This is a genomic window from Streptomyces silvae, from assembly GCF_016745505.1.
In the GTDB taxonomy this organism is placed as follows: Bacteria; Actinomycetota; Actinomycetes; order Streptomycetales; family Streptomycetaceae; genus Streptomyces; species Streptomyces silvae.
Window position 1 is genome coordinate 56,314 of record NZ_JAERUC010000086.1, and the last position, 55,573, is coordinate 111,886.

Genomic DNA, 55,573 nt, shown 5'->3' on the forward strand with positions numbered 1-55,573 from the left:
TGGAACCGGCGGTGGTGGAGCCCACCGGGGAAATCTGAGCCTCAGCCATGGCTGTCGTAGTGCTCGCTTTCTCAGTCAAGATCTCTTCGGGACGCGGTCGGCGGGCGTACTAGCCGACCGAACCCTCCATCTGCAGCTCGATCAGCCGGTTGAGCTCCAGGGCGTACTCCATGGGGAGCTCCTTGGCGATCGGCTCGACGAAGCCGCGCACGATCATCGCCATGGCCTCGAACTCGGTCATGCCGCGGCTCATCAGGTAGAAGAGCTGGTCCTCGGAGACCTTGGAGACGGTCGCCTCGTGACCCATCGACACGTCGTCCTCGCGGACGTCGACGTACGGGTAGGTGTCGGAGCGGGAGATGGTGTCCACGAGCAGCGCGTCGCACAGCACGTTGGACTTGGCGCCCGGCGCACCCTCACCGATCTCGATGAGACCGCGGTAGGAGGTGCGGCCACCGCCTCGCGCCACCGACTTGGAGACGATGTTGGAGGAGGTGTTCGGAGCCATGTGGACCATCTTGGCGCCGGCGTCCTGGTGCTGGCCCTCGCCCGCGAAGGCGATGGACAGGGTCTCGCCCTTGGCGTGCTCGCCCATCAGGTAGACGGCCGGGTACTTCATGGTGACCTTGGAGCCGATGTTGCCGTCGACCCACTCCATGGTCGCGCCCTCGTACGCCACGGCGCGCTTGGTGACCAGGTTGTAGACGTTGTTCGACCAGTTCTGGATGGTCGTGTAGCGGCAGCGGCCGCCCTTCTTCACGATGATCTCCACGACCGCGGAGTGCAGCGAGTCCGAGGAGTAGATCGGCGCGGTGCAGCCCTCGACGTAGTGGACGTAGGCGTCCTCGTCGACGATGATCAGCGTCCGCTCGAACTGGCCCATGTTCTCCGTGTTGATACGGAAGTAGGCCTGGAGCGGGATCTCGACGTGCACGCCCTTCGGCACGTAGATGAAGGAGCCACCGGACCACACGGCGGAGTTCAGCGAGGCGAACTTGTTGTCACCGACGGGGATGACGGTGCCGAAGTACTCCTTGAAGAGCTCCGGGTGCTCCTTGAGCGCGGTGTCGGTGTCCATGAAGATGACACCCTGCGACTCGAGCTCCTCGTTGATCTGGTGGTAGACCACCTCGGACTCGTACTGCGCGGCGACACCGGCGACCAGGCGCTGCTTCTCCGCCTCCGGGATGCCGAGCTTGTCGTACGTGTTCTTGATGTCCTCGGGCAGGTCCTCCCAGGACTCCGCCTGCTTCTCCGTGGACCGCACGAAGTACTTGATGTTGTCGAAGTCGATGCCCGACAGGTCGGAGCCCCAGTTCGGCATGGGCTTCTTGCCGAACAGCTTCAGGCCCTTGAGCCGGAGCTTCAGCATCCACTCCGGTTCGTTCTTCTTCTCCGAGATGTCGCGGACGACAGCTTCGGACAGGCCGCGCTTCGCCGCCGCGCCTGCCGCGTCGGAGTCGGCCCAGCCGAATTCGTACGTACCCAGACCCTCGAGCTCAGGGTGGGCAGTCTCCGTAGGGAGCGTCATGCGGGGTTCCTCCCGGCCGTACTTGCAGATGCTGAATGGGTGTTCTGTGCTGTCTGTGAAGCCTGTGGTGCCGTGGGGCTGCTGCGCGGAACGAACGTCGTGCACACACCGTCGCCGTGGGCGAGGGTGGCGAGACGCTGCACATGGGTCCCGAGCAGGCTGGAGAAGAATTCCGTCTCCGCCTCGCACAGCTGCGGGAACTGCTCGGCTACGTGCGCGACCGGGCAGTGGTGCTGGCAGAGCTGCTCACCCTGCTGACGGCCCGGCGCGCTGCGCGCCGTAGCAGCGTACCCGTCGGCCGACAAGGCCTTGGCGAGGGCCTCGGTGCGCGCCTCGGGGTCGGCGGCCTCGATCACCGCGCGGTACTTCTCGGACTGGGCCGCCATCCGGGCGCGGGCGAAGGCGACCAGCGCCTCGTCCCCCGCCGTTTCGGCGATCCACCGCAGCGCGTCGGCGGCGAGCTTGTCGTAGGACTGGTCGAACGCGTCCCGGCCGCAGTCGGTGAGGGCGAACACCTTGGCCGGACGGCCACGGGTACGCGCCCCGTACACCCGCTGTTCGCGGGCCTCGACCACATCGTCGGAGACGAGTGCGTCCAGGTGACGGCGCACGGCGGCCTGGGTGAGACCGACGCGCTTCGCCAGGTCGGCGACGGTGGACGGGCCGTGGTCCAGGATGGAGCGCGCGACCCGGTTGCGCGTCGAGCGCTCCCCGGTCGCGAGTTCCTCCTGAGGAGCCTCGCCAACGTATTTCACAACGCCATTGTTGCGTAATTCCTTCGGGCGTGACAACCCGCCTCAGGGCCGCGCACGGTGCCCTTCATCACTTAGGCAGACCTAAGTTGACCTGCGGAAACGACGATCACAGCAGGCCGGCGCGGGTGGGCGCCCTCCGGGCGGGCCGGCGGCCGGGCGGCGGAAAAGGGTTCGCGGGAGAGCGGGGAACCCGGCGCGCCGGACCCCTCACACACCAGCCTAGACTTGCCCGCCATGAGCAGCGAGCCCGTCGTACAGGTCAGAGGCCTTGTCAAGCGGTACGGCACCAGGACCGCGGTCGACGGCCTCGACCTGGAGGTCGCGGCGGGCGCCGTGACCGCGGTCCTGGGCCCCAACGGCGCCGGCAAGACCACCACGATCGAGACCTGTGAGGGCTACCGCAGGCCGGACGGCGGGACCGTACGGGTCCTCGGCCTCGACCCGGTCGCGGACGCCGCGGCGCTCCGCCCCCGGATCGGCGTGATGCTCCAGTCCGGCGGCGTCTACTCCGGCGCGCGGGCCGAGGAGATGCTGCTCCACATGGCGAAGCTCCACGCCGACCCCCTGGACGTCGGCGCGCTCGTCGAACGGCTCGGGCTCGGCAGCTGCGGCCGGACCACCTACCGCCGGCTCTCCGGCGGCCAGCAGCAGCGCCTCGCGCTGGCGATGGCCGTCGTGGGCCGCCCCGAGCTGGTCTTCCTGGACGAGCCGACGGCCGGCCTCGACCCGCAGGCCCGCCGCTCGACCTGGGACCTGATCAGGGAGCTGCGCGCCGACGGGGTGTCGGTCGTGCTCACCACCCACTTCATGGACGAGGCCGAGGAGCTCGCCGACGACGTCGCCGTCATCGACGCGGGGCGGGTCATGGCGCAGGGCAGCCCGGAGCAGCTCTGCCGCGGCGGCGCCGAGAACACCCTGCGCTTCACCGGCCGCCCCGGCCTGGACCTCGGCTCGCTGCTGAAGGCGCTGCCCGACGGCAGCGAGGCGGCCGAGCTCACCACCGGCGCCTACCGCATCACCGGGCAGATCGACCCGGAGCTGCTGGCGACCGTCACCTCCTGGTGCGCCCAGCACGGCGTGATGCCCGACGGCATCGCGGTGGAGCGGCACACCCTGGAGGACGTCTTCCTCGAACTGACCGGCAAGGAGCTGCGCGCATGAGCGCCGGTACGTACACCCCGCGCCCCGGCGCCGCCCCGCTGCCCCGCATGATCGCCGCGCAGGCCGCCCTGGAGACGCGGATGCTCCTGCGCAACGGCGAGCAGCTGCTGCTCACGGTGGTCATCCCCACGCTGCTGCTCGTGCTGTTCAGCGCGGTCGACATCGTCGACACCGGCGCGGGTGAGCCGGTCGACTTCCTGGCGCCCGGCATCCTCGCCCTCGCGGTGATGTCGACGGCCTTCACGGGCCAGGCCATCGCGACCGGCTTCGAGCGCCGCTACGGGGTGCTCAAGCGGCTGGGGGCCTCTCCCCTGCCCCGCTGGGGCCTGATGACGGCGAAGACCCTCTCGGTGCTGGTCACGGAGGTCCTGCAGATCGTCCTGCTGACGGTGATCGCCTTCGCCCTGGGCTGGTCGCCCGAGGGGAACCCGTTCGCCGTGCTGCTGCTCCTGGTGCTGGGCACCGTGGCCTTCTCCGGGCTGGGGCTGCTGATGGCGGGGACGCTGAAGGCCGAGGCGACGCTGGCCGCGGCCAACCTGGTCTTCCTGCTTCTGCTGGTCGGCGGCGGCGTCATCGTGCCGCTGGACAAGTTCCCGGACGCGGCGCAGTCCGTGCTGGGCCTGCTGCCGATCTCGGCGCTCTCAGACGGACTCAGGGACGTCCTCCAGCACGGCGCGGCGATGCCGTGGGGCGACGCGGCGGTCCTGGCCGTCTGGGCGGTCCTGGGGCTGGGCGCGGCGGCCCGCTTCTTCCGCTGGGAGTGAGTGGGCGGGGCCACACGGATGTCCGGCCCATCCCGAATGCCACCCCTCGTGAAAACATGCACAAGCCGTTCCTTACGATGGTGCGCGTGGAAACCCCCATCTCCTACATCGCCAAGCGCTGGACTCCGTCGGTGAGGACGGCCAAGCGCGCCGCACTCACCGCGGTGGTGATGAGCGTGTTCATCATCATCACCGGCGGCGCGGTCCGGCTGACCGGTTCCGGCCTGGGATGCGACACCTGGCCCAAGTGCACCGACGACAGCCTCTTCGCGACGCCCGAGCAGGGACTGCACGGCGCGATCGAGTTCGGCAACCGGATGCTCACCTACGTCCTGTCGGCCGCGGTCGGCTGGGCGATCATCGCGGCGCGCTCCCTGAAGCCCCGCAGGCGTGGTCTCACCCGTCTGGCGTGGTCGCAGTTCTGGCTGGTGATGGGGAACGCCGTCATCGGCGGGATCACGGTCTGGGCCGGCCTCAACCCGTGGTCGGTGGCCGGGCACTTCCTGCTCGCCAACTGCCTGCTCACGGTGGCCGTGCTCACCTGGGTGCGGATCGGCGAGGGCGACGGCGCACCGCGTCCGCGCGCCCCGCGCCCGGTGCGGCAGCTGTCCTGGGCGATCGTCGCCACCACGGTCGTGCTGATCGTGCTCGGCACCACGGTGACCGGCTCCGGCAAGCACGCGGGCGACAGCAGCGACGTACCGCGCATGCCGTGGGACTGGAGCGCCGCCGCCCATGTCCACGCCGTCGCCGCCTGGGTCGTCTGCGCCCTGGCCGTCGCGATGTGGTTCGCCCTGCGTGTCGTGGACGCCCCCGTGGACACCCGGGCCCGCGCCCGTGACCTGCTGATCGTGCTGGTGGCGCAGGGCGGCATCGGGTACGTGCAGTACTTCAACGACGTGCCGGAGATCCTGGTCGGCCTCCACATGCTCGGCTCGGCCCTGCTGTGGATCGCCGTACTGCGTCTGCTGCTGTCGCTGCGCGAGCGCCCGGTGGCCGGCACCGGCATTCCCGCGCCCACGGCTGCCGGAGACCTGCCGGAGCACGCCGCCGCGCACTGAGCAAGAGCGCCTCCCCGGCACGTTCCGCCCGGCGTTTCGGACAGGGTGCGTCCGTCCTCTGGACGGGTGCCGCCCCGCCCTCCACCATGGTCCCGGTCGACGACCGCGCGTCCGTCCGGGGGAAGGTGGGGCGATGGGCTCGTGCTCCGGGGAACACCGCATGGCCTGTTTCTACGAGAAGAGCTACGACGTAGGGGCCTTCAAGGACCGCGCCCAGCCGCTGCGCCGCGACGAGCTGCCCGCGGTACCCACCCGCGCACCCCTGCTGATACCGGTGGCCGGGGTACTGCTGCTGGTGGCCGGCTTCTCCTGGAAGCTGGTCCTGCTCGAACTCCTGCTCGTTCCCGTCCTGGTGCTCCTGGCCCGGCGGCGGGTACGGGCACGGCTCAGGGCCCGCGAGAGGGCCGCGGCGTTCGCGGAGCGCGCGTACGCGCCCGCGGGCAGCGGCCGTTCGGGCTCGGCGATCCGGCACTGTTCCGGGTGCACGGGCGTCCTCGTACGCGCGAAGGACACCGACTCCCCGGACGACTACTCCACCCCGACCGACGCGGACGGCTGGGAGGCCTGGGCCCGCGGCCAGGGGGCGGAGTTCGGGCCGGCCCCGCGGCCGGCCGAACCCGGGGAGTCCTAGGCCTCGCCGTGGACCGGGCCGCCGGCCCGGCTCAGCGCTCAGGCCTTGTCGTTGGACGGGCCGCCGACCTGGATGCCCGCCATCCGGGACCACTCGTACGGGCCCGTACGGACCTTGGCCGCGAACTCGCCGTCGAAGTCCTCGTGGACCGTGATCCCGGCCTTCTGCGTGGCGCTCTCGGCCACGGCGTAGGAGGGCGCCACCAGGTCCCCCCAGTCGCCGTCCTCGCCGACCAGCACGATGCGGGTGCCCATCTCGCCGAGGTGGGCGAGCTGCCCCTCGGCGCCGCCGTGCGCCTTGGCGAAGGATCCGATCTGCTTGGCGAGCTTCGCAGCCCTGCGCTCCGCGCGCGCCGCGTGCTTGCTGTCGTCCGTCTGCTGCGTCTGGGGCTCTGCCGTCTCTGCCATGGACAGGATGCTACCGACGGGTAGGTGGACTGGCGACGGGCGGGGGGCGTGGCCTGGGCCACGTCCCCCGCCCGTCGGCGGAGCTCCGGTGCGTGCGGGACTACCTCAGGAAGGGGTCCACGGCGACGGCGACGAAGAGGAGCGAGACATAGGTGATGGACCAGTGGAACAGCCGCATCTCCTTGAGCTTGGCGCCCGTCACGCCGGACTTCGCCCGGTTCTGCAGGCCGTGGGCCTCCCAGAGCCAGAAGCCTCCGGTCAGCAGGGCGACCGCCGTGTAGAACCAGCCCGTGTAGCCCAGAGGAGTGAGGAGCAGCGAGACGCCGACCATCACCCAGCTGTAGACGACGATCTGGCGGGCCACCACCCGGTTGGAGGCGACGACCGGGAGCATCGGGACGCCGACCCGGGCGTAGTCCTCCTTGACCTTCATCGACAGCGGCCAGTAGTGCGGCGGCGTCCAGAAGAAGATCACGGCGAAAAGGATGACCGCGGCCCAGCTCATCGAATTGGTCACGGCGGACCAGCCGATGAGGACCGGCATGCAGCCCGCGATTCCGCCCCAGACGATGTTCTGCGAGGTCCGGCGCTTCAGCAGCATCGTGTAGACGACGACGTAGAACAGAAGTGCGCCGAGTGAGAGGGCTGCGGAGAGCCAGTTGACGAGCAGCCCGAACCAGACCGTGGAAATCACCGCGAGGGCGATTCCGAAGGCGAGGCACTCGCGGGGGCTCACCATCCCCGTGACCAACGGGCGCTGGGACGTACGGTCCATCAGCGCGTCGATGTCGCGGTCGATATACATGTTGAGCGCATTGGCACCGCCCGCGGAGAGATATCCGCCGATGGTGGTGGTAACTACGAGCCAAAGATCGGGCACGCCCTGAGCGGCGAGGAACATCACCGGAACGGTGGTGATCAGCAGCAGCTCGATGATGCGCGGCTTGGTAAGAGCCACGAATGCCTTGATGCGGGCCCCGGACGGGCGATGGCCCCCTGGGCTCGGAGTCAAGGCGACCCCTGCGGGTCGGGACTCGACGGCCGTCACGCACACCCCTGACAGAGAAATCCCAGCAAGCTCCGGGCGTGAAGGCCCAGTAAAGACTTGCGCGAACCAGACCACTGTAGACGTTGGGCATACGCCGCTCTTCGCGGGGGTGGGGTCGTGTTGGGGTGGCGCAGAAGTGAACGGCGGCGCTCATACGGGAGGCGAACTCCGCAGGTCGCCCGCACTGTGGAAAGGGCAGAAGTACGGCCTTGGGACGGGGGTAGGCTCGACATTGCCCGGTGCGGTAACCAGTCACCGGTTTACAACAGTGGAGAGGAGCCCTGACTCAGGGTGAGCACCAAGCCGACCACCACAGACCTCCAGTGGACCGAATTGGACCAGCGGGCCGTGGACACCGTCCGCGTCCTCGCCGCGGACGCCGTACAGAAAGTCGGAAACGGCCACCCGGGTACGGCGATGAGCCTCGCTCCTGCCGCGTACACCCTCTTCCAGAAGGTGATGCGCCACGACCCGGCGGACGCGGACTGGACCGGACGCGACCGCTTCGTGCTGTCCGCGGGCCACTCCAGCCTGACGCTGTACATCCAGCTCTACCTCGCCGGGTACGGCCTGGAGCTGGACGACCTCAAGGCGTTCCGCACCTGGGGCTCCAAGACGCCGGGCCACCCGGAGTACGGCCACACCACGGGCGTCGAGACGACGACCGGCCCGCTGGGCCAGGGCGTCGCCAACGCCGTGGGCATGGCGATGGCCTCCCGCTACGAGCGCGGTCTCTTCGACCCGCAGGCGGCCCCCGGCACCTCCCCGTTCGACCACACCATCTGGGTCATCGCCGGTGACGGCTGCCTCCAGGAGGGCATCTCGGCCGAGGCGTCCTCGCTGGCGGGCCACCAGAAGCTCGGCAACCTGGTGCTGCTGTGGGACGACAACCACATCTCGATCGAGGGCGACACCGAGACCGCGGTCTCCGAGGACACCCTGAAGCGCTACGAGTCCTACGGCTGGCACGTCCAGCGTGTGGACCAGCTGCCCAGCGGCGACCTGGACCCCGAGGGTCTGTACCGCGCGCTGCAGGCCGCCAAGGCCGAGACGGAGCGCCCGTCGTTCATCGCGGCCCGCTCGATCATCGCCTGGCCCGCCCCGAACGCCCAGAACACCGAGGCCGCGCACGGCTCGGCGCTCGGCGACGACGAGATCGCGGCCACGAAGCGGGTGCTCGGCTTCGACCCGGAGAAGACCTTCGAGGTCGCCGACGAGGTCATCGCGCACACCCGTGAGGCGCTGGACCGCGGCCGCGAGGCCAAGGCCGAGTGGGAGAAGTCCTTCGCCGCCTGGCGTACCGCCAACCCGGAGCGCGCCGCCGACTTCGACCGCATCGCCGCGGGCGAGCTGCCCGCCGGCTGGGAGGACGAGCTCCCGGTCTTCGAGGCCGGCCACGCTGTCGCCACGCGTGCCGCCTCCGGCAAGGTCCTCCAGGCGCTCGGCGGTGTCATCCCCGAGCTGTGGGGCGGCTCCGCCGACCTCGCGGGCTCGAACAACACCACGATCGACAAGACGTCGTCGTTCCTCCCGGCAGGCAACCCGCTGCCCGAGGCCGACCCGTACGGCCGGACGATCCACTTCGGCATCCGCGAGCACTCCATGGCCGCGGCCATGAACGGCATCGCGCTGCACGGCAACACCCGCATCTACGGCGGCACCTTCCTGGTGTTCTCCGACTACATGCGCAACGCCGTGCGCCTCTCCGCACTGATGCACCTCCCGGTGACGTACGTGTGGACGCACGACTCCATCGGCCTCGGCGAGGACGGCCCGACGCACCAGCCGGTCGAGCACATCGCCTCGCTGCGCGCGATCCCCGGCCTGAATGTCGTCCGCCCCGCGGACGCCAACGAGACGGCGACCGCCTGGCGCGAGATCCTCAAGCGCGGCAAGAAGGACTACGGGAAGAGCGCCCCGCACGGTCTGGCGCTGTCCCGCCAGGGCCTGCCCACCTACGCGGCGAACGAGAACGCCGCCAAGGGCGGTTACGTGCTCTTCGACGCCGAGGGCGGCGACGCGCAGGCCGTTCTGATCGCCACGGGCTCCGAGGTCCAGCTGGCCGTCGAGGCCCGCGACGAGCTCCAGGCGGCCGGTGTGCCGACCCGTGTGGTCTCGATGCCGTGTGTCGAGTGGTTCGAGGAGCAGGACCAGGCGTACAAGGACAGCGTGCTTCCGCCGTCCGTGAAGGCACGGGTCGCCGTCGAAGCGGGTATCGGCCTCACCTGGTACCGGTATGTGGGTGACGCGGGCCGGATCGTCTCGCTGGAGCACTTCGGTGCGTCGGCGGACGCCAAGGTCCTCTTCCGCGAGTTCGGCTTCACCGCCGCGCACGTGGTGGAAGCCGCCCGGGAATCTCTCGCCTCCGCTGCGCGCTGACGCGGTTATACGACTAGTAGGAGATGCAATTCTCATGACAGACGCACTCAAGCGCCTCTCCGACGAGGGCGTGGCGATCTGGCTGGACGACCTGTCGCGCAAGCGGATCACGTCCGGCAACCTGGCCGAGCTCATCGACCAGAGCCACGTCGTGGGTGTCACGACCAACCCGTCGATCTTCCAGAAGGCGATCTCCCAGGGCGACGGTTACGACCAGCAGCTCACGGACCTGGCCGCCCGCAAGGTGACGGTCGAGGAAGCCATCCGGATGATCACCACGGCGGACGTCCGCGACGCCGCCGACATCCTGCGCCCGGTCTTCGACGCGACGGACGGCCAGGACGGCCGGGTCTCCATCGAGGTCGACCCGCGCCTGGCGCACAACACCCTGGCCACGGTCGCCGAGGCCAAGCAGCTGGCCTGGCTGGTGGACCGGCCGAACACGCTCATCAAGATCCCGGCGACCAAGGCCGGCCTGCCGGCGATCACGGAGACCATCGGGCGGGGCATCAGCGTCAACGTGACCCTGATCTTCTCGCTGGAGCGCTACCGCGAGGTCATGGACGCCTACCTGGCGGGCCTGGAGAAGGCGAAGGCCGCGGGCCTGGACCTCTCCAAGATCCACTCGGTCGCCTCGTTCTTCGTGTCCCGCGTGGACACCGAGATCGACAAGCGCCTCGACGCGATCGGCACCGACGAGGCCAAGGCGGCGAAGGGCAAGTCCGCCCTCGCCAACGCCCGCCTCGCCTACGAGGCGTACGAGGAGGTCTTCGCGGGTGACCGCTGGGCCGCCCTCGACAAGGCGCACGCCAACAAGCAGCGCCCGCTGTGGGCCTCCACCGGCGTGAAGGACCCGTCCCTCAAGGACACCCTGTACGTCGACGACCTCGTCGCCCCGAACACGGTGAACACCATGCCGGAGGCGACCCTGGAGGCCGTGGCCGACCACGGCGACATCACCGGCAACACCGTGGCCGGTGGCTACGACCAGGCGCGTTCCGACCTCGACGCGGTCAAGAAGCTCGGGGTCAGCTACGACGACGTCGTCCAGCTGCTGGAGGACGAGGGCGTCGACAAGTTCGAGGCCGCCTGGAACGACCTGCTCAAGTCGACCGAGGCCGAGCTCGAGCGCCTCGCTCCTTCGAAGGGCTGACCACCTTGTCTGGTGTTCCCGGAGCCAACCCGCTCCGTGACGCCCAGGACCGACGGCTCCCGCGTATCGCGGGGCCGTCGGGCCTGGTGATCTTTGGCGTCACGGGCGATTTGTCCCGTAAAAAGCTGATGCCCGCCGTCTACGACCTGGCCAATCGCGGCCTGCTGCCGCCGGGCTTCTCGCTCATCGGCTTCGCGCGCCGCGACTGGGAGGACGAAGACTTCGCCCAGGTCGTCCACGACGCCGTGAAAGAGCATTCCCGCACCCCCTTCCGCGAAGAGGTCTGGCAGCAGCTCAGCCAGGGCATGCGCTTCGTGCAGGGCAACTTCGACGACGACGTCGCGTTCGAGACCCTCAGGGCGACGATCGAGGAGCTCGACAAGGCGCAGGGCACGGGCGGCAACTTCGCCTTCTACCTGTCCGTACCGCCGAAGTTCTTCCCCAAGGTCGTCCAGCAGCTCAAGAAGCACGGGCTGGCCGACCAGAAGGAAGGCAGCTGGCGACGGGCCGTCATCGAGAAGCCGTTCGGGCACGACCTGGAGAGCGCGCAGGAGCTGAACCAGCTCGTGCACGACGTCTTCCCGCCGAACGAGGTCTTCCGCATCGACCACTACCTCGGCAAGGAGACGGTCCAGAACATCCTGGCGCTGCGCTTCGCCAACACGATGTGGGAGCCGATCTGGAACAGGTCGTACGTCGACCACGTCCAGATCACGATGGCCGAGGACATCGGCATCGGCGGCCGGGCCGGTTACTACGACGGCATCGGCGCGGCTCGTGACGTCATCCAGAACCACCTGCTCCAGCTGCTGGCGCTGACGGCGATGGAGGAGCCCGGCTCCTTCCACCCGAAGGCGCTGGTCGCCGAGAAGCTGAAGGTGCTCACGGCGGTGGAGCTGCCCGAGGACCTGGGCAAGCACACGGTGCGCGGGCAGTACGCGCACGCCTGGCAGGGCGGCGAGGAAGTGCTCGGCTATCTGGAGGAGGACGGTATCGACCCCAAGTCGAAGACCGACACCTTCGCCGCGATCAAGCTGACGATCAACAACCGCCGCTGGGCCGGCGTCCCGTTCTATCTCCGTACCGGCAAGCGCCTCGGCCGTCGGGTCACCGAGATCGCGGTCGTCTTCAAGCGCGCCCCGTATCTGCCCTTCGAGTCCGGTGCGACGGAGGAGCTCGGCGGCAACGCCCTGGTCATCCGGGTGCAGCCCGACGAGGGCGTCACGGTCCGGTTCGGCTCCAAGGTGCCCGGCACGTCCATGGAGGTCCGGGACGTCACGATGGACTTCGCCTACGGCGAGTCCTTCACGGAGTCCAGCCCGGAGGCGTACGAGCGGCTCATCCTCGATGTCCTGCTCGGTGACGCCAACCTCTTCCCGCGCCACCAGGAGGTCGAGCTCTCCTGGAACATCCTCGACCCGATCGAGGAGTACTGGGACAAGCACGGCAAGCCCGCCCAGTACGCGGCCGGCACCTGGGGACCGGCCGAGGCCGACGAGATGCTCGCACGCGACGGACGGAGCTGGCGCCGGCCATGAAGATCGATCTCACGGAAACCACGTCCAGCAAGATCAACCAGGCCCTGGTCTCGGCGCGCCGCTCCATCGGCACGCCCGCCATCGGCATGGTGCTCACCCTCGTCATCGTCACCGACGAGGAGAACGCCTACGACGCGCTCCGGGCGGCGAGCGACTCCTCCCGCGAGCACCCGTCGCGGATCATCGCGGTGATCAAGCGGGTCAGCAAGTCGCCGCGCGCCCGGCGCGACGCACGGCTCGACGCCGAGCTCCGGGTCGGTTCCGACGCGGGTTCGGGCGAGACCGTGGTGCTGCGTCTCCACGGTGAGCTGGCCAACCACGCCCAGTCCGTCGTCCTCCCGCTGCTGCTGCCGGACGCCCCGGTCGTGGTGTGGTGGCCCGAGGACGCCCCGGCCGACCCGGCCAGGGACCCGCTGGGCGCGCTCGCCCAGCGCCGTATCACCGACACCTACTCCGCCGAGCACCCGCTCGACGAGCTGTCGGTGCGCGCGGCGACGTACCGGCCCGGGGACACCGACCTGGCCTGGACGCGCATCACGCCGTGGCGTTCGATGCTGGCGGCGGCGCTCGACCAGCAGCCCGCGCAGGTCGTCTCGGCGACCGTCGAGGGCGAGTCGGACAACCCGAGCTGTGAACTGCTGGCCATGTGGCTGGCGGACCGGCTGGGGGTCCCGGTGGAGCGCACGCTGTCCGGCGGCCCGGGTCTGACGGCCGTCCGGATGGCGACGAAGAACGGCGACATCGTCCTGGACCGGGCCGACGGCTCGCTGGCGACGCTCTGCATGGCCGGGCAGCCGGACCGTGCGGTCGCGCTGAAGCGGCGGGAGACCGCCGAGCTCCTCGCGGAGGAGCTGCGCCGTCTGGACCCGGACAACATCTACGAGGCGACGGTGAAGTTCGGCGTGGAGCGCCTCGGCGGTCCCACCGAGGCGTCGTCCGTCGGTACGGGGCAGAAGCGGGCCGAGCCGGCCGGTTCGGCCGCGCCTGCCGCGAAGAAGGCGGCGGCCAAGAAGACGGCGTCGAAGTGAGTGCCCCGCAGCTCGTCGTGCACCGCGACAAGGAGCTGATGGCCCAGGCCGCGGCGGCCCGGCTGATCACGAAGATCGTGGACGCCCAGGCCGCCCGTGGTTCCGCCTCGGTGGTCCTCACCGGCGGGCGCAACGGCAACGGCCTGCTGGCCGCGCTCGCCGGTTCGCCCGCCCGGGACGCGATCGACTGGTCGCGGCTCGACCTGTGGTGGGGTGACGAGCGGTTCCTGCCCGAGGGCGATCCGGAGCGCAATGTCACGCAGGCCCGCGAGGCCCTGCTGGACGAGGTGGGGCTGGACCCCGCGCGGGTCCACGCGATGCCCGCCTCCGACGGGCCGTACGGCAACGACGCCGACTCCGCGGCCGCGGGGTACGCGGCGGAGCTCGCCGCCGCCGCGGGCCCGGAGGACCACGGGGCCGTACCGACGTTCGACGTGCTGATGCTGGGCGTCGGCCCGGACACGCATGTCGCGTCGCTCTTCCCGGAGCTGCCGGCGGTGCGCGAGACCGAGCGCACCGTGGTCGGGGTGCACGGCGCTCCGAAGCCGCCGCCCACCCGTGTCTCGCTCACGCTGCCCGCCATCCGGGCGGCGCGCGAGGTGTGGCTGCTGGCCGCGGGTGAGGACAAGGCGGAGGCGGCGGAGATCGCGCTGTCCGGGGCCGGGGAGATCCAGGCCCCGGCGGCGGGAGCGTACGGCCGCAGCCGCACGCTGTGGCTGCTGGACGGCGCGGCTGCCTCCCGGCTGCCGCGCGCGCTGTATCCGCCCGCTTCGGCGTAGGCACGTACGGAAAGAGGCCTGGTCCGCTCCCCCGGAGCCGGACCAGGCCTCTCGCGTGTGTCAGTCGCGTACGAGGAACGGCTCCAGCAGCCCCGGGACGGCCTCGGAGGCGAAGGCCAGCCCCTCGGAGGCATCGGTGTCGCGCGCCGTGTAGGCGCCCGCTCCGGCGGCCGTGGTGGCGGTGACGCTGAGCAGCCCGGCGCGGCGCTGGAAGCAGGACTGCCGCACGGTCCAGCCGATCACGCCGGACCGCTGCAGGGCCGCGGTGGACCGCCGGACGGTGCCGGAGCGGGTCACCAGATACCCGCCGCTGAGCGTGTGGCCCAGTGAGCGGTACGCGTCGAGGGCGAGCGCCACGGAGAGCGGCAGGCCCACGACGGCGCAGCCGAGCGCGATCCACAGCAGGACGGGCGTCAGCAGCACGCCAAGGGCCGTCAGGACCAGCACGGGTGCGAGGGCCGCCGTGAGGGCCCGGCGAAGCCGCCGGGCGCGGGCGGCGGGCGGGTGCGGCGTGAGCGGGGCGCCGGTCGGTGCGAGTGGCTCGCGCAGCACCTCGACGGCGATCGCGTCGACGAAGGGCCGGGGCGCGGCCGGCAGCAGGGTGTTGTGGTCGGCCCCCTGGGCCTCCTCGTCCTTCGCCAGGCCCGTGGTGATGGCGTCCAGCCGGGCGGCGCCGGTCAGCCGTACGCCCAGGGGCTCCACCAGGTCCACCCCGCGCAGCCGCCGTTCCTCGACGGACAGCGAGCGGGAGGTCAGCAGCCCGCGCCGCACCCGCAGGGTGCCGCCGGGTTCGCGTTCCAGGCGGTAGTTCCACCACATCTCGGCCCAGAGGCCGAGCGCTCCGACGACGCCCGAGACCAGCGCCGCCAGGACCAGGACGACGATCGCCCAGACCAGCGGGGTGTCCCGGAAGCGGTCGGCGACCCAGTCGATCACCTCGCCCTGCGCACCGACCCAGTCGCTGATCTGAAGGACACCGCCGACCGCCGCGCCCCCGAGCATGGGGGCGACGAAGGAGACGGGCGCGTAGCGGATCCAGCGGAGGTCGAACCGGGCGAGTTCGCCGTCGCGGTGCGTTCCGGGGGCCTCATGGAGGGCACGGTCGAGGAGGTCGCGGCGCAGCCGCTCGCCCTCGGCACGGGCGACGGGGTCGAGTTCCAGCGTGGACTCGCCGCCGGTCTGGTCACCGGTGCCGATCCGGACCGTGACCAGGCCGAGTATCCGTTGCAGCGGGTGTGCGGTCAGGTCGACGCTGCGGATCCGCTCGCGGGCCAGGGAACGCCGTTTGACCAGCAGGAGACCGGTGTGCAGCTCGACCCGTTCACCACCGACGCGGTAGCGGGTGCGCCGCCAGCGCACGTAGTCACCGGCGGTGGCGCAGCCGATCAGGAGGGCGGCTCCGGCCAGGGCCCAGCCGATGGCCGCGGGATAGCCCAGCCGCCCGGACAGCCCCGCCACGGCCGGGACGGCGGCGCCCACGGCCACCCCCGCCGTGACGAGCGCGGTGACGAGGACCGTGCGCCGGTGGATCCGCCGCCAGGGAGGGCCGGTCGCGTCGGCGGCGGTGCTCATGTCGCGTCACCCGGGGTGTCCTGGGTGATCCGGGTGAGCCGCTCGGCGAGGTCGGCGGCCGTGTCGTGGGCGAGGCCCTCGATCCTCACCGCGCCCTTGGCGGAGGCGGTGGTGACGGTGACCGTGGCCAGCCCGAAGAGCTGTTCCAGCGGGCCGCGCACGGTGTCCACGGTCTGGATGCGGGACATCGGCGCGATCCGCCATTCCCGCAGGAGGACCCCGGTCCGTACGTAGACGGCCTCGTCGGTGACCTCCCAGCGGTGGATACGGAACCACCAGAGGGGGAAGAGGACGGCGCAGGACAGTCCGAGGACCGCCAGCACGGCTGCGGGCGTCCACAGCCAGAACCTGGCCGGGGCGATGAACGCCCCGAGGATGCCCAGGACCGCCACCGGGGCCGCCGTCAGCAGCAGCCACTGGGCCCGCCACCACCCGACGGCACCGCGGTCCGGCCGGTTGCGCGGCGGCCTGAGCCGTACCGTCCCCTCCCCCGTGGTCATCGCTCAGCGGCCGCGCAGCGCGCGGTACGTCGAGACGAGCGCGGCCGTGGAGCTGTCCAGCTGCTCGCCGCCCGTGCCCTCGGTGAGGACCGGCTCGATCTTCTTGGCGAGGACCTTGCCGAGCTCGACGCCCCACTGGTCGAAGGAGTCGATGTTCCAGACGGCGCCCTGGACGAAGACCTTGTGCTCGTACAGGGCGATCAGCTGGCCGAGCACCGACGGGGTGAGACGGTCCGCGAGGATCGTGGTCGTCGGGTGGTTGCCGCGGAACGTCTTGTGCGGCACGAGCTCCTCGGGCACGCCCTCCGCGCGGACCTCCTCGGGCGTCTTGCCGAAGGCGAGGGCCTGGGTCTGGGCGAAGAAGTTGGCCATCAGCAGGTCGTGCTGGGCGATCAGCCCGGGCAGCAGGTCGTGGACCGGTGCGGCGAAGCCGATGAAGTCGGCCGGGATGATCTTCGTACCCTGGTGGATCAACTGGTAGTAGGCGTGCTGGCCGTTGGTGCCGGGGGTGCCCCAGACGACCGGGCCGGTCTCCCACTCCACCGGATTCCCGTCGCGGTCCACGGACTTGCCGTTGGACTCCATGTCCAGCTGCTGCAAGTACGCGGTGAACTTGGACAGATAGTGGCTGTAGGGCAGCACCGCGTGCGACTGGGCGTCGAAGAACTCGCCGTACCAGATGCCCAGCAGGCCCAGCAGCAGCGGGGCGTTCTCCTCCGCGGGGGCGGTGCGGAAGTGCTCGTCGACGAGGTGGAAGCCGTCGAGCATCTCGCGGAACCGGTCGGGGCCGATGGCGATCATCAGCGACAGGCCGATCGCCGAGTCGAAGGAGTACCGGCCTCCGACCCAGTCCCAGAACTCGAACATGTTGGCCGTGTCGATGCCGAAGTCCGCGACCTTCTCCGCGTTGGTCGACAGCGCCACGAAGTGCTTGGCCACGGCGTCCTGACCGGCCCTCAGCTCGGTCAGGAGCCAGTCACGGGCGGAGGTGGCGTTGGTGATGGTCTCGATCGTCGTGAACGTCTTGGACGCGACGATGAAGAGCGTCTGGGCCGGGTCGAGGCCCTGCACCGCCTCGTGGAGGTCGGCGCCGTCGACGTTCGACACGAAGCGGACGGTCAGCGAGCGGTCCGTGAAGGAGCGCAGCACCTCGTACGCCATGGCGGGTCCGAGGTCGGAGCCGCCGATGCCGATGTTGACGATGTTCTTGATCGGCCTGCCGGTGTGGCCGGTCCACTCGCCGGCCCTGATCCGGTCCGAGAACGTTGCCATCCGGTCCAGGACGTCGTGCACGGCGGGCACCACGTTCTCGCCGTCGACCTCGACCACGGCGCCCCGGGGGGCACGGAGCGCGGTGTGCAGGACGGCGCGGTCCTCGGTCGTGTTGATCTTCTCGCCGCGGAACATCGCGTCCCGCAGCCCGGCCACGTCGGTGGCGGCGGCGAGCTCGCGCAGCAGACGCAGCGTCTCGTCGGTGACCAGGTGCTTGGAGTAGTCGATGTGGAGGTCGCCGACGCGGAGGGTGTACTGCTTCCCCCGGTCCGGCGCGTCCGCGAACAGCTGCCGCAGATGCGTCCCCCCGAACTCCTCACGGTGCTTACCGAGAGCCGTCCACTCGGGCATCTGGTTGAGCTTGGTTCGGCTTTGTGCGTTCATCCCGGAAATCGCCCACTTCTCTCGTACCTGCAACCTTCCCCGCTGCCCCTCCAACCTAATTGATCTGGAGGGTGCGACGGGGCATCGGCGAGCTGGTGGGCGGCATACGGATTCCGGCCGGGCACCCAGGGGGTGACCGGCCGGTGAAAAGTCTCAGATCTCGCCGCGGAGTTTCGCGAGTGCCTCGGCGAGGATCGCCTCGCCGTCCGCGTCGCTGCGCCGCTCGCGCACGTACGCCAGGTGCGTCTTGTACGGCTCGGTGCGGGGCGGAGCCGGCGGGCTGTCCCGGTCCTGTCCTGCCGGGAAGCCGCAGCGCGGGCAGTCCCAGGTCTCCGGTACCTGCGCGTCATGGGCGAAGCTCGGCTGCGTCTCGTGCCCGTTCGAGCACCAGAAGGAGATGCGGGCCCGTGGCGCGGACTCGCCGCGCTCGGCCTCCCCCATCGGCCCCGCTCCGACCCGGCTTCCCCGGATCGCGTTGCCACTTGCCACGGTCGTAACTCCCTGCGTGATGGTGCTCGAAGATGCCCCAGTCTACGTAAGGCCCAACGCGCGTCCAGTGAAAGGAGTTACACCGTCACCGGGAATCGCGAACGACGGGTCAGCTGTCCAGCTTGATGAGCAGAGCAAGGACGACAATGCACGCGAACCAGGCCAGACCGACCACGACGGTGATGCGGTCGAGGTTCCGCTCGGCGACCGAAGAGCCGCCCACGGAGGACTGCATTCCCCCACCGAACATGTCGGAAAGGCCGCCGCCCTTTCCCTTGTGCATCAGCACCAGCAGCATCAGCAGCAGGCTGAAGACGATCAGGGCGATCTCGAACGCCAAAACCACGGCTGGTCCCTACTTTCCGGAATTCCTAGGACTGCATGTACGAACAGCGGGGGCCCGGGGGTATACCCCCCTCGGCCCCCGCAAGGGTACGACGGATCCGCGCTACCGCATACTCACTGGTCGCGGAAGCGGACGATCTTGACGAACTCGTCGGCGTCGAGTGCGGCACCGCCGATGAGGGCGCCGTCCACGTCGGGCTGCGCCATGATGGCCGCGACGTTGCCCGACTTCACCGAGCCGCCGTACTGGATACGGACGGCGTCGGCCAGCTCCTGCGAGTACAGCTCGGCGAGACGGCCGCGGATCGCACCGCAGACCTCCTGCGCGTCCTCGGGGGTGGCGACCTCGCCGGTCCCGATGGCCCAGACCGGCTCGTAGGCGATCACGATGGTCTCGGCCTGCTCGGCCGGGATGTCCTTCAGCGCTCCGTCGAGCTGCGCCAGCGTGTAGGAGACCTGGTCACCGGCCTTGCGGATGTCCAGGCCCTCGCCGACGCAGAGGATCGGGGTCAGGCCGTGCTTGAAGGCGGCCTTCACCTTGGCGTTGCAGATCTCGTCGTTCTCGCCGTGGTACTGGCGGCGCTCGCTGTGGCCGACGGCCACGAACGTGCACTTCAGCTTGGCGAGCATCGGGCCGGAGATCTCACCGGTGTACGCGCCGGAATCATGCGCCGAGATGTCCTGGGCGCCGTACTTGATCTTCAGCTTGTCGCCGTCGACCAGCGTCTGCACGGAGCGCAGGTCGGTGAAGGGCGGCAGGACGGCGACCTCGACCGCGTCGTAGTCCTTGTCGGCCAGGGCGAAGGCGAGCTTCTGGACGTGGGCGATGGCCTCGAGGTGGTTGAGGTTCATCTTCCAGTTGCCCGCCATGAGCGGGGTGCGAGTGGTCATGAAAGGTCAGTCCTCCAGTGCGGCGAGGCCGGGAAGCGTCTTGCCCTCGAGGTATTCGAGGCTGGCGCCGCCACCGGTCGAGATGTGTCCGAATGCGTTCTCGTCGAAGCCCAGGATGCGGACGGCGGCCGCGGAGTCCCCGCCGCCGACGACGCTGAAGGCCTCGGAGTCGACGAGGGCCTGGGCGACCGCCTTGGTGCCCTCGGCGTAGTCGGGGTGTTCGAAGACGCCCATCGGGCCGTTCCAGAAGACGGTGGCCGCGTCGGCGAGCTTGTCCGCGTACAGCTTGCGGGTCTCCGGGCCGATGTCCAGGCCCTCCTGGTCGGCCGGGATGGCGTCCGCGGCAACCGTGGTGGGGTGGGCCGGGGCCTTCGTCTTCAGGTCCGGGAACTCGCCCGCGACCAGGACGTCGACGGGGAGCACGAACTCCACGCCGAGCTCCTCGGCCCGCTTGAGGTAGCCCTGGACGGCCGGGACCTGGTCCTCCTGGAGCAGCGAGATGCCGACCTCGTGACCCTTGGCCTTGAGGAAGGTGTACGCCATGCCGCCGCCGATCAGGATGCGGTCGGCCTTCTCCAGCAGGTGGTCGATCACGCCGAGCTTGTCGGAGACCTTGGCACCGCCGAGGACCACGGCGTACGGGCGCGCAACGTCCTCGGTGAGCTTCTTCAGGACGCCGACCTCGGTGGCGATCAGACCGCCGGCCGCGTGCGGCAACCGGGCCGGGAGGTCGTAGACCGAGGCGTGCTTGCGGTGGACGGCGCCGAAGCCGTCACCCACGTAGACGTCGGCGAGCTCGGCGAGCTGGTCGGCGAAGGCGCCGCGCTCGGCGTCGTCCTTCGACGTCTCGCCGGGGTTGAAGCGGAGGTTCTCGATGACGGCGACCTGGCCGTCGGTGAGGCCGGCGACGGTCGCGCGGGCTGACTCGCCGACGGTGTCGGTCGCGAAGGCGACCTCGGTGCCGAGCAGCTCGCCGAGGCGCGCGGCGGCGGGGGCCAGCGAGAAGGCCGGGTCCGGGGTGCCCTTGGGGCGGCCCAGGTGCGAGGCGACGACGACCCGCGCGCCGGCTTCGGCGAGCGCGGCGATCGTCGGGCGGACGGCGCGGATGCGGCCGTCGTCGGTGATCGTGGTGCCGTCCAGCGGCACGTTGAGGTCGGCGCGGACGAATACCCGCTTGCCCGCGACCCCTTCGGCGAGAAGTTCGTCGATCGTCTTCATCTCTGTTCCCATACTCCTTGGAAGGACGGATGAGCATGCGAGGGGGCTCGAACGGCGCCGCGTCGCGCCGTCCGAGCCCCTCACATCACACCTGGATGCCTGCCGATCCTAGGATCAGAGCTGGCCGCCGACGAAGACGGTCAGGTCGACGAGGCGGTTGGAGTAGCCCCACTCGTTGTCGTACCAGCCGAGGATCTTCACCGTGTTGCCCTCCTGGACCATGGTCAGGGAGGAGTCGAAGGTGCAGGACGACGGGTCGCCGACGATGTCCGAGGACACGATCGGGTCCTCGGTGTACGTCAGGAAGCCCTTGAGGTCGCCGTCGTCGGCCGCCTTCTTGAACGCGGCGTTGACCTCGTCCTTGGTGACCTCGCGCTGAAGGGTCACGACGAGGTCGGTGGCGGAACCGGTCGGGACCGGGACGCGCATCGCGATGCCGTCGAGCTTGCCCTTGAGCTGCGGGAGGACCAGCGCGGTCGCCTTGGCGGCGCCCGTCGTGGTCGGGATGATGTTCTCGGCGGCGGCGCGGGCGCGGCGCAGGTCCGAGTGCGGGAAGTCCAGGATGCGCTGGTCGTTCGTGTACGCGTGGACCGTCGTCATCAGGCCCTTGACGATGCCGAAGTTCTCGTCGAGAACCTTGGCCATCGGCGCCACACAGTTGGTGGTGCAGGAGGCGTTGGAGATGACGTGGTGGTTGGCCGCGTCGTACTTGTCCTGGTTGACGCCCATCACGATGGTGATGTCCTCGTCCTTGGCCGGAGCCGAGATGAGGACCTTCTTGGCGCCACCGGCGATGTGCTTCTCGGCGTCGGCCTTCTTGGTGAAGATGCCGGTCGACTCGATGACGATGTCGACGCCCAGCTCACCCCAGGGGATGTCGGCCGGGTTGCGCTCGGAGAGCACCTTGATGGTGTGCCCGTCGACGGTGATGGTGTCGGCGGTGTGGCTGACCTCTGCCTTGAGACGACCCAGAATGGTGTCGTACTTCAGCAGGTGAGCCGTGGTCGCAGTGTCACCCAGGTCGTTGACAGCCACGATCTCGATGTCCGCACCCTGCTCCAGCAGCGCGCGGAAGTAGTTACGACCGATGCGGCCAAAGCCGTTGATGCCTACGCGGATCGTCACGAACCGATCTCCTCGTTAGGAACGCCGGTTTCGATGCCGGCGAGTTTTATAGGGATGTCCCCGACCGCCTCCGACCCTACCTCTCCGAAGGCCCGGGAGTGACATCGAGAGCGGTGGTGCGAAAAGGGATCCCCTTACTCCCGAGTAGGAGTAACGGATTCCGGTCGCGGAGGGCGGCGGGGGCGCCCACCGTTCGCCGCACGTCACGAAGCGTCAACACCCTCCCGATCCAGTCCCCTTGCGCTGCCACGGCAGCGCGCGACGGCCTCCGGGGGCATATCACCGGGAGTCACCGGGAGGGGAGCTGACACGGGATCAGCTGCCGGGATTCCACCCTGAGGGGGCGGCCGGAATGGCCTCCGGGGCATATTCATCCGGAGGGGGACGCGGCGAACCGTAAGTGCCACGCTCAATTGTGCGGAGGGGCACTCAATCGATAAATGCGCCCGTTCGGCCGCACACCCCGCTGCGCACTTTCGGGAGACATGGACGGCGGAACTACGGAGATCGCCGCTCATTCGTGCGGGGTGGCGCTCGCAATCCATTCCTTGAAAATTCACCACCGCATGACTCTCTCGCCTCATGAGTCACACGTGATGCCTCGTCCCTCATGGGTCATACGGGATGCTCGCGCCTCCTGGTTCACGGGGGAATGGCTGAGGCCCCGGCCGGGGGTGACACCTCCAGGCCGGGGCCTCCTGCCGCTCTCAGCCCACGAGGCCGTCGGCCAGCTCCTCGCTGAGCGTCGACTCCGTCCCGGGGATGCCGAGGTCCTGGGCCCGCTTGTCCGCCATGGCCAGCAGGCGCCTGATCCGGCCCGCGACCGCGTCCTTGGTCAGCGGCGGGTCGGCGAGCGCTCCCAGCTCCTCCAGGGAGGCCTGCTTGTGCTCCATGCGCAGCCGTCCGGCCGCCGCGAGGTGCTCGGGGACCTCCTCGCCCAGGATCTCCAGGGCGCGCCCCACCCGGGCGCCGGCGGCGACCGCGGCGCGGGCGGAGCGGCGGAGGTTGGCGTCGTCGAAGTTGGCGAGCCGGTTGGCCGTGGCGCGGACCTCCCGCCGCATCCGGCGCTCCTCCCAGGCCAGCACCGACTCATGGGCGCCGAGGCGGGTCAGCAGGGCACCGATGGCGTCACCGTCACGGACGACGACACGGTCGACGCCGCGCACCTCGCGGGCCTTGGCCGCAATGGAGAGCCTGCGTGCGGCCCCGACCAGGGCGAGCGCGGCCTCCGGGCCGGGGCAGGTCACCTCGAGCGAGGAGGAACGTCCGGGCTCGGTGAGCGAGCCGTGCGCCAGGAAGGCACCGCGCCAGGCCGCCTCCGCGTCGCAGGTGGCCCCCGAGACCACCTGCGGGGGGAGGCCGCGGATGGGGCGGCCGCGGCCGTCCACCAGGCCGGTCTGGCGTGCCAGCTGGTCGCCGCCCGCCACCACTCGTACGACGTAGCGGGAGCCCCGGCGCAGGCCGCCGGGAGCCATCACGATCAGCTCCGAGCTGTGCCCGAAGATCTCGAGGATGTCCCGCTTGAGCCGGCGGGCCGCCATGGCCGTGTCCAGCTCGGCCTCGATCACAATCCGGCCGCTCACCAGGTGCAGCCCGCCCGCGAACCGAAGAATCGCCGAAACCTCTGCCTTTCTGCAGCAGGTCCGGGTCACGGGAAGCCGAGAGACTTCGTCCTTCACCGCTGGCGTCATCGCCATGGGCCGATCCTTCCATGCATCCGAAAAATACGGTCGTACGCGGCGGCCAACAGCTCCGGATCATGAATCGGAACGCCGTCGGGTGAGGCCACGGGGGCCAGCTCGACCGCGGCTCCGAGCCGCTGTGCGGCATCGGCGAGGGACTCACGGTCGGGCACGGCGGCCTCGTCGGCCAGCACCACGTCCATGGCGAGTTTAGGGGCGTGTCGTCCCAAAACCTCCAAATGACGCTGCGGTGAGAAGCCTTCTGTTTCACCGGGTTGTGGTGCGAGGTTCAGCGAGAGGACCTTACGGGCCTTCGTGGTGACCAGTGCGTCCAGCAGTTCGGGCACCAGAAGATGCGGGATCACGGAGGAGAACCAGGACCCCGGGCCGAGCACCACCCAGTCGGCGTCGAGCACCGCGGCCACCGCTTCGGGGACCGCCGGCGGGTCGGCGGGCACGAGGTGGACGGACTGCACCTCGCCGGGGGTCAGCGCCACCGTCGCCTGGCCGCGCACGGTGACGACCTCCTCGGGGCGCTCCAGGTCGTGCCCCCGCACGAGGGCCTGGAGCTCCAGGGGGACGGCGGACATCGGCAGCACCCTGCCGTGGGCCCCGAGCAGCTTGCCGACCAGGTCGAGGGCCTGGACATGGTCGCCCAGCTGTTCCCAGAGGGCGACGATGAGCAGATTGCCCACCGCGTGCTCGTGCAGATCGCCCTTGGACTCGAAGCGGTGCTGGATGACCTGGGCCCAGGTCTGGCCCCACTCGTCGTCGCCGCAGAGCGCGGCGAGCGCTTTGCGCAGGTCTCCCGGCGGGAGGACACCGAGCTCCTCGCGGAGCCGGCCGCTGGAGCCGCCGTCGTCGGCGACGGTCACCACGGCCGTGAGATCGCCGGTGATCCGGCGCAGCGCCGTGAGCGAGGCCGACAGCCCCATGCCGCCGCCGAGGGCGACGACCTTGGGCTGTGCGCCGCGCTTACGGCCGGAGAGCGCGGCCGTGGCCCTGCTCAGCCGGCGCTGGCGCAGATTGCGACTGCTCACTCTCGCCCCATGTCCCGGTGGACGAGGACGGTCTCGATCCCCTCCGTGGCCAGCCGGGCGGCCAGCTTCTCCGACATCGCCACGGAACGGTGCTTGCCGCCCGTACAGCCCACGGCGATGGTCACGTAACGCTTGCCCTCACGGCGGTAACCGGCGGCGATGAGCTGGAGCAGCTCCGTGTACTGGTTGAGGAACTCCTTGGCGCCCGGCTGGTCGAAGACGTAGTCGGACACCTCCTCGTTGAGCCCGGTGAAGGGGCGGAGCTCGGGGACCCAGTGCGGATTCGGCAGGAAGCGGCAGTCGACGACGAGGTCGGCGTCGACCGGAAGGCCGTACTTGAAGCCGAACGACATCACCGTCGCCCGCAGCTCGGGCTCCTCGTCGCCGGCGAACTGGGCGTCCATCTTGGCCCGCAGCTCGTGCACGTTGAGGCTGGAGGTGTCGATGACCAGGTCGGCGTCGCCGCGCAGCTCACGCAGCAGGTCACGCTCGGCCGCGATGCCGTCGACGATGCGGCCGTCTCCCTGGAGCGGGTGCGGGCGCCGGACCGATTCGAAACGGCGTACGAGGGCGTCGTCGGAGGACTCCAGGAAGACGATCCGCCGGGTGACGTTCTTCGCCTCCAGATCGGCCAGGGACTCCCGGAGGTTGTCGAAGAACCGGCGCCCCCGTACGTCGACGACGACGGCGATGCGGGCGACGTTGCCCTGGGACCGGGCGCCGAGCTCCACCATCGTGGGGATCAGCGCGGGCGGCAGGTTGTCCACGACGAACCAGCCGAGGTCCTCCAGACACTTGGCGGCGGTGCTGCGCCCGGCGCCCGACATTCCGGAGATGATCACCAGCTCGGGGATGGCGGGCGTGGTGGCCTCGGCCTTCTCCGTGGTGCTTCCCGTACTCACGTGTGCTGCTCCGTCTGCTCGACCGCGTTCGTTCCGGTGTTCATGCGCGTGCTCGGTCATGTCCTGCTGCCCCCGTCGTCCTCTTCAATGATCTCTCCAGTGGCGGTGTTCACGGCGGGTGCGGCCGGGGCGGCCGTGGCGAAGGCGGCGGCCACCGATTCCGCGGTCCTGCGCCCTATCCCCGGCACCTCGCAGATCTCGTCGATTGTCGCCTGCCTCAGCTTCTTGACGGAGCCGAAGTGCTTGATCAGCGCCTGCTTGCGGGTCTCGCCGAGGCCCGGGACGTCGTCGAGGGGACTGCTGCGGATGCGCTTGGCCCGCTTGGCCCGCTGGTAGGTGATGGCGAAGCGGTGGGCCTCGTCCCGGATGCGCTGGAGCAGATAGAGGCCCTCGCTGGAGCGGGGCAGGACCACCGGATCGTCGTCGTCGGGGACCCAGACCTCTTCGAGGCGCTTGGCGAGACCGCAGACGGCGATGTCGTCGATGCCCAGCTCGTCCAGGGCGCGCTTGGCGGCGGCGACCTGGGGCTGCCCTCCGTCGACCACGACGAGCTGGGGCGGGTAGGCGAAGCGCTTGGGGCGTCCGTCGTCCTCGCGGGGCTCCTCCCGGACGGTGACGGGGTCCTGCGCGGGGGGCGCCACCGTCCCGGGGCCGGGCTCACCGGTCCTGGGCGTCTCAGCGTTCCTGGACGTCTCAGCGGACCCAGGCGTCTCACCTGTCCCGCCTGCCTCAACGGTCCCAGGCGCCTCAGCGGTCCCGCCTGCCTCATCGGCCCCATCTGTTTCACCGGTACCACCGGGAGCCGGGACGGCCCCGGTGGGCGCCGGGGTGTCCTCCCACTCCCCCGTCCGCTCCTTCTCCTGGAGGTAGCGCTTGAAGCGGCGCCCGATGACCTCGTGCATCGACCGGACGTCGTCCTGGCCCTCGAAGCCCTTGATCTGGAAGCGGCGGTACTCACTCTTGCGTGCGAGGCCGTCCTCGAAGACCACCATGGACGCGACCACGTCGTCACCCTGGAGGTGCGAGATGTCGAAGCACTCGACGCGCAGCGGCGCGGTGTCGAGGCCGAGCGCCTCCGCGATCTCCTCCAGGGCGCGGGAGCGCGTCGTGAGGTCGGACGCGCGCTTGGTCTTGTGCAGCCCGAGCGCCTGCTGGGCATTGCGCTGGACCGTGCCCATGAGGTCCTTCTTGTCGCCCCGCTGCGGGATGCGCAGGCTGACCTGGGAGCCCCTGCGGTCCGCGAGCCACTGGGACACGGCGTCGGGGTCCTCGGGGAGCGCCGGGACCAGCACCTCCTTGGGGACGGAGTCGCCCGTCTCCTCGCCGTAGAGCTGCTGGAGCGCGTGTTCCACCAGGCCCGCGGTGTCGACGGCCTCGACCTTGTCGGTGACCCAGCCGCGCTGGCCGCGCACACGCCCGCCGCGGACGTGGAAGATCTGGACCGCCGCTTCGAGCTCGTCCTCGGCGACGGCGATCAGGTCGGCGTCGGTGGCGTCGGCGAGCACGACGGCGCTCTTCTCCATGGCCCGCTTCAGCGCCTCCGCGTCGTCGCGCAGCCGGGCCGCCCGCTCGTACTCCATCTCCTCCGCCGCCTGCATCATGTCCTTCTCCAGGCGGCGGATGTACGTGCCCGTACGGCCTGCCATGAAGTCGCAGAAGTCCTCGGCCAGATCCCGGTGTTCCTCGGGGGTGACCCGTCCGACGCAGGGGGCGGAGCACTTGCCGATGTAGCCGAGGAGGCAGGGGCGGCCGGTGCGCTCGGCGTTCTTGAAGACGCCGGCGGAGCAGGTGCGCACGGGGAAGACCCGGAGCATCAGGTCGACGGTCTCGCGGATCGCCCAGGCGTGCCCGTACGGACCGAAGTAGCGCACGCCCTTCTTCTTCGCACCGCGCATGACCTGGACGCGGGGGAATTCCTCGTTGAGCGTGACCGCGAGGTAGGGATAGCTCTTGTCGTCGCGGTACTTGACGTTGAACCGGGGGTCGAACTCCTTGATCCAGGAGTACTCCAGCTGGAGCGCCTCGACCTCGGTGGACACCACGGTCCACTCCACGGAGGCGGCCGTGGTCACCATCGTGCGCGTACGCGGGTGGAGACCGGCCAGGTCCTGGAAGTAGTTGGCCAGGCGCTGACGCAGGTTCTTCGCCTTGCCGACGTAGATCACCCGGCGGTGCTCGTCACGGAACTTGTAGACCCCCGGGGAGTCGGGGATCTGTCCCGGCTTGGGGCGGTAGCTGGAGGGGTCTGCCATGTCTGACACCCTACTTGCGGGCGGTGACAGAGCGGCATTTCCGGGCCCCCGGGAACCCGGGGCAGGCCCCGCCGGGCGCCGGGGGCCGGGAACCGGCTGTCCGGTCAGGCCTCGGGGCCCGCGACAAGCCTTCCGCCTTCGACCTTCACGGGGACGGAGGGCAGCGGCACGGTGGCCGGGCCCTGGACCGCCTTGCCCGTGGTCACGTCGAAGCGGCTGCCGTGGCAGGGGCAGTTGCCCTCGTTGTCCTCGATCTTGTCCAGGAGGCAGCCGGCGTGGGTGCACTGTGCGCTGAAGGCCTTGTACTGCCCGGCGGCCTGGCAGCTCACGACGACCCGCTGCTCCCGGTAGAGCTTCGCCCCGCCGACCGGGACCTCCTCGGCGGCGCCGAGCTCCACGGGTGCGGTGGGCGTGGGCGTCTGTGCGTGGCCGAGCTTCGAATCGGTCGAACAGGCTGCCGCTCCCAGCCCGGCGGCACCGGCGAGAGCGGCGCCCTTCAGTACGGTGCGGCGGGCGGCGGGCAGGCCGGGCATGCGGTCTCCACTGGTCGGGGGGACAGAGAGCCGCCGTCACCGTCCGGGGCACCGGGTGTCCGGTACGCCGGGCACGGGCCGCACCTGAAGGCATGGGCGACAGACCCGACGATACCGGCGGAGAACGCCGGCCCTTCGACCGGCCCCGGGGACGGGGTGCGACACACGCGCCGGCCCGGGGACGGGGAACGACGGACGCGCCGGCCCCTGGGACGTGGAGCGACGGACGGGCCGGTCCCTGTGCGGGGCCGGCCCGTCCGTGCGGTGTCAGGCCTTCCGTGCGCGGGTGGCCTTCTTCGCCGCGGGACGCTCGGCCGCCGCCTTCCCTGCGGTCCTGGCCGTGGCCGTCTTACGGCCCGTGGCCGCCTTCGCCGCGACGGCCTTCTTCGCGGGCGCCTTACGGGCCTTGCGGGCCGCCGGGACCACGGCCTCGCCGATCCGGTCCGCGCCCAGGATCTCCTGGAGGAACTTCCCGGTGTGGCTGGCGGGCACCGAGGCGATCTCCTCCGGGGTGCCCTCGGCGACGACCAGACCGCCGCCGTTGCCGCCCTCGGGGCCCATGTCGACGACCCAGTCGGCGGTCTTGATGACATCGAGGTTGTGCTCGATGACGATCACCGTGTTGCCCTTGTCGACCAGGCCAGAGAGGACCGAGATGAGCTTGCTGATGTCCTCGAAGTGCAGACCGGTCGTCGGCTCGTCCAGGACGTAGACCGTGCGGCCGGTGGAGCGCTTCTGCAGCTCGCTCGCCAGCTTCACGCGCTGCGCCTCACCGCCGGAGAGCGTCGGCGCGGACTGGCCGAGCCTGACGTATCCGAGACCCACCTCGTTGAGCGTGCGGAGGTGGCGGGCGATCGTCGGGACGGCCTCGAAGAACTCCAGGCCCTCCTCGATCGGCATGTCCAGCACCTCGGCGATGGACTTGCCCTTGTAGTGGACCTCCAGGGTCTCCCGGTTGTATCGCGCACCGTGGCAGACCTCGCACGGGACGTACACATCGGGCAGGAAGTTCATCTCGATCTTGATCGTGCCGTCGCCGGAGCAGTTCTCGCAGCGGCCGCCCTTGACGTTGAAGGAGAAGCGGCCCGGCAGATAGCCGCGCACCTTCGCCTCCATCGTCTCGGCGAACAGCCTGCGGACGTGGTCGAAGACTCCGGTGTACGTCGCCGGGTTGGACCGCGGGGTGCGGCCGATCGGCGACTGGTCGACGTGCACGACCTTGTCGACGAGGTCGTCGCCGTCGACCCGGGTGTGCCGCCCGGGGACCGACTTGGCGCCGTTGAGCTCACGCGCCAGGTGGGTGTAGAGGATGTCGTTGACCAGGGTCGACTTCCCCGAACCCGAGACACCGGTGACCGCCGTGAGCACACCGAGCGGGAAGGAGACGTCGATGTCCTGGAGGTTGTTCTCCCGGGCGCCGTGCACCGTGAGCCGGCGCTTCGGGTCGACGGGACGCCGGACGTCCGGCATCTCGATGGCCCTCTTGCCCGAGAGGTACTGGCCGGTGATCGACTCCTTGTTGGCCAGCAGCTCCTTGAGCGAGCCGGAGTGGACGACCTTGCCGCCGTGCTCGCCCGCGCCGGGGCCGATGTCGACGACCCAGTCGGCGACCTTGATGGTGTCCTCGTCGTGCTCGACGACGATGAGCGTGTTGCCCATGTCCCTGAGCCGGACCAGGGTCTCGATCAGCCGGTGGTTGTCGCGCTGGTGCAGGCCGATGGACGGCTCGTCCAGCACGTACAGCACGCCGACGAGTCCGGAGCCGATCTGGGTGGCGAGCCGGATGCGCTGGGCCTCACCGCCGGACAGGGTGCCCGCGGCGCGGTTCAGCGAGAGGTAGTCGAGGCCGACGTCGACGAGGAACTTCAGCCGCTCGTTGACCTCCTTGAGGACCCGCTCGGCGATCTTCTTGTCCCGGGCGTTCAGCTTGAGGCGGCCGAGGAACTCGGCGCACTCGCTGATCGACATCGCGGCGACCTCGGCGATCGACTTCTCCATCACCGTCACCGCGAGGACCAGCGGCTTGAGCCGGGTGCCCTCACAGGTCGGGCAGGCCACCTCGCGCATGTAGCCCTCGAAACGCTCCCGGCTGGAGTCGCTCTCGGCCTCGGAGTGGCGCCGCTTGACGTACTGGACGGCACCCTCGAAGCGGGGCGTGGTGTAGGCGCGCTCGCGCCCGTACCTGTTGCGGTAGCGGACCTCGGTCTGGATCTTGTGACCGTGCAGCAGAGCCTTCTTGGCGCGCTGCGGCAGTCCGGCCCAGGGGATGTCCGTACGGAATCCGAGGGCGTCGGCCAGCGCGGTGATCTGCCGCCCGAAGTACTCCTTGGTGTGGCCGTGCGACCAGGGGTGGATCGCACCCTCGTCCAGGGACTTGTCCTCGTCCGGGACGATCAGCTCGGGGTCGACCTCCATCCGCGTACCGATGCCCGTGCAGTCGGGGCAGGCGCCGAAGGGGGAGTTGAAGGAGAAGGAGCGGGGCTCCAGCTCCTCGAAGGAGAGGTCGTCGTACGGGCAGTAGAGGTGCTCGGAGTACATCCGCTCACGCTCGGGGTCGTCCGCCTCCAGGTCGACGAAGTCGAGCACGACCATGCCGCCGGAGAGGCCGAGCGCGGTCTCGACGGAGTCCGTCAGCCGGCGCTTGGCGCTGTCCTTCACCGTGAGGCGGTCGATGACCACCTCGATGGTGTGCTTCTCCTGCTTCTTCAGCGTGGGCGGCTCGGACAGCTGGATCGTCTCGCCGTCGACGCGGGCCCTGCTGTAGCCCTTGGTCTGGAGGTCGGCGAAGAGGTCGACGAACTCGCCCTTGCGCTCCCGCACCAGCGGCGAGAGCACCTGGAAGCGGCTGCCCTCGGGCAGGCCGAGCACCTTGTCGACGATGGCCTGCGGCGACTGGCGCGCGATGGGCCTTCCGCACTCGGGGCAGTGCGGCTTGCCGATCCTGGCGAAGAGCAGCCGGAGGTAGTCGTAGACCTCGGTGATGGTGCCGACCGTCGAGCGCGGGTTGCGCGAGGTCGACTTCTGGTCGATGGAGACGGCGGGCGAGAGGCCTTCGATGAAGTCCACGTCCGGCTTGTCCATCTGGCCGAGGAACTGACGGGCGTACGAGGAGAGGGACTCCACGTAGCGCCGCTGGCCCTCGGCGAAGATCGTGTCGAACGCGAGCGACGACTTGCCCGATCCGGAGAGCCCGGTGAAGACGATGAGGGAGTCACGGGGGAGATCGAGCGAGACGTTCTTCAGGTTGTGCTCGCGCGCGCCACGGACGATGAGACGGTCGGCCACGCCGGTCCGCACCTTTCTGGAGAGAAATGGGGGAACTGAGCCCCTGTCCCAGGGTATGGGGGGCGCCACAGCGATGTATGAAGCTTTCGACTCCGAGCGTATAGCACGCGCATTCGATTTACGGTCGACCGAAGACTCCATCACCCGAATGAGTGGTGAGGTCTACGCTCGGCTCATGACTGATCATGCGCGCGACCTGGAAGCTGTACGTGAAGCGACCGATCGGCTGCTCAGTGCCACGGGCACGATGGACGACGGCGCCGTTGCCGAGCCGTCGCGGCTGCCGGGCTGGACCCGGGGCCATGTTCTTGCCCACCTGTCACGTAACGCCGACGCGCTCGTAAATGTTCTCCGAGGGCGCCCGATGTACGCGAACAGCGAAACCCGGGACGCCGACATCGAACGCGGTGCGCCCCGCCCCCTGGCCGAGCAGGTCGCCGACCTGCGCACGAGCGGGGCGGCCTTCCTCACCACGGCCGAGGCGCCGGCCGACTGGTCGCGCACGGTCACGATGCGCAACGGTGTGACGGACTCGGCCTCCCGGATCCCCTTCCGCCGCTGGGTCGAGGTCGAGCTGCACCACGTCGACCTGGGCGTGGGGTACGAGCTGGAGGACCTGCCGGAGGAGTTCGTGAACCGGGAGAACGACTTCCTGGCAGAACGGTTCGCCGGGCATCCCGACGTCGTCCCCACGACGGCGGTCGCCCCGGACGGCAGGCTGTGGACCACGGGAGGCGGCGCGGACGGCCCCCCGGTGACCGTCCGGGGTGAGGCCGCCGACCTCCTCGGCTGGCTCTGCGGGCGCCGGGACGGCTCCGGGCTCACCGTGGAAGGCGGCAGCCTCCCCGCACTGCCTCCGCTATAGGCTTCGTCACATGACGTACAGCGGAGCGGTCAAGGTCGGCGGGCGTGCGGACGTACACGAGCTGACGGATCTGATGATCTCCAAGGTCGCCGTCGGCCCGATGAACAACAACGCCTATCTGCTGCGCTGCCGGGCCACCGGCGAGCAGCTCCTGATCGACGCGGCCAACGAGGCCGGAACCCTGCTGCGGCTGATCGGTGACGACTCCATCGCCTCCGTCGTCACCACACATCAGCACGGCGACCACTGGCAGGCACTGGCCGAGGTGGTGGCGGCCACCGGCGCGCGCACCTACGCCGGGCGGTACGACGCCGAGGGCATCCCGGTCCCGACCGACGTCCTGGTCGACGACGAGGACACGGTCCGGGTCGGGCAGGTCACACTGACCGCCCGCCACCTGACCGGCCACACCCCGGGCTCCATCGCGCTCGTCTACGACGACCCGCACGGAGCTCCGCACCTGTTCACCGGGGACTGCCTCTTCCCGGGCGGGGTCGGCAACACGCACAAGGACCCCGAGGCGTTCGCGAGCCTGCTCCACGACGTGGAGACCAAGCTCTTCGACCAGCTGCCCGACGAGACCTGGGTCTACCCGGGCCACGGTCACGACACCACGCTCGGTGCCGAGCGCCCGCACCTGCCGGAGTGGCGCGAGCGCGGCTGGTGAACCGCTGAACGCCGGACGGCCGGGTGCCCCCATGGGGCCCCGGCCGTCGGTGTGTCGGTCAGGCGCTACTTCTCCGCGCCGACGTTCGCGCTGTCGTCCTTCTCCTCGTCCTTCTCCGCACCCTTCGCCGCCGCGTCCTGCTTCCTGGTGGCCATGAGGCTGGTGATCGTGGTGATCACCAGGACTCCGCAGATGACGGAGAGGGAGAACGGGATGGAGATCTCCGGGACGTGCACCCCGGACTCGTGCAGGGCGTGCAGCACCAGCTTGACGCCGATGAACCCCAGGATCACCGAGAGCCCGTAGCTGAGGTGGACCAGCTTCTTCAGCAGTCCGCCGATCAGGAAGTACAGCTGGCGGAGGCCCATCAGGGCGAACGCGTTGGCGGTGAAGACGATGTACGGGTCCTGGGTCAGGCCGAAGATCGCCGGGATGGAGTCCAGCGCGAACAGCACGTCCGTGGTGCCGATGGCGAGCATGACCACCATCAGGGGGGTCAGGACGCGCTTGCCGTTGTTCCGGATGAAGAGCTTCGTCCCGTGGTACCTGTCCGCGACACCGAAGCGGTGCTCGATGGACTTCAGGAGACGGTTCTCCTCGAACTCGTCCTCCTCCTCGTCGGCCCGCGCCTCCTGGATCAGCTTCCATGCGGTGTAGATCAGGAACGCGCCGAAGATGTAGAAGACCCACGAGAAGTTGGCGATGACGGCGGCACCGGCGGCGATGAAGATCGCACGCAGCACCAGGGCGATGAGCACACCGATGAGCAGCACCCGCTGCTGGAGCTGCGAGGGCACCGAGAACTTCGCCATGATCAGGACGAAGACGAAGAGATTGTCGACACTGAGCGACTTCTCGGTGATGAAGCCGGCGAAGAACTCGCCCGAGGCCTGGCTCTCGCCGAAGACCAGCAGTCCGAGGCCGAAGAGCACGGCCAGGGCGATCCAGACGATCGTCCAGATTCCGGCTTCCTTGGTCGACACGTCATGGGGCTTGCGCCCGATGAAGAAGTCGACGGAGATGAGGGCGACGAGACCGAGAATGGTCAGCGCCCAGAGGGTCCATGAAACGTCCACTGCGCCTCCGGCAGTTCGCTACGGCTATAGATCAGCGTCGTCGCTGCCGGAGGTCTCTTCCACCCGGGAGCGCGGGATGCGCGCCGGGCCGACGCCCCGGGACCGGTCACAGTCCGTACTGACGGGAACGCCGCGATCGGGAGTACTCCCCTCCGCACCAAGAACAGTACCTGAATCACCAAGAAACAGTAAAGTCTCTGCCAAGGTGGAGCCAAAATGCCTGGTCAGGGGCTAGGTGGAAGGTATCTGACCCGCTGTCACCCCGCTCAGCGGTAGCCCGCCCGCCGCGCGGCGGCCACCAGCGCCAGCACCTGCTCCAGGACACGGCTGCCCTGCGGCGCCCGCAGGGGCTCGTACGTCCACGCGTGGCCCACCCAGGGGTCGGCCAGGTGATCGTCGGCCACCGGGGTGATCCGGAGCAGGGAGCGCCACAGGGGGTCCAGCACCGGGCCGTAGGCGCGGGTGTCCTCGCGGTCGGCCACCATCAGCAGGTGCACGCCCACCGAGGGGCCCTCGTCGGCCAGATAGCGCAGCTGGGTGACGGCCCTGTCGTCGAATCCGTGCGGGAAGTCGTTGACGATGAGCAGCTGTTCCGCCGTGTCGAGGTCCGGGGGCAGCGCGTCGGAGGCTCCGGCCCTGATCGCCATCTGCACCAGGTCGACGCGCCGGGTGAGGTGGGCGAGGACCGAGGACACGCCCTCCGCCCCGGCGGCGGGGGGCCCGGCGAGGACCCCGGCGTCGACCAGGGGGGCGAGCGGGCCCGCGGCGGAGCCGGCCGGGTCGATGACGTGCACGGAGAACTCGTCCGCCGGGTACACGGCGAGCAGCCGTGCGGCCAGGGCGACCGCGGTCTCCATGGCCAGGGTGCGCAGCCGGTCCCCGGGTGTCGCGGCGGCCTCCTCGGAGGCCGTACGCCCGCTGTCGACCCAGATGCCGCGCTCCAGGGGGAGCCGCACCAGCAGGGGGATGCGCAGGCCGATGCCCTCGGGGAGGTGGAGGTCGCCGATGCGCAGGGCCATCGGGATCTCCATCGGGACGCGGTAGCCGTGCCAGACGGGGTTGCCCCAGCCCGCGTAGGCGGCGGGCAGGGCCGGTTCGACCACGGCGGACTCGGCGGCGAGCTGGGCGAGGTCGCGTTCGAGCGCCTCGCGGGCCCGGCCGGTGAGTTCGTCGTGCTTGGCCCGGGCTTCCTCGCGGGCCCGGTCGCCCGCTCCCCCGATGCGGCTGCGCGGGTCGGAGAGGGCCCGGTCGAGCTCCTGGTCCATCCGGGACTCGGCGAAGTCGACCGCGCTCCGGTAGGCGGCGACGGCCCGGGCGAGGTCCTCGAACATGCCCCAGATCTGGTTGTAGAGGCGCTCGTCCATGGACCAGCCGGTGGCGTCACCGGCGACGGGCTGCGCGGGCTGCCCGGGGGCGGCGGGCGGGGCCGCCGGGGGCGGGGGCGGCGGCGCGGAGGTCTGGCGCCGCGGGTGCGCGTAGTTGACGGGGCCGCCGGAGGTCTCCGTGCGCGCGGGGGCGGGATCCGGCGGGGCGGGGGCGGGATCCGGCGGGGCGGGCGCGGCCGGGCCGCCGTCCCCGGAGGCCGGGGGGCCCGCGGGGTGGCGTACCCGCTCGCCGTCGGGGGTGCGGGGCGGAGGCGTCACGGAGCGGGCGAGCCCGGAGGCGACGGCCTCCTGGATGGAGGCGGCGACCTCCGCCGCCTCCGCCACCCCCTGGTCGGCGAGCATCCCGGCGAGCCCCGCCGCGTACCCCTGGCCGACGGCCCGGACCTTCCAGACGCCCTGGCGGCGGTAGAGCTCCAGGGCGGACACGGCGGACTCGGTGTCCAGACCGGTGAGGGTGAACGTGGCGATCTCGGTGCCGTCGAGTCCGGTCACGGCGACGAAGGGGGCGGCGACCGCGCCGAATCTGGCCGGCTGCCCGGGCCCCAGGGGCAGCGCGAGGAGCACGGTGACGCGGTGCACCGAACCGGGCAGGGCGTCCAGGTCCACGGCCAGCCGGTGGTCGGCCGCGGCCTGCCGGGACACCTCGAGGCCGGGCACCCGGTGCGACGCGGGGTGGGCTATCCACTCGGCGCCCCGGACGGTGCCCCGCTCGTCCCCGAGCGTGGCCCCGGCCACGACGGGTGAGCCCGCCGACACCCTGATCTCCAGACGGGTCTGGGGCAAGGTGTGGTTCTGCCCTCGGACCAGCTCGGCCGTCATCGCCCTGTCCCCTCGACGTTCGGTGTGGTGCCCTGCCATGGGCGCAGCTCCCGGCGGCGGGTGCCTCCGGGAGCTGCTCGTACGGATCCGCGGGCCGGTCCGGCCCCGCTGCCGCGCCTACAGGTGCGGCAGGATCGCCGGCATCAGGTCCTGGAACGTACGGCCGTTGGCCGGGTTGCCGAGTGCGGTCATCTGCCATCCGCCGCCCGCGCGGTGCACCTTCGCCATGATCTGCGCCGTGTACTGGCCGCCGCCGTCCAGCGTGTAGCGGGCGAGCTCCTGGCCGTTGGTCTCGTCGACGATGCGACAGAAGGCGTTCTGCACCTCCTGGAACGTCTGGCCGGTGAACGAGTTCACCGTGAAGACGATCTGGTCGATGTGGACCGGGACCCGCTGGAGGTCGACGAGGATCGCCTCGTCGTCGCCGCCGGAGCCGGCGCCGCCGACCAGGTTGTCGCCGGTGTGCTTGACCGAACCGTCGTCGCTGACGAGGTGGCGGAAGAACACGACGTCCACGGGCTGCTTGTCGGCGAAGAGCACCGCCGAGGCGTCCAGGTCGATCTCCCGGGTGCGCGAGCCGAACAGCCCGCGGCGCGGGGCCGCCTGCCAGCCGAGCCCCATCCGTACCGCGGTCAGGGTCCCCCCGTCGCTCTTCTGCAGGCTGATGGCCTGGCCCTTGGTCATGTTGACCGTCACGCGCTGTCCCCTCTCCGCTTGCCCCGCCACCTTCGGTGTGCGGTTTCCCCGCACCCTACGCAGTCCCCCGAGGCGGAAAGGAGCCATGGGCCGTTTTTGTGTCGGTCCTGCAACACTGCGCGCCCCCGCGGGGACACCGCGCGCCCCAGGAGGTCAGGCCAGGCCCGCCTCCCTCATCTGCCGCAGCTCCTTCTTCAGCTCCCCCACCTCGTCACGGAGCCGGGCGGCGACCTCGAACTGCAGGTCGGCGGCTGCGGCCCGCATGCGGTCCGTCATCTCCTCGATGATCCCCGCGAGCTCGGCGGCGGGCCGGTCGGTGACCACCGCTCCGTCCTTCTTCGCCTTGCCCCCCGGGGCCGCCTTGGCGCCCAGCGAGGGGACGGGGGCCTTGGTGTCCTTGGCCTGCCGGTAGCCGGTGCCGAGCAGCTGCTCGGTGTCGACCTCCTCGCGGGCGATGGACGCGACGATGTCGTTGATCTTCTTGCGGAGCGGCTGCGGGTCGACGCCCCGCTCGGTGTTGTAGGCGATCTGCTTCTCGCGGCGGCGGTTGGTCTCGTCGATGGCCTGCGCCATCGCGGGGGTGACCTTGTCGGCGTACATGTGGACCTGCCCCGAGACGTTACGGGCGGCACGTCCGATGGTCTGGATCAGCGAGGTGCCGGAGCGCAGGAAGCCCTGCTTGTCCGCGTCGAGGATGGCCACGAGCGACACCTCGGGCAGGTCGAGGCCCTCCCGCAGGAGGTTGATGCCGACCAGGACGTCGTACTCCCCGGAGCGCAGCTCGCGCAGCAGCTCGATGCGGCGCAGCGTGTCGACGTCGCTGTGGAGGTAGCGGACCTGGATGCCCAGCTCCAGGAAGTAGTCCGTGAGGTCCTCGGACATCTTCTTGGTGAGGGTGGTGACCAGGACGCGCTCGTCCTTCTCGGTCCGCTTGCGGATCTCGTGGACCAGGTCGTCGATCTGGCCCTCGGTGGGCTTGACGACGACCTCCGGGTCGACGAGCCCGGTGGGCCGGATGATCTGCTCGACGTACCCGTCGCCCCGGGACATCTCGTACTTCCCCGGGGTGGCGGAGAGGTAGACCGTCTGGTCGATACGGCCCAGGAACTCCTCCCACTTCAGCGGGCGGTTGTCCAGGGCGGACGGCAGCCGGAAGCCGTGGTCGACGAGGGTCCGCTTGCGGGAGGCGTCGCCCTCGTACATCGCGCCGATCTGCGGGACGGTGACGTGCGACTCGTCCAGGACGAGGAGGAAGTCCTCGGGGAAGTAGTCGAGGAGGGTGTTGGGGGCGGTGCCGGGCGAGCGGCCGTCGAAGTGCATGGAGTAGTTCTCGACGCCGGAGCAGGTGCCGATCTGCCGCAGCATCTCGATGTCGTACGTGGTGCGCATGCGCAGCCGCTGGGCCTCCAGCATCTTGCCCTGCTTCTCCAGCTCGGCCAGGCGCTGCTCCAGCTCCTGCTCGATGCCGGTGACGGCCTTCTCCATGCGCTCGGGACCCGCCACGTAGTGGCTGGCGGGGAAGACGTGGAGCGAGGCGTCCTCGCTGATGACCTCGCCGGTGAGCGGGTGGAGGGTCGAGAGCGCCTCGATCTCGTCGCCGAACATCTCGATGCGGACGGCCAGCTCCTCGTACACCGGGAAGATCTCGATGGTGTCGCCGCGGACGCGGAAAGTGCCGCGGGTGAACGCCAGGTCGTTGCGGGTGTACTGGATCTCGACGAAGCGGCGCAGCAGCTGGTCGCGGTCGACCTCGTCGCCGACCTTGAGCTGGACCATCCGGTCCACGTACTCCTGGGGGGTGCCCAGGCCGTAGATGCAGGAGACGGAGGCGACCACGACGACGTCGCGCCGGGTGAGCAGCGAGTTCGTCGCGGAGTGCCTCAGGCGCTCGACCTCCTCGTTGATCGAGGAGTCCTTCTCGATGTAGGTGTCCGACTGCGGGACGTACGCCTCGGGCTGGTAGTAGTCGTAGTACGAGACGAAGTACTCCACGGCGTTGTTCGGGAGGAGCTCGCGGAACTCGTTGGCCAGCTGGGCGGCGAGCGTCTTGTTCGGCGCCATCACCAGGGTGGGGCGCTGCAGCTTCTCGATCATCCAGGCGGTCGTCGCCGACTTGCCCGTGCCGGTCGCGCCGAGCAGGACGACGTCCTTCTCCCCCGCGCGGACACGCCGGTCCAGCTCGGCGATGGCCGCCGGCTGGTCACCGCTGGGCTGGTAGGGACTGACGACCTCGAAAGGCGCCACCGAACGTTCGATCTTCGAGACTGGCCGCATGCAACCACCGTACGACCACCCACTGACAACGGCCGGGGATCAGCGCCCCCGCGGCTGCCGGTACGCCCTGCGCGAGGCGGTCTCGTAGGGCGGTGCGGGGCTGCGCTGGGCGGGGATCGAAGTCATCGGGCCACCGCGCCGGGCCAGGTGTCCGGGCGGCGGCGCGGCTCCCGGGCGTGTGCCGGTCACCACCAGGGGGTCGATCATCACGATCACCGCGGCGAGCAGCAGGAAGCAGCCCGGGCCGATCATCATCGGCAGGAGCAGCGAGGTGGGGGACTCGCCTGCCTGCGGCGAAGCGTCGGGGTGCAGGTGCACCTGGAGCGCGGCCATCCCGGTGTAGTGCATCCCGCTCACGGCCACACCCATGGCGACGCTCGCGCCGAGGCTCGGGAGGAAGCCGCGGATGGAGACGGCCGCCCACAGAGCGGCCGTGGCGGCCACCACGGCGATGAGGACGGAGAGCGAGACGGTGAGGATGTCGTACTCGAACAGTCCGTCGAAGTTCATTCCGGCCATGCCGAGGTAGTGCATGGAGGCGACCCCGAGGCCGGTGACCGTCCCGCCGGTGACCAGTGCCATCCGGGTGGCGCCCCGGTAGCCGACGAGGAATATGCCGACCCCGACCATCACGACCGCCACGCCGAGGCTGGCGAAGGTGAGGGGCCTGTCGTAGCTCATCGGCGCCTCCTGGACGGTGAAGCCCAGCATCGCGATGAAGTGCATCGTCCAGATGCCGGAGCCGATGGAGGTCGCCCCGAGGGCCAGCCAGCCGGCTCTGGAGGTGCCCCGGGTGCGCAGGGAGCGTGTGGTGCACCGAAGACCGAGCGATGCGCCGAGGCATGCCATGAGGAACGCCGTGACGGGCGTCACGAGGCCGTAGGTGAATCCGTCAACTGTGCCCTGCATGCTGGTACGCCCTTCGCGGTGTGCCCGGGTTCGGGGGTGACCCTAAAGGGCAAGGCCCGGCAAGCAAACATAAGAGCGGCATTTTATCCCCCTCTGGGCCCTCCGCGGATCCGGCACCCACCGTTCCGTTCACAACATGGCCATGATCCTCCTCCCCTTCGTTGGGGATCGGATGCGAGTCTCTGCGTGTCCGCATCTCGACGCGAGGAGTACGCATGTCCGTACGCACAGCAACCGCATCCGGCGCCGTCGCCGCCCTGCTCGGCGCCTGCGTCCTGCTGCCCGCCACGCAGGCCCAGGCCTCGGGCGCCCACGACAGCCCGGTGGTCTACGCCCACCGGGGCGCTTCCGCCTACGCCCCGGAGAACACCCTGGCGGCCGTGGACGCGGCCGACGATCTCGGTATCGACTGGGTGGAGAACGACGTCCAGCTCACCAAGGACGGTGTGCTGGTCGTCGTGCACGACACCACCCTGAACAGGACGACCGACGCCGAGGAGGTCTTCCCGGACCGCGCGCCCTGGGCGGTCAAGGACTTCACGGCGGCGGAGATCGCGAAGCTGGACGCGGGCAGCTGGTTCGGTCCCGGCTTCGCGGGCGCCCGGGTGCCGACGCTCACGCAGTACCTGCACCGCATCGAGCGCAACCGGCAGAATCTGCTCCTGGAGATCAAGAGCCCGGAGATCTACCCGGGCATCGAGAAGGAGACGCTGCGCGTCCTGCGCACGCAGGGATGGCTCGACCGCGGTCACGTCAAGCGCCGGCTCATCATCCAGAGCTTCGGTGCAGAGAGTGTGAAAACTGTCCACGCGCAGCGCCCGGACGTCGTCACGGGCTTCCTTGGCACCCCCACGGTGGCCGAGCTGCCGTCGTACGCGGCGTTCACCGACCAGATCAATCCGTCGTACACGACGATCGGCGCCGACTACGTCGCCGAGGTGCAGAAACTGAAGGGCGCGCACGGCAAGCCGCTGAAGGTGAACACCTGGACGGTGAACGACGCGGCGAAGGCCGCCGAGGTGGCCGGTTTCGGCGTGGACGGCATCATCACCAACAACCCCGACATCGTCCGGGACGCCACCCGCTGAGCGGCTGACGGGGGCGGCGTTGTCAGTGGCCGGCCGTACGGTGGGCCCCATGGAGAGCAGCGAGCAGGTCGTGGAGTGGTCCGTCGTGCCGAGCGACATCGGGCCGCTCCTGCTGGCCGCGACCCGTGCGGGCCTGGTGACCGTGGTCTTCCACGCACGCCCGGCGGTCCGGGACACGGTGCTCGGGCAGCTGCGGTCCCGGCTGGGCGCGGAGCCCGTGGAGGCCCCGGACTCCGCGATGCTGGCCGAGCCGGTGCGTCAGCTCGCCGCCTATTTCGCCGGAGGGCTGCGGGACTTCTCGCTCGATCTGGACTGGTCGCTGACGTCCGGCTTCCACCGCGAGGTGCTCCGCGAGCTGGCCTCCGGCGTGCCGTACGGGACGGTCGTGGGGTACGGGGACCTCGCGAGCCGGGTCGGCCAGCCGGGCGCCGCCCAGGCCGTGGGGGCGGCCATGGGCTCCAACCCGCTTCCCGTGGTGGTTCCGTGCCACCGGGTGGTGGAGAGCGGCGGGGGGCTCGGCGGCTTCGGCGGCGGGCTGGAGACGAAGCGTCAGCTGCTGGCCCTGGAGGGGATACTCCCGCAGCCGCTGTTCTAGCGGCGCGTCCACGACGGCGCCGGAGAACGGCGGCAGGACGCGAGCGGGGTGCCCTCGGTCGCCGGGCCCGGTCAGCCGAGTCCCGTCCAGGCCGGATGGTGCGGATCGTCGGCGCGTACGACCGCGTCCGCCTGCCCGGCCGGGGCGACCTCGTCCTCGTAACGCGCGAAGGCGGGGAGCGTCCACCGCTCGCTCTCCTCGGTGCGCCGTCGCAACGCCCCGGGCGAGAGGCTCAGATGTACGGCGAGGTCGAAGGGGAACCACCGCCCGAGGAGCAGCGGCCCGTGCAGGACGAGCACCCCGCCCTCGGGAAGCACCTGGTAGGGGCTGCGGGTCGCCCGGTCCGTCCGGGGGTTCCAGAGGTCGGGCAGGATCCGGCCGCTGCCGCCGGGTTCCAGCGGACGGAACACCTCCCGCCACAGCGCCCCGGTGTCGAACCAGCTGTCGGCGTACGAGTCGGGGTCCTCCTTGCCGTACTCGTAGCGGAGGCTGGCCGGGCGCAGGAAGCCGCCCGTGGAGACGGTGAGCACCGGGCGCCCGCGCTCCCGCAGCGCCTCGGCGAGGCGCGCGGCGAGATCTCCGGGGCGGGCGGCCGGCGCGCCGTCCACGCCGATCCTGAGCCAGGGCCCGCCGTCGGCCGGTGCCTGCCCGTCGGCGCGCCCGGCCAGCGCTTCGGCCAGCCGTTCCCAGGTGATCGGTTCGAATCGCACGCGTCCATCATCGCCCCGCGGTGCGGCGGGAGCGGCGCGCCCCCGGATCCTGCGGGCGGTCAGTGCCGTGTGCCCCTGGCCCGCAGCAGGTCGCCGATCTTCCGGAGGACCTCCTCGTCGTTCTTCGCCGAGGCGCCGGCCGGGGTGGTGCCGGACACGAGCTCGTCGACCTCCTCGGCGGTCCGGAAGTCGTAGGCCCGCTCCTCCTCGTCGCCGGGGACATGGCCGTACGCGTCCTTCGCCCGGAAGCCGACGGTCATGTCGACCGCCTTGGCGATGAGCCAGGTCAGGATGAAGGAGAACGCGATGACGGAGACGATCGCGACGAGCTGCTTGCCCAGCAGGGCCCAGCCGCCGCCCTCGAAGAGCCCCTTCTGACCGCTGATCCGCGCGGTGGCGAAGAGGCCGACCATGATCAGTCCGATGAAGCCGCCGACCCCGTGCACCCCGACGACGTCGAGGGTGTCGTCCACGCCGAAGCGGTACTTGAGCGTGATCGCGAAGGCGCAGACCGCGCCCACGACCAGGCCGGTGACGACGGCGCCCAGGGTGTCGATCTCACCGCAGGCGGGCGTGATGGCGACCATGCCCGCCACGGCGGACGAGACGACGCCCATGGTGGTCACCCTGCCGGTGCGCCACTTCTCGACCAGCGGCCAGGTGACCATGGCCCCCGCGGCGCCCAGCTGGGTGTTGATGAACGCGGCGGCGGCGGTGCCCTGGTCGCTCAGCGCGGAACCGGAGTTGAAGCCGAACCAGCCGAACCAGAGGAGCCCGGCGCCGATCACGACGAGCGGGATGTTGTTGGGCCGCTCCTCCCGTCGGGCGAAGTCGCGCGGTGCCCGCAGGACGAGTGCCACGGCCAGGCCCGCGACCCCGGAGTTGAGCTCCACCGGCAGCCCGCCGGCGAAGTCGAGGGCGCCGAGGTGCTTGACGATCCAGCCGTCCTGGTCGAACACCCAGTGGGCGAGCGGGACGTAGACGATCAGCAGCCACAGGACGACGAAGACGAGCCAGCCCTTCATCGTGGCGCGGTCGGCGATCGAGCCGCTGATCAGCGCGACGGTGATGATGGCGAAGCCCATCTGGAACGTGCTGTAGATGTACGTGGGGATGTGGCCGGTGAGCGAGGTCAGCCCGACGTCGTTCATGAAGACGTGGTCGAGGTTGCCGATGAGCCCCGCGCCCCCGACATCGGGGCCGAACGCCAGCGTGTAACCGATCACCCACCACATGAGCGTGCCGAAGGCGAGCGCGGCGAAGCTCATCTTGATCATCATCAGGACGTGCCTGGTGCGCACCATGCCGCCGTAGAAGAACGCCAGTCCGGGCGTCATCAGCAGCACCATGGCGGTGGAGGCGAGCAGCCAGGCGGTGTCCCCGGAGTCGTACGCGGGTGGCATCGGCGCGGGAGCGGTGTTCATCGGCGGTACCTCGTGGGTGTCGTCGGGTCGGGGGAGGTGCGCGCTACGGCTTGCGGGTGGCGGGCGCCGGCCGGCCGGTGAGCAGCCGGTGCACGGCGTGCCAGGCGGCGGTGTGCGCTGCGGCGACCCGCACGGGGCTGTCGTCCAGGAGCCGGAGCCAGGCGCCGCAGTCCCGCGGCAGCACGCTCACCCCGTACAGGACCCCGTGTCCGGCCAGTGCCGTGTGGAGGGTGTCGGCGATCTCCGAGGCGGGCGCCCGGTCGCTGACGACGTAGAGCGAGGAGACGTGGTCGTGGCCGGCGAACGTCCCCGGGCCCACGACACCCGGCCCGCTCGTCGCCGCGCCCGTCTCCAGGCGCAGGGTGTCGATGGCGAGCAGCGTCCCGTCGGGCCGGGTGATGTGCAGGTCCGCCGCGACGACCCGGTAGTCGTGGCGTTCCCCGCGGGCGAGCCGGCCGGCCGTGACGGTGTCGCCGAGCAGGACGGTGGCGCCGGGTGCGACCGTGACCTCGGTGCGCTGGTAGAACTGGGCGTCCTTGAACGGGATCACGGGGTCGGGCAGGTACTCGACGTACGAGCCCTCGTCCGCCGTGATGTGCACGCGCTGGCTCGCGTAGTCGTGCTCCATCCGGAAGACCTTGGTGGCGGCCTGGGTGGTGAGGTGGACCTCGCTGCCGGGACCGCAGCGGAAGTCCATCCGGTAGCGGTCCGCCTGGGCGACGCCGCCGCCGGTCGCCATCAGGCAGACGTAGGTCATGCCGGGCATGGCCGGGTCGGTCCACAGCGGCCGCATGATCTGCAGGGGTGACTTCTGGTAGCGCTCGACGAGTTCGGTGCGCCCACCCCGTACCGCGAAGGCCAGGTCGAGGATGCCCACCTTGGCCGGGGAGCCGACGGCGAGCGTGTCCGGTACGGAGGCCAGTGCCGCCACCTCCGGGGGGAGGCGCACGGCGCTGTAGTAGCCGGGGTCGAGACGGTCGGGCCTGGTCCGGAGCGGGGTGGGCGGCACGTCAGATCAGCACCTTCCGGCGTGATTCGATGTAGCCGAGGACGTCGTCGACGCCGACGCCGGTCAGGCAGTCCGTGAGCACGACCGGGCGGTTCTCCCGCACCCGGTGGGCGTCGGACTCCATGATGCCGATGTCGGTGCGTACGTACTTGGCGATGTCGATCTTGTTGATGACGAGCAGGTCGGAGTCGGTGATGCCCGGGCCACGCTTGCGGGGCATCTTCTCGCCCTCGGCGGTGTCCAGGACGAAGAGGAAGATGTCGACGAGGGCGGGGCTGAAGGTGAGTGTGAGGTTGTCGCCGCCGGACTCGTAGAAGAGCGTGTCGGTGTCGGGGAAGCGCTCCAGCATCTCCGCACCGGCCGCGAGGTTCATCGTGGGGTCGTCACGCACCGCGGTGTGCGGGCAGGCTCCCGTCTCGACGCCGACGACGCGCTCCGGTTCGAGGATCCCCTCCAGGGTGCGCCGGATGTGCTGGGCGTCCTCCTGCGTGTAGATGTCGTTGGTGATGACCGAGGGGCGGCGGCCGCCCCTGATCAGCAGCGGAACCAGCGCCTCGATGAGCGCGGTCTTGCCGGATCCGACGGGTCCGCCGATGCCGACCCGCAGTACGTTGTCGTCCATGGTGCTCCCTGGCTCGTGTGGGTGGGTGGGTGTGTTCAGCTGGCGAAGAGCCGGGCCTCGGCGCGTTCATGACGGCCCGACATGATGTCCGAGGCGAAGACGGTGGCACCGACGTCGGGCAGTTCCCGGCGCAGCGCCGCCTCGACGGCCTCCTCGATGACGGGCGCGGCTCCGTGGAGCAGGGTCTGTGCCCTGCGGTGGTCGGTCAGCCGCAGGCGGAGCGCGGCTCCCGCGAAGCTCGCGCAGAAGGCGAAGAGGTCGGAGGCGACGGCCTGGCGGACCGGTACGCCGGTCGCCGCGTAGATGACCCCGGCCGCCACCGCCTGGGTCCCGGGCGCCTCGCGGCGTACGACCCGGGCGAAGTACTCCTCGATCTCGGGCCGTTCGAAGACCTCGCTCGCCAGGTCGAGGAGCTGGCGCCCGGTCCGGGTGGCGGCCTGGCGCATCTCCCGGCCCAGCTTGGTGGCGAAGAGGTGTTCGTCCACGGCGGCCACGGCGTCCTGGTCTCCCGCCCGGCAGGCGCGGTGGGCGAGCGCGAGCGCGGTGGCGTCGGCCGGGCCGACGCCGTGCAGCACCAGGGACTCCAGCAGCGCGGGCAGCGTGCCGGAGTCGACGGCCTTGGCGTGGGCGAAGCCCTCCAGGCTGTGCGACAGCGTGTAGAAGCCGCTCGGGAACGCCGAGTCGGTCAGCTGGAGGCTGACCAGCAGCTGTCCGAGCCCGGGCGCCGCGGCCGCCGCTCCGGGGACGGTTCCCGCCCCGGCGCCGGGGCCCATGGTGTCGCTCTCCTCCTGGTACATCTGCCTAGACCAGGAAGAACAGGTGGTTGAGGGGGAGCTTCTCGGCCGGGTCGATGGTGGCGACCTTGCCGTTGAGGGTGACCTTGAACGTCTCCGGGTCGACCTTGATGTGCGGCAGCGCGTCGTTGCGGATCATGTTGTGCTTGCCGATGGTCCGGGTCCGCAGCACGGGCAGGACCTTCCGCTCCAGGCCGAGCTCGGCGGGGACTCCGGCGGCGATGCCCGCCTGCGACATGAAGGTGACGTGCGTGGCCTGCTGGGCCTTGCCGAACTGGCCGAACATCGGGCGGTAGATCACGGGCTGCGGGGTCGGCAGCGAGGCGTTGGGGTCGCCCATCTGCGCCCAGGAGACGATGCCGCCCTTGATCACCATCTTCGGCTTGGCGCCGAAGGAGTGGATGGGCCAGAGCACGATGTCCGCGATCTTGCCCTTCTCGATGGAGCCCACGTGGTCCGAGATGCCGGTGGCGATCGCCGGGTTGATGGTGACCTTCGCGAGGTAGCGCAGGACCCGCTGGTTGTCGTTGCGCTCGGAGTCGCCCTCCAGCGGACCGAGCTTGTCCTTGCAGTGGTGGGCGGTCTGGAAGGCACGGGTGACCGATTCGCCGACCCGGCCCATGGCCTGCGAGTCGGACGAGAACATGCTGATCACGCCGAGGTCGTGCAGCACCGTCTCGGCGGCGATGGTCTCGGCGCGGACGCGGCTGTCGGCGAAGGAGACGTCCTCGGGGATGTCGTGGCTGAGGTGGTGGCAGACCATCACCATGTCCAGCAGCTCGTCCACGGAGTTCTTGGTGTACGGCAGCGTCGGGTTGGTCGAGGACGGCAGGACGTTGGGCTCCCCCGCCACCCGCATGATGTCGGGGGCGTGACCGCCGCCCGCGCCCTCGCTGTGGAAGGTGTGGATGGTCCGTCCGTCGATCGCCGAGCGGGTGTCCTCGAAGAACCCGCCCTCGTTGAGGCTGTCGGTGTGGATGGCGACCTGGACGTCGTGCTCGTCGGCGACGTTCAGGGCGTTGTCGATCACGGCGGGGGTGGCGCCCCAGTCCTCGTGGACCTTCAGGGCGCAGGCTCCGGCGACGACCTGCTCGTTCAGGGCCTCGGGAAGGCTGCCGTTGCCCTTGCCCATGATGCCGATGTTGACCGGGATGCTCTCGGCGGCCTGGAGCAGCTTGCCGATGTTGTACGGCCCGGGGGTGCAGGTGGTGCCGTTGGAGCCGTCGGTCGGCCCGGTGCCGCCGCCGATGAGCGTGGTGATGCCGTTGGTGAGGGCCTGCTCGGCCTGCTGGGGCGCGATCAGGTGGACGTGGGTGTCGATGGCGCCGGCCGTGGCGATGAGGTGCTCGCCGGCGATGGCCTCCGTGCCGGGCCCGATGATCAGGCCCGCGTGGACCTTGTCCTGGGTCTGCGGGTTGCCGGACTTGCCGATGTCGACGATGAAGCCGTCCTTGATCCCGATGTCGCACTTCACGACGCCGACGACCGGGTCGATGACCACGACATTGGTGATGACGGTGTCGAGGGCGCCCTGGGCGCTGGTGGCCTGGGGGTCGGAGGCCATGCCGTCACGCATGGTCTTGCCACCGCCGTAGAGGACCTCGTCCCCGTACTGGCCCTCGCTGTAGTCCTTCTCGACCTCGACGACGAGGTTGGTGTCGCCGAGGTGGAAGCGGTCGCCGACCGTCGGACCGAACATGTCGGTGTACTGCTTGCGCGGCAGGATGGGCATCAGCGCGAACCCTTCTTCTGCTTGGTGTCCTTCTGTTTCCTGGGCTTCTCCGTGCGCGCGCCGCCGCTCTCACCCGCGGTGGGCCTGCCCGCCGTGCTCTCCTCGGCGCCGGCGAAGCCCCGTTCGATCGCCCTGCGGACGGCCTCGACCCGGGCGGGGTGCGAGACGAGGCTGCCGTTGAGCAGCCCGCTGAAGCCGACCAGCCGCCCGGTGCCGGCGTACTCGCACAACTCGACCTCGCGCGTGCCGCCGGGTTCGACGCGTACGGAGGTCCCGGCGGGGATGTTGAGGTGCATGCCCAGCGCCTTCTGCCGGTCGAACGACAGCGCGGAGTTGACCTCGAAGAAGTGGTAGTGCGACCCGATCTGGATCGCGCGGTCACCGGTGTTCTCGACGGTGAGCCGGGTGGTCCGGCGGCCGGCGTTGATCTCGATCGGTTCCTCGCCGTACACGTACTTCTGGCGGAATGTCATACGGTGCTCCTGGTGAGGTGGCCCGCTCCATGGCCATGCGGGTGGTCATGCGGGTGGTCATGCGTGTGCGGGTGGGAATGGCCGTGGTCGTGGCCTTCCCCCGGTGGGTGCGGGTGGGGATGCCCGTGGTCGTGGCCCTCCCCCGGTGGATGTGTGTGGGAGTGGCCGTGGTCGTCCGCGGCGGTCAGTCCGGTCGCGATGCCGTCGTCCCGCCCCCGGCTCCAGCGCAGCCCGGCGTCGGCCACCCGCTCGGCGAGGACCCGGGCCAGCGCCGCACGGGACACCGTCGGCCCCGCGGACGTGACCTCGACACCCGGTACGCCGGGGACCTCCGGGAGCTGGAACGCAGCGGGAAGCAGCGTCACCCGGGAGGCGCCGAGCAGTCCGCAGCGCCGCACCCCCTGGGCGAGGTCCGGATCGCCGCCGGTCAGCGCGACCTCGACCAGGCGATGGCTGCCGTAGCCATGGACCAGCCGCGCGATCCGGTGGAGTTCGGCGTCGTCGTACAGTCCGCCGGTCGGGGCGGTGACGAGCAGCGCCGAGGTCGCCGGGGTGCGGCCGGCGGCCGCCCGCAGCCAGGCGATCAGGTGCCGCGCGGTTCCGAACGGCTCCGCGAGGAGGGTCCCGGAGGTCTGTCCGGCGGGCAGGGCGCGCAGCGTACGTGCGGTGTCCGCGACGAGTTCGGGGTCCCTGCCCAGGGTCATGGGGACGACGCACGCCTCCTCGCCCGAGCGCTTCAGCCCGGCCAGCGCGCGGATCAGTTGACGCCCGCCCGGGACGACGAGCACCTCGGGGCCCGCGAGGTCGCGCAGCGCTTCGCCGTCGCCGGCCTCATGGCCGTACACGGCGACGACACGGCGGCGGTCGGGCACGGCTCAGCCCCCGACGGGGTCGTGACAGGAGACGAGCTTGGTGCCGTCCACGAAGGACGCCTCGACCTGGAGCAGCCCGAGCATTTCGCGTACGCCCGGCATGGTGTCGTCCTCACCGACGATCTGCCGGCCGAGTTCCATGCAGTCGGCGACACTCTTGCCGTCGCGGGCCGCCTCCAGAATGGCCTCGGTGATCAGCGCGACGGACTCGCTGTAGTTGAGCTTGAGGCCACGGCCCTGGCGTTTGCGGGCCAGGTCGGCGACCACGTACACCAACAGCTTGTCGATCTCGCGGGGGGCGAGGTTCATCGTCGGTACCTTCCTCAGGATGGGGGGGGACGGGTGGTTCAGGCGCTGCGGCGAAGGCGTGGCAGCAGAGGGACCGCGGCCATGAGCGCCCAGGTGGTGAGGATGAACGGCCAGGTGAAGGTGTGGCCGCCGAAGGGTTTGAACAGGGAGGTCAGCGAGGCGGTGAGGCCGGTCGTGGCGGCGGCTCCGAAGAGCGCGTAGACGCCGTTGGCGACCGTGCCGGTGAGGAAGACGGCGCCGAGGGCGATGGCGACCAGGACGGCGTTGTACCCGTAGATGCCCTGGGCGATCTGGGCGGTCGGGGCGCCGAGTGCCCAGGCCGCCACGATGCCCATGACGCTGCCCGCCGCCGCGTACAGGACGACCCGTACGCCGGCGAGGGCCAGACCGACGAGCATGATGAGCCCGACGTACCACTCGTCGACCAGGAAGATCTGCGACACGTTGGTGAAGAAGGCGTGCCACAGATCGCTCCAGGAGATCCCGGTGTCTCCGGAGGTCGGGTCGGAGACCGCCTTTGGGGCGCCGTGCCAGATCCGGCCGAAGGAGGGGGCGCCCAGCACCATGACGCCCGAGACCAGGCAGAACGGCGCGGTGAGCGCGGTCAGTCCGTACGGTGAGAGGAAGGTCGTCAGCGTCGCGGTGAGGAGGGTGCACATGATCGCGCCGACGACGGCCAGCACGTAGGTGGCGGGGTGGTGCCCGAGGTAGACGACCGGGGCGATGCCGGTGAGGCAGCCGCAGTAGCCCTGGAGGCCGAGGGCGATGTTCGACCGGACCACACGCAACGCGTAGGCGGTGGCCGTGGAGATCAGGGTGCCCAGGGTCGCGAAGAGGCCGATCCTCCAGCCGGCACTCCACAGCGCGGCGAGGATGAGGACGCCCGTCCGGGTCAGCCCTCTTCTGGGCACCGGGGTCCTGGGCGGTTTCACCTCGTTCTCGCACTACACGGACGGGGTGCGCCAGCTGTACGAGGCCGACCGGCCCGGCTACGCGACGGGCAGTCTCGTGCTGACGGTGGTGGCCGCTCTCGCGGGAGTGACGGCGGGTGCCCTGGGCGCCCACGCGGTCCTCGGCGGCGACCGCCGCGCGCGGGACGGTGCCTGATGACCGACTGGCTGCTCGTGCTCGCCGGGGCGCTCGTCGGCGCACCGGTGCGCTATCTGCTCGGGGTCGACGCCAAGTACCGCCTCGGCGGCTCCTTCCCCTGGGGCACGCTCGCGGCCAACGCGGCCGCCTGCCTGGTGCTGGGGTTCGTCGCGCAGGGCGCCACGGACGGCGAACTGGGGTCGCGGCTCCACCTGCTGCTGGCGACCGGTTTCTGCGGTGCCCTGTCGACGTGGTCGACCTTCTCCTACGAGCTCCTGACGCTCACCTCCGCCCGCAGGCTGGCGGTGGCGGGGGGATATCTGGTGCTCAGCGTCGGTGCGGGGCTCGGGCTCTCGTTCGCCGGGGCGGCGGTGGCGAGCGCACTCCTGTGAGCCGCTGCGGACCGTGGATCCGGCGGCCGGAACCGGCATCCGGAACCGGAGGAAAACCGTTCCCGTACGCCGGGGCGTCGGCGCATGATGTGGCGTATGGATCTCGCCTTCGCCCGTCGGTTCGCTGCCCGTTGGCAGGACGACTGGAACTCCCATGACCTGGACCGCATCCTCGCGCACTACCACGACGACGTGACGTTCAGCTCGCCGATGATCGCCCGGCTGACGGACGATCCGGCCGGCACCGTGCACGGCAAGGCCGCCCTGCGCGCGTACTGGGCGCAGGGGCTGGAGCGGATCCCGGACCTGAGGTTCGAGGTGATGGACGTGAGGGCGAGCGTCGACTCGCTGGTCATCGACTACCGCAACCAGATCGGCGGCCGGGTGAGCGAGGTGCTGACCTTCCGCGACGGCCTGGTCGTGGCGGGCTTCGGCGCCTACGGCGAGACCCCGGCCAACTGACCGCTCCCCCGGGGCCACCGCTCCCCCGGGCCACCGCCCGCCCGACCGCTCCCCCTGGCTACCGCCCGCCCGGGCAGTGCGCCGCGTCGGCGTCGTCCGAGAGTTCGCTGCCCTCGGGAAGCAGGTACGTCACCCACAGCACGACGGGTTCCGTACCGAGGTTGCGTCCGATGTGGCGGTGGTCGGCCCCGGAGGGTTCGATGAAGGACGTCCCGGCAGGGGTCACCTCGACCGAGCAGTCGTCGAGGGTCCGGGTGAGCGTCCCCGACTTGACGACGGCGATCAGCTGGCCCCGGTGGGTGTGCCAGCCGGTGGATCCGCCGGGCTCCACGGTGATCTCCCGGAAGGTGACGTCCGTGCGGCCCCGGGGGGTCTTCACCTTGAGCTTGCCCTGGGAGGTGCCCTTGGCGACGACGGTGCCACTGACTCCGCTGCCCGGTGTGGCGACGGCCGCCGCCGGCACGAGGCCCAGCGCGGCCACACAGACACCCACGAGCAGGAACTTGCGCAGCACGCTCCGCTTCGTCCTGGCCGTCGCACCCGCCCCGTCCGTCACGCCCGTTCCGCCGTTCGCGCTGCTCTCATCGACCACGCCGCCGAACCTCATGAAGGACTCCTCAGCATCCGCCCGGTGAACGCTCCTACGCTAGCGGCGAGTTGAGCGGCACGAGGGCGGGATGCGGGCTTTGCCACGCACGGAGTCCGTCGGCGAGCGCCCCTTCGCCGAGCACCTCCACCCTGCCCTGCCCGACGGCCTCCGCGAGAGTGATCCCGGCGCGCCCGAGCGCCAGGGCGGTGTCCGCGTCCAGGACGAGGCAGGCGTCCGGGCGGTCGGCGGGGCCGTATCCGTACGCCTCGCCGCCCGCCGCCTCCGCACCGGTGCGGATGTGGAACTCCCCCTCGGGGAGCCTGACTTCGATGATGCCGCCGAGGGTGAGGCCGTCCAGGGCCCGCAGCAGCGGCAGGGCGAACCAGTGGGCCCTGACCGCGTCCGTGGGGCGGCGCTCCTCCAGCGCGGGCGCGCCCCACGCGGCGAGCGCGGTGAGCACCGGGAGCAGTCCGCGCCCGTGCTCGGTGAGTTCGTAGACCGCGGCGGCCGCAGGGGGCGGCAGGCGGCGGCGCACCGCCAGGCCGCCCTGCTCCATGTCCTTCAGCCGGGACGCCAGCACATCCGTGCTGACCCCGGGCAGATCGGCGTGCAGATCCGTGTAGCGGCGCGGCCCGGCGAGCAGTTCACGGACGATCAGCAGGGTCCACCGGTCGCCGACGGAGTCGAGGGCACGGGCGGTGGCGCAGAACTGGTCGTAGCTCCGGCGGCGGGCGGGACGTGCGGGCTGCTGCTGACGTGGCATGCGACGCAGTCTAGACATGTTGTTGGACTTTCCAAGCCCGAGCTTGGTAAAACCAAGTACCGCAATATGTGTCGGGGAGGCACCGCATGGAGTTCCGGCAGTCCAGCAAGCTCAACGAGGTCTGTTACGAGATCCGGGGGCCGGTCATCGAGCAGGCCAACGCCCTGGAGGAGGCGGGCCACAGCGTGCTCCGCCTCAACACGGGCAATCCGGCGCTCTTCGGCTTCGAGGCGCCGGAGGAGATCGTCCAGGACATGATCCGGATGCTGCCCCAGGCACACGGCTACACCGACTCGCGCGGCATCCTGTCCGCGCGCCGCGCCGTGGCGCAGCGCTATCAGGCGATGGGGCTGACCGATGTCGACGTGGACGACATCTTCCTCGGCAACGGGGTCTCCGAGCTGATCTCCATGGCCGTGCAGGGGCTGCTGGAGGACGGCGACGAGATCCTGATCCCGAGCCCCGACTACCCGCTGTGGACCGCCGTCACCACCCTCGCCGGCGGGAAGGCGGTGCACTACACCTGCGACGAGGGGGCGGACTGGAACCCCGACCTCGCCGACATGGCCTCGAAGATCACCGACCGCACCCGGGCCATGGTCATCATCAACCCGAACAACCCGACGGGCGCCGTCTACTCCCGCGAGGTCCTCGACGGCATGCTCGACCTGGCGCGCAGGCACGGGCTGATGGTGTTCGCAGACGAGATCTACGACCAGATCCTGTACGACGGCGCCGAGCACCACAGCGTGGCGGTGCTCGCCCCCGATCTGCTCTGCCTCACCTTCAGCGGGCTCTCCAAGACGTACCGGGTCGCGGGGTTCCGCTCGGGCTGGATGGTGGTGTCGGGTCCTCAGCAGCACGCCCGCAGCTATCTGGAGGGGCTCACCATGCTCGCCTCGATGCGGCTCTGCCCCAACGCCCCCGCGCAGTACGCGATCCAGGCGGCGCTCGGCGGCCGGCAGTCGATCCGGGAGCTCGTCGCCCCGGGCGGCAGGCTCCACGAGCAGCGTGACCGGGCCTGGGAGCGGCTCAACGAGATCCCGGGGGTGTCGTGCGTGAAGCCGAAAGGCGCGCTGTACGCCTTCCCGCGCATCGACCCGAAGGTGCACCGCATCGTCGACGACGAACGGTTCGTCCTGGACCTCCTGCTGCGGGAGAAGATCCAGGTGGTGCAGGGGACCGGCTTCAACTGGCCGCGCCCGGACCACTTCCGTATCCTCACCCTCCCGCACGCCGACGACCTGGACGCGGCGATCAGCCGTATCGGCCGCTTCCTGAACGGATACCGCCAGTGACCTGTGGGACCTGCCGTACGCCCGTGCACACGCAGTTCGCCTCGGCGGGTCTCGTGGAGGCGATCGTGGAGGGCGGGCTGGACCCGGCCGGCGACCCCCGCTGGGCGGATTCGGGCGCGGTGTCACCGGCCGAGTACGCGCGCTGGGCGGGCCATCTGTGCGGGATGACCTGTCTGCGGATGGCGCTCGGCCCCGGGGCGCCGACCCTGTTCGCGCTGCGGGACGGGGCGCTGGACTACGGCGCCTACACCGACGACACCGCTCCGGGCGGGGTGATCAAGGGCCTGGTGTACGCCCCGTTCGCCCGGTACGCGTCCGAGGTCCACGGCCTCGACGCGGTCGTCCACCGGCACCTCTCCCCCGCCGGGATCCTGGATCTGCTGGACGAGGGACGGCAGGTGATGGCCTCCGTGCACTACGGGATCCGGCACCCGGAGCGGCCGGCTCCGGGGCGTGGCGGCCATCTGGTGCTGCTGACCTCCCGGACCGCGGACGGGGCCGGTGTCCACTTCCACAACCCGTCGGGGACCTCTGCCGCGACCCGCGCGGCCGACCTTCCGCTGCCGGTCTTCGAGCGCTTCTTCGCGGGCCGCGGGGTCTCGCTCCCCGGCCTCCCGGCGGCCGGCGTGCGGCCGCTCACCGGTGCGGAGTGAGCCCGGCCGGATTCAGGTCGTCCCACGGATGGGCGCGCGGCTCCACCCGTGGGCCGCTCAGCGCCTGTTCAGCAGCCGGGCCAGACCCTGCACCCCGGCCGCGACGACCGGGAACAACGCCAGTCCGGCGGCAGCCGACCGTCCTCCCCCGACCGGGATACCGGCCGCCGCCAGCTGCCGCACGGCCCAGGCCGAGTACGGGATGACGACCAGCGGGGCGGTGACGACACCTGGGGTGTAGCCGCGGTAGGCGGCGGACTGTGCCAGGTGGACCGCTCCGTGC

General features: G+C 70.5%; 54 protein-coding genes and 1 pseudogene (2 of these 55 running past the window's edge). 18 read left to right on the forward strand and 37 right to left on the reverse strand.

The window, feature by feature from the left end; translation table 11 throughout:
- The 3 genes in view from sufD to JKV81_RS12620 are tightly spaced (at most 60 nt apart) and all read right to left on the reverse strand, a layout consistent with a single transcriptional unit that may run on beyond the window.
- Positions 1–49: the 5' portion of a Fe-S cluster assembly protein SufD gene (gene sufD, locus JKV81_RS12610; protein WP_129261997.1), read on the reverse strand. The gene continues 1,133 nt to the left of window position 1, outside the view; 49 of the gene's 1,182 nt are visible here — the first part of the coding sequence; its start codon is at positions 47–49; its stop codon lies off the left edge, out of view.
- A 60-nt stretch (positions 50–109) separates the two neighbouring features.
- Complete coding sequence (gene sufB / locus JKV81_RS12615) at positions 110–1,531, reverse strand: Fe-S cluster assembly protein SufB (RefSeq protein ID WP_124277049.1); 1,422 nt, start codon at positions 1,529–1,531, stop codon at positions 110–112.
- Complete coding sequence (locus JKV81_RS12620) at positions 1,528–2,286, reverse strand: helix-turn-helix transcriptional regulator (RefSeq protein WP_202075906.1); 759 nt, start codon at positions 2,284–2,286, stop codon at positions 1,528–1,530. Before JKV81_RS12620 ends, sufB begins: the two co-directional genes overlap by 4 nt.
- A gap of 234 nt (positions 2,287–2,520) precedes the next feature.
- On the opposite strand from JKV81_RS12620, the gene JKV81_RS12625 reads away from it, so the two are divergent.
- The 4 genes from JKV81_RS12625 to JKV81_RS12640 all read left to right on the forward strand — a co-directional run bounded on the left by JKV81_RS12625 (position 2,521) and on the right by JKV81_RS12640 (position 5,903).
- On the forward strand, positions 2,521–3,447 hold the full coding sequence (locus JKV81_RS12625) for an ABC transporter ATP-binding protein (protein ID WP_202075909.1): 927 nt from the start codon (positions 2,521–2,523) through the stop codon (positions 3,445–3,447).
- The gene (locus JKV81_RS12630; protein ID WP_129262003.1) at positions 3,444–4,211 is read left to right on the forward strand and encodes an ABC transporter permease; all 768 of its coding nucleotides are present in this window, start codon (positions 3,444–3,446) and stop codon (positions 4,209–4,211) included. Before JKV81_RS12625 ends, JKV81_RS12630 begins: the two co-directional genes overlap by 4 nt.
- Positions 4,212–4,288: 77 nt before the next feature.
- A complete protein-coding gene (locus tag JKV81_RS12635; RefSeq protein ID WP_124277045.1) occupies positions 4,289–5,272 on the forward strand; it encodes a COX15/CtaA family protein in 984 nt (327 codons plus the stop codon).
- Positions 5,273–5,432: 160 nt separating this feature from the next.
- Positions 5,433–5,903: a hypothetical protein gene (locus tag JKV81_RS12640; protein WP_129262007.1), complete on the forward strand. Its 471-nt coding sequence runs from the start codon at positions 5,433–5,435 to the stop codon at positions 5,901–5,903.
- A 38-nt stretch (positions 5,904–5,941) separates the two neighbouring features.
- Here the strand turns inward: JKV81_RS12640 and JKV81_RS12645 are convergent, their stop codons facing one another.
- Together JKV81_RS12645 and JKV81_RS12650 are read right to left on the reverse strand one after the other, a co-directional pair.
- Complete coding sequence (locus tag JKV81_RS12645; protein WP_129262009.1) at positions 5,942–6,310, reverse strand: hypothetical protein; 369 nt, start codon at positions 6,308–6,310, stop codon at positions 5,942–5,944.
- Between the two features lie 100 nt (positions 6,311–6,410).
- Complete coding sequence (locus JKV81_RS12650; RefSeq protein WP_161198838.1) at positions 6,411–7,364, reverse strand: heme o synthase; 954 nt, start codon at positions 7,362–7,364, stop codon at positions 6,411–6,413.
- Between the two features lie 285 nt (positions 7,365–7,649).
- Between JKV81_RS12650 and tkt the strand changes: the two genes are divergently transcribed.
- From tkt to pgl, 5 genes are read left to right on the forward strand one after another with little or no spacing between them, the layout of a single operon-like run.
- Positions 7,650–9,737 (forward strand): transketolase, encoded by a 2,088-nt coding sequence (gene tkt / locus JKV81_RS12655; protein ID WP_129262011.1) that lies wholly within the window; start codon positions 7,650–7,652, stop codon positions 9,735–9,737.
- Between the two features lie 34 nt (positions 9,738–9,771).
- Complete coding sequence (tal, locus tag JKV81_RS12660; RefSeq protein WP_202075910.1) at positions 9,772–10,890, forward strand: transaldolase; 1,119 nt, start codon at positions 9,772–9,774, stop codon at positions 10,888–10,890.
- 5 nt (positions 10,891–10,895) lie between these two features.
- Entirely contained in the window at positions 10,896–12,428 is a 1,533-nt protein-coding gene (zwf, locus tag JKV81_RS12665) for a glucose-6-phosphate dehydrogenase (protein ID WP_124277040.1), read from the forward strand.
- The gene (opcA, locus tag JKV81_RS12670) at positions 12,425–13,456 is read left to right on the forward strand and encodes a glucose-6-phosphate dehydrogenase assembly protein OpcA (RefSeq protein WP_129262013.1); all 1,032 of its coding nucleotides are present in this window, start codon (positions 12,425–12,427) and stop codon (positions 13,454–13,456) included. Before zwf ends, opcA begins: the two co-directional genes overlap by 4 nt.
- Entirely contained in the window at positions 13,453–14,235 is a 783-nt protein-coding gene (gene pgl / locus JKV81_RS12675; protein ID WP_124277038.1) for a 6-phosphogluconolactonase, read from the forward strand. Before opcA ends, pgl begins: the two co-directional genes overlap by 4 nt.
- 60 nt (positions 14,236–14,295) lie before the next feature.
- On the opposite strand, the gene JKV81_RS12680 is transcribed toward pgl, so the two are convergent.
- The 14 genes from JKV81_RS12680 to uvrA all read right to left on the reverse strand — a co-directional run bounded on the left by JKV81_RS12680 (position 14,296) and on the right by uvrA (position 31,725).
- Positions 14,296–15,807, reverse strand: a complete 1,512-nt coding sequence (locus tag JKV81_RS12680; protein ID WP_202075918.1) for a PH domain-containing protein — start codon at positions 15,805–15,807, stop codon at positions 14,296–14,298.
- Positions 15,804–16,307, reverse strand: a complete 504-nt coding sequence (locus JKV81_RS12685) for a PH domain-containing protein (RefSeq protein ID WP_202075920.1) — start codon at positions 16,305–16,307, stop codon at positions 15,804–15,806. Before JKV81_RS12685 ends, JKV81_RS12680 begins: the two co-directional genes overlap by 4 nt.
- Before the next feature lie 3 nt (positions 16,308–16,310).
- Positions 16,311–17,963 (reverse strand): glucose-6-phosphate isomerase, encoded by a 1,653-nt coding sequence (gene pgi, locus JKV81_RS12690; protein WP_129262018.1) that lies wholly within the window; start codon positions 17,961–17,963, stop codon positions 16,311–16,313.
- A gap of 153 nt (positions 17,964–18,116) precedes the next feature.
- The gene (locus tag JKV81_RS12695) at positions 18,117–18,452 is read right to left on the reverse strand and encodes an RNA polymerase-binding protein RbpA (RefSeq protein ID WP_099176117.1); all 336 of its coding nucleotides are present in this window, start codon (positions 18,450–18,452) and stop codon (positions 18,117–18,119) included.
- Between the two features lie 109 nt (positions 18,453–18,561).
- The gene (secG, locus tag JKV81_RS12700) at positions 18,562–18,798 is read right to left on the reverse strand and encodes a preprotein translocase subunit SecG (RefSeq protein ID WP_014156893.1); all 237 of its coding nucleotides are present in this window, start codon (positions 18,796–18,798) and stop codon (positions 18,562–18,564) included.
- Between the two features lie 113 nt (positions 18,799–18,911).
- Entirely contained in the window at positions 18,912–19,688 is a 777-nt protein-coding gene (gene tpiA, locus JKV81_RS12705) for a triose-phosphate isomerase (protein WP_129262020.1), read from the reverse strand.
- 6 nt (positions 19,689–19,694) lie between these two features.
- On the reverse strand, positions 19,695–20,906 hold the full coding sequence (locus JKV81_RS12710; protein ID WP_129262022.1) for a phosphoglycerate kinase: 1,212 nt from the start codon (positions 20,904–20,906) through the stop codon (positions 19,695–19,697).
- Positions 20,907–21,020: 114 nt separating this feature from the next.
- On the reverse strand, positions 21,021–22,031 hold the full coding sequence (gap, locus tag JKV81_RS12715; RefSeq protein WP_099176120.1) for a type I glyceraldehyde-3-phosphate dehydrogenase: 1,011 nt from the start codon (positions 22,029–22,031) through the stop codon (positions 21,021–21,023).
- A gap of 707 nt (positions 22,032–22,738) precedes the next feature.
- Positions 22,739–23,728 carry a DNA-binding protein WhiA gene (gene whiA / locus JKV81_RS12720; protein WP_018104603.1) on the reverse strand — a complete coding sequence of 330 codons (990 nt, stop codon included), beginning with the start codon at positions 23,726–23,728 and terminating at the stop codon, positions 22,739–22,741.
- Positions 23,719–24,753, reverse strand: a complete 1,035-nt coding sequence (locus JKV81_RS12725; protein ID WP_099176121.1) for a gluconeogenesis factor YvcK family protein — start codon at positions 24,751–24,753, stop codon at positions 23,719–23,721. The genes whiA and JKV81_RS12725 overlap by 10 nt, the downstream gene beginning before the upstream one ends.
- A complete protein-coding gene (gene rapZ / locus JKV81_RS12730) occupies positions 24,750–25,715 on the reverse strand; it encodes an RNase adapter RapZ (protein WP_124277032.1) in 966 nt (321 codons plus the stop codon). Before rapZ ends, JKV81_RS12725 begins: the two co-directional genes overlap by 4 nt.
- A complete protein-coding gene (gene uvrC / locus JKV81_RS12735) occupies positions 25,712–27,907 on the reverse strand; it encodes an excinuclease ABC subunit UvrC (RefSeq protein ID WP_202075922.1) in 2,196 nt (731 codons plus the stop codon). The genes rapZ and uvrC overlap by 4 nt, the downstream gene beginning before the upstream one ends.
- A gap of 104 nt (positions 27,908–28,011) precedes the next feature.
- A complete protein-coding gene (locus JKV81_RS12740; protein ID WP_129262026.1) occupies positions 28,012–28,440 on the reverse strand; it encodes a Rieske (2Fe-2S) protein in 429 nt (142 codons plus the stop codon).
- A 267-nt stretch (positions 28,441–28,707) separates the two neighbouring features.
- Positions 28,708–31,725, reverse strand: a complete 3,018-nt coding sequence (uvrA, locus tag JKV81_RS12745) for an excinuclease ABC subunit UvrA (protein ID WP_129262028.1) — start codon at positions 31,723–31,725, stop codon at positions 28,708–28,710.
- A 175-nt stretch (positions 31,726–31,900) separates the two neighbouring features.
- On the opposite strand from uvrA, the gene JKV81_RS12750 reads away from it, so the two are divergent.
- Together JKV81_RS12750 and JKV81_RS12755 are read left to right on the forward strand one after the other, a co-directional pair.
- Positions 31,901–32,590 (forward strand): maleylpyruvate isomerase family mycothiol-dependent enzyme, encoded by a 690-nt coding sequence (locus JKV81_RS12750; RefSeq protein ID WP_129262030.1) that lies wholly within the window; start codon positions 31,901–31,903, stop codon positions 32,588–32,590.
- Between the two features lie 10 nt (positions 32,591–32,600).
- Positions 32,601–33,257, forward strand: a complete 657-nt coding sequence (locus JKV81_RS12755) for an MBL fold metallo-hydrolase (RefSeq protein WP_129262032.1) — start codon at positions 32,601–32,603, stop codon at positions 33,255–33,257.
- A gap of 65 nt (positions 33,258–33,322) precedes the next feature.
- Here JKV81_RS12755 and JKV81_RS12760 read toward each other — a convergent pair whose 3' ends face one another.
- The 5 genes from JKV81_RS12760 to JKV81_RS12780 form a co-directional block, all read right to left on the reverse strand.
- Positions 33,323–34,333 (reverse strand): TerC family protein, encoded by a 1,011-nt coding sequence (locus JKV81_RS12760; RefSeq protein WP_129262034.1) that lies wholly within the window; start codon positions 34,331–34,333, stop codon positions 33,323–33,325.
- Positions 34,334–34,599: 266 nt separating this feature from the next.
- On the reverse strand, positions 34,600–36,537 hold the full coding sequence (locus JKV81_RS12765) for a TerD family protein (protein ID WP_202075923.1): 1,938 nt from the start codon (positions 36,535–36,537) through the stop codon (positions 34,600–34,602).
- A gap of 117 nt (positions 36,538–36,654) precedes the next feature.
- Positions 36,655–37,233 (reverse strand): TerD family protein, encoded by a 579-nt coding sequence (locus tag JKV81_RS12770; protein ID WP_124277026.1) that lies wholly within the window; start codon positions 37,231–37,233, stop codon positions 36,655–36,657.
- A gap of 153 nt (positions 37,234–37,386) precedes the next feature.
- Complete coding sequence (gene uvrB / locus JKV81_RS12775) at positions 37,387–39,507, reverse strand: excinuclease ABC subunit UvrB (protein WP_129262038.1); 2,121 nt, start codon at positions 39,505–39,507, stop codon at positions 37,387–37,389.
- Between the two features lie 39 nt (positions 39,508–39,546).
- A complete protein-coding gene (locus tag JKV81_RS12780; protein ID WP_129262040.1) occupies positions 39,547–40,416 on the reverse strand; it encodes an MHYT domain-containing protein in 870 nt (289 codons plus the stop codon).
- A 215-nt stretch (positions 40,417–40,631) separates the two neighbouring features.
- Here JKV81_RS12780 and JKV81_RS12785 point away from each other — a divergent pair, with 215 nt between their 5' ends.
- Together JKV81_RS12785 and JKV81_RS12790 are read left to right on the forward strand one after the other, a co-directional pair.
- Positions 40,632–41,504: a glycerophosphodiester phosphodiesterase gene (locus JKV81_RS12785; protein WP_129262042.1), complete on the forward strand. Its 873-nt coding sequence runs from the start codon at positions 40,632–40,634 to the stop codon at positions 41,502–41,504.
- Positions 41,505–41,553: 49 nt separating this feature from the next.
- Positions 41,554–42,099 carry a methylated-DNA--[protein]-cysteine S-methyltransferase gene (locus JKV81_RS12790; RefSeq protein WP_129262044.1) on the forward strand — a complete coding sequence of 182 codons (546 nt, stop codon included), beginning with the start codon at positions 41,554–41,556 and terminating at the stop codon, positions 42,097–42,099.
- A 71-nt stretch (positions 42,100–42,170) separates the two neighbouring features.
- Here the strand turns inward: JKV81_RS12790 and JKV81_RS12795 are convergent, their stop codons facing one another.
- From JKV81_RS12795 to JKV81_RS12840, 10 genes are read right to left on the reverse strand one after another with little or no spacing between them, the layout of a single operon-like run.
- Positions 42,171–42,809, reverse strand: coding sequence for a nucleoside/nucleotide kinase family protein (locus tag JKV81_RS12795; protein ID WP_129262046.1), 639 nt, complete (start codon positions 42,807–42,809; stop codon positions 42,171–42,173).
- 59 nt (positions 42,810–42,868) lie between these two features.
- Complete coding sequence (locus JKV81_RS12800; RefSeq protein WP_129262048.1) at positions 42,869–44,233, reverse strand: ammonium transporter; 1,365 nt, start codon at positions 44,231–44,233, stop codon at positions 42,869–42,871.
- Positions 44,234–44,276: 43 nt separating this feature from the next.
- Positions 44,277–45,242, reverse strand: a complete 966-nt coding sequence (locus JKV81_RS12805) for an urease accessory protein UreD (protein WP_202075926.1) — start codon at positions 45,240–45,242, stop codon at positions 44,277–44,279.
- A gap of 1 nt (position 45,243) precedes the next feature.
- Positions 45,244–45,864, reverse strand: coding sequence for an urease accessory protein UreG (gene ureG, locus JKV81_RS12810; protein ID WP_033248541.1), 621 nt, complete (start codon positions 45,862–45,864; stop codon positions 45,244–45,246).
- 35 nt (positions 45,865–45,899) lie between these two features.
- Complete coding sequence (locus JKV81_RS12815; protein WP_129262052.1) at positions 45,900–46,661, reverse strand: urease accessory protein UreF; 762 nt, start codon at positions 46,659–46,661, stop codon at positions 45,900–45,902.
- 4 nt (positions 46,662–46,665) lie between these two features.
- Positions 46,666–48,390 (reverse strand): urease subunit alpha, encoded by a 1,725-nt coding sequence (gene ureC, locus JKV81_RS12820; protein WP_129262054.1) that lies wholly within the window; start codon positions 48,388–48,390, stop codon positions 46,666–46,668.
- Positions 48,390–48,863, reverse strand: coding sequence for an urease subunit beta (locus JKV81_RS12825; RefSeq protein ID WP_202075930.1), 474 nt, complete (start codon positions 48,861–48,863; stop codon positions 48,390–48,392). Before JKV81_RS12825 ends, ureC begins: the two co-directional genes overlap by 1 nt.
- A complete protein-coding gene (locus JKV81_RS12830; protein WP_202075931.1) occupies positions 48,860–49,735 on the reverse strand; it encodes a cobalamin biosynthesis protein CbiX in 876 nt (291 codons plus the stop codon). The genes JKV81_RS12825 and JKV81_RS12830 overlap by 4 nt, the downstream gene beginning before the upstream one ends.
- A 3-nt stretch (positions 49,736–49,738) precedes the next feature.
- A complete protein-coding gene (locus JKV81_RS12835; RefSeq protein WP_129262061.1) occupies positions 49,739–50,044 on the reverse strand; it encodes an urease subunit gamma in 306 nt (101 codons plus the stop codon).
- A 38-nt stretch (positions 50,045–50,082) separates the two neighbouring features.
- The gene (locus JKV81_RS12840) at positions 50,083–50,955 is read right to left on the reverse strand and encodes an urea transporter (protein ID WP_202075933.1); all 873 of its coding nucleotides are present in this window, start codon (positions 50,953–50,955) and stop codon (positions 50,083–50,085) included.
- On the opposite strand from JKV81_RS12840, the pseudogene JKV81_RS12845 reads away from it, so the two are divergent.
- The 3 genes and pseudogenes from JKV81_RS12845 to JKV81_RS12855 all read left to right on the forward strand — a co-directional run.
- Positions 50,927–51,151: pseudogene (locus JKV81_RS12845) on the forward strand (CrcB family protein); the annotation flags it as partial. The gene JKV81_RS12840 and the pseudogene JKV81_RS12845 sit on opposite strands and share 29 nt — an antisense overlap.
- The gene (locus JKV81_RS12850; RefSeq protein ID WP_202075934.1) at positions 51,151–51,525 is read left to right on the forward strand and encodes a fluoride efflux transporter FluC; all 375 of its coding nucleotides are present in this window, start codon (positions 51,151–51,153) and stop codon (positions 51,523–51,525) included. The pseudogene JKV81_RS12845 and the gene JKV81_RS12850, both read left to right, overlap by 1 nt.
- 96 nt (positions 51,526–51,621) lie before the next feature.
- The gene (locus tag JKV81_RS12855; protein WP_129262067.1) at positions 51,622–51,987 is read left to right on the forward strand and encodes a nuclear transport factor 2 family protein; all 366 of its coding nucleotides are present in this window, start codon (positions 51,622–51,624) and stop codon (positions 51,985–51,987) included.
- Between the two features lie 58 nt (positions 51,988–52,045).
- Here the strand turns inward: JKV81_RS12855 and JKV81_RS12860 are convergent, their stop codons facing one another.
- The gene (locus JKV81_RS12860; RefSeq protein WP_236056423.1) at positions 52,046–52,594 is read right to left on the reverse strand and encodes a cupin domain-containing protein; all 549 of its coding nucleotides are present in this window, start codon (positions 52,592–52,594) and stop codon (positions 52,046–52,048) included.
- Positions 52,595–52,628: 34 nt separating this feature from the next.
- Entirely contained in the window at positions 52,629–53,339 is a 711-nt protein-coding gene (locus JKV81_RS12865) for a winged helix-turn-helix transcriptional regulator (RefSeq protein ID WP_236056426.1), read from the reverse strand.
- Between the two features lie 86 nt (positions 53,340–53,425).
- Between JKV81_RS12865 and JKV81_RS12870 the strand changes: the two genes are divergently transcribed.
- Positions 53,426–54,637, forward strand: coding sequence for a pyridoxal phosphate-dependent aminotransferase (locus JKV81_RS12870; RefSeq protein WP_099176147.1), 1,212 nt, complete (start codon positions 53,426–53,428; stop codon positions 54,635–54,637).
- A complete protein-coding gene (locus tag JKV81_RS12875) occupies positions 54,634–55,290 on the forward strand; it encodes a cysteine peptidase family C39 domain-containing protein (protein WP_129262071.1) in 657 nt (218 codons plus the stop codon). The genes JKV81_RS12870 and JKV81_RS12875 overlap by 4 nt, the downstream gene beginning before the upstream one ends.
- A 57-nt stretch (positions 55,291–55,347) precedes the next feature.
- On the opposite strand, the gene JKV81_RS12880 is transcribed toward JKV81_RS12875, so the two are convergent.
- Positions 55,348–55,573, reverse strand: the 3' end of a protein-coding gene (locus tag JKV81_RS12880) for an HXXEE domain-containing protein (protein ID WP_202075935.1). The gene runs 296 nt beyond the window's last position; the window shows 226 of its 522 coding nt (coding positions 297–522); its start codon lies beyond the right edge, outside the window; its stop codon occupies positions 55,348–55,350.

Bases quoted from the DNA above. Each gene is read 5' to 3' on its own strand.
- JKV81_RS12780 (WP_129262040.1), bottom strand. From the start codon at position 40,416: ATGCAGGGCACAGTTGACGGATTCACCTACGGCCTCGTGACGCCCGTC.
- JKV81_RS12800 (WP_129262048.1), bottom strand. From the start codon at position 44,233: ATGAACACCGCTCCCGCGCCGATGCCACCCGCGTACGACTCCGGGGAC.
- ureG (WP_033248541.1), bottom strand. From the start codon at position 45,864: ATGGACGACAACGTACTGCGGGTCGGCATCGGCGGACCCGTCGGATCC.
- JKV81_RS12860 (WP_236056423.1), bottom strand. From the start codon at position 52,594: ATGAGGTTCGGCGGCGTGGTCGATGAGAGCAGCGCGAACGGCGGAACG.
- sufB (WP_124277049.1), bottom strand. From the start codon at position 1,531: ATGACGCTCCCTACGGAGACTGCCCACCCTGAGCTCGAGGGTCTGGGT.
- JKV81_RS12710 (WP_129262022.1), bottom strand. From the start codon at position 20,906: ATGAAGACGATCGACGAACTTCTCGCCGAAGGGGTCGCGGGCAAGCGG.
- JKV81_RS12850 (WP_202075934.1), top strand. From the start codon at position 51,151: ATGACCGACTGGCTGCTCGTGCTCGCCGGGGCGCTCGTCGGCGCACCG.
- uvrC (WP_202075922.1), bottom strand. From the start codon at position 27,907: ATGGCAGACCCCTCCAGCTACCGCCCCAAGCCGGGACAGATCCCCGAC.
- JKV81_RS12865 (WP_236056426.1), bottom strand. From the start codon at position 53,339: ATGCCACGTCAGCAGCAGCCCGCACGTCCCGCCCGCCGCCGGAGCTAC.
- JKV81_RS12625 (WP_202075909.1), top strand. From the start codon at position 2,521: ATGAGCAGCGAGCCCGTCGTACAGGTCAGAGGCCTTGTCAAGCGGTAC.
- JKV81_RS12855 (WP_129262067.1), top strand. From the start codon at position 51,622: ATGGATCTCGCCTTCGCCCGTCGGTTCGCTGCCCGTTGGCAGGACGAC.
- ureC (WP_129262054.1), bottom strand. From the start codon at position 48,390: ATGCCCATCCTGCCGCGCAAGCAGTACACCGACATGTTCGGTCCGACG.
- JKV81_RS12635 (WP_124277045.1), top strand. From the start codon at position 4,289: ATGGTGCGCGTGGAAACCCCCATCTCCTACATCGCCAAGCGCTGGACT.
- JKV81_RS12870 (WP_099176147.1), top strand. From the start codon at position 53,426: ATGGAGTTCCGGCAGTCCAGCAAGCTCAACGAGGTCTGTTACGAGATC.
- JKV81_RS12680 (WP_202075918.1), bottom strand. From the start codon at position 15,807: ATGAGCACCGCCGCCGACGCGACCGGCCCTCCCTGGCGGCGGATCCAC.
- uvrB (WP_129262038.1), bottom strand. From the start codon at position 39,507: ATGCGGCCAGTCTCGAAGATCGAACGTTCGGTGGCGCCTTTCGAGGTC.
- pgi (WP_129262018.1), bottom strand. From the start codon at position 17,963: ATGAACGCACAAAGCCGAACCAAGCTCAACCAGATGCCCGAGTGGACG.
- JKV81_RS12640 (WP_129262007.1), top strand. From the start codon at position 5,433: ATGGCCTGTTTCTACGAGAAGAGCTACGACGTAGGGGCCTTCAAGGAC.
- JKV81_RS12790 (WP_129262044.1), top strand. From the start codon at position 41,554: ATGGAGAGCAGCGAGCAGGTCGTGGAGTGGTCCGTCGTGCCGAGCGAC.
- JKV81_RS12630 (WP_129262003.1), top strand. From the start codon at position 3,444: ATGAGCGCCGGTACGTACACCCCGCGCCCCGGCGCCGCCCCGCTGCCC.
- JKV81_RS12645 (WP_129262009.1), bottom strand. From the start codon at position 6,310: ATGGCAGAGACGGCAGAGCCCCAGACGCAGCAGACGGACGACAGCAAG.
- JKV81_RS12835 (WP_129262061.1), bottom strand. From the start codon at position 50,044: ATGAACCTCGCCCCCCGCGAGATCGACAAGCTGTTGGTGTACGTGGTC.
- whiA (WP_018104603.1), bottom strand. From the start codon at position 23,728: ATGGCGATGACGCCAGCGGTGAAGGACGAAGTCTCTCGGCTTCCCGTG.
- tal (WP_202075910.1), top strand. From the start codon at position 9,772: ATGACAGACGCACTCAAGCGCCTCTCCGACGAGGGCGTGGCGATCTGG.
- JKV81_RS12825 (WP_202075930.1), bottom strand. From the start codon at position 48,863: ATGACATTCCGCCAGAAGTACGTGTACGGCGAGGAACCGATCGAGATC.
- opcA (WP_129262013.1), top strand. From the start codon at position 12,425: ATGAAGATCGATCTCACGGAAACCACGTCCAGCAAGATCAACCAGGCC.
- JKV81_RS12685 (WP_202075920.1), bottom strand. From the start codon at position 16,307: ATGACCACGGGGGAGGGGACGGTACGGCTCAGGCCGCCGCGCAACCGG.
- JKV81_RS12755 (WP_129262032.1), top strand. From the start codon at position 32,601: ATGACGTACAGCGGAGCGGTCAAGGTCGGCGGGCGTGCGGACGTACAC.
- JKV81_RS12750 (WP_129262030.1), top strand. From the start codon at position 31,901: ATGACTGATCATGCGCGCGACCTGGAAGCTGTACGTGAAGCGACCGAT.
- rapZ (WP_124277032.1), bottom strand. From the start codon at position 25,715: ATGACCGAGCACGCGCATGAACACCGGAACGAACGCGGTCGAGCAGAC.
- JKV81_RS12740 (WP_129262026.1), bottom strand. From the start codon at position 28,440: ATGCCCGGCCTGCCCGCCGCCCGCCGCACCGTACTGAAGGGCGCCGCT.
- JKV81_RS12765 (WP_202075923.1), bottom strand. From the start codon at position 36,537: ATGACGGCCGAGCTGGTCCGAGGGCAGAACCACACCTTGCCCCAGACC.
- JKV81_RS12815 (WP_129262052.1), bottom strand. From the start codon at position 46,661: ATGTACCAGGAGGAGAGCGACACCATGGGCCCCGGCGCCGGGGCGGGA.
- JKV81_RS12785 (WP_129262042.1), top strand. From the start codon at position 40,632: ATGTCCGTACGCACAGCAACCGCATCCGGCGCCGTCGCCGCCCTGCTC.
- tpiA (WP_129262020.1), bottom strand. From the start codon at position 19,688: ATGACCACTCGCACCCCGCTCATGGCGGGCAACTGGAAGATGAACCTC.